We start from the raw sequence: 55,926 nt of genomic DNA on the forward strand, positions 1-55,926 counted from the left end.
CATCCGAACAGGGCGGCGTCAGCCGCACTGGCCCGAAGGGCGAGCGGCGAAGCCGCGAGTAATCCAGCCGGGCGCGCCATTGCCAGAGTGCGCCGCAGGCGTGCTCTGGCAATGGCCTATCCAACTAGCATTCGAACCAGCGACAAATAGACAAGCATGGTTCGACGGATGCGCGCAGCGCATCCGAACAGGGCGGCGTCAGCCGCACTGGCCCGAAGGGTGAGCCGGCGTAGCCGGCGAATCATCCAGCCGGGCGCGCCATTCGAACCAGCGAGATTAAAAACGGGCGTGGCTCGCCGGGGCGCGACCTACACCGCTCCGACGAAGGCTCTTGCGACACGCCTCGACGGCCTCGCCAGCCAACCAAAACCGTACCCGACCGACGATAAATGCCGTGATTGCCCATCCAGGGGTAGCATCGCGCCACGAACATGACTAGAATACGCCGCCTGCGCCGTCGGCGATCCTCGATCGCAACGGATACGCAGGATGCTTTCGATGGTGGGCGTAGCTCAGTTGGTAGAGCCCCGGATTGTGATTCCGGTCGTCGTGGGTTCGAGTCCCATCGTCCACCCCATTCCTGTCATGGCAGGTTGGCGAAGGCAGTATCGACGCTTATCATGGCGTCGCGCGGTCGCCTGATCGCGAAAGGATTCCGGCAGCGCCGGATCACGGATGGGCCGTTAGCTCAACGGTAGAGCAGTTGACTCTTAATCAATTGGTTGAAAGTTCGAATCTTTCACGGCCCACCAATTTCTCCTTACGGCTTCGCCGTGCTTATCCGCACTGTTTTGCGCCGCATGGCTCGAGCCGCTTCCCCGATATCGTCATCGCCTACATATCGAGCGCCGATGGCTGTTGAATGCCGGCCCAGCGCACCCATTTCCATAGCTGTACATCCGAAAGGACAAGAGCTGCGTCCATGGAAACACTCGATCTGAACGGCAACGGCGTTGTCGCATCGCGCATTGGTCTGGGCACCTGGGCTATTGGTGGCTGGATGTGGGGCGGCACCGACGAAGCCGAATCCATCCGCACCATCCAGAGCGCGCCCGACCACGGCATTACGCTTATCGACACCGCGCCGGTCTACGGTTTCGGCCGTTCCGAGGAGATTGTCGGCAAGGCAGTCAAACAGGGCGGCCTGCGCGACAAGGTGACGCTGGCCACCAAATGCGCGCTCGAATGGGATGCGAAAGAGCGGGTGGCGCGCAACGCCACCAAGAATCGCATCCTCAAGGAGGCCGACGATTCGCTGCGTCGTCTGGATACCGACTATATCGATCTGCTCCAGATTCACTGGCCGGATCCGAACGTCGATATGTATGAAACGGCGAGCGCGATGGCCACCCTGCGCGAGCAGGGCAAGATTCGGGCCGTGGGTGTGTCCAACTTTACGCCCGAGCAGCTGGACGCTTTCAGCGAAGTGACCACGATCGACGTGGTACAGAATCCCTACAACCTGTTCGAACGCCAGATCGACGAGGACGTTCTGCCGTGGGCGCGTAAGCACGACACGCGTCTGCTTGCCTACGGCGCGCTCTGCCGGGGTCTGCTGTCCGGTCGCATGCATGCCGACCGCGAATTCCCCGGCGACGATCTGCGCAACAGCGATCCCAAGTTCCAGCAGCCGCGCTTCGACCAGTATCTGGCGGCGGTCAACGAGCTGGAGCAGTTCGCCCAGGATAACTACGGCAAGCACGTGCTTGATCTGGCTATTCGCTGGGTGCTTGATCAGTATCCGAACAGCGTTGCACTCTGGGGCGCTCGCAAGCCCGAGCAGCTTGAGGCGGTCGATAACGTCTGGGGCTGGCAGCTGGACGAGGCGGCCCGGCAGCAGATCAAGGAGATCGTTGATCGGAACGTGGTCGACCCCGTGGGCCCCGAATTCATGGCGCCGCCGGCACGCGAGAAATAACGGATACGCGCGGTTTCACGAGCGGGCTGGCCAGCCTTGATATACTCGTGGGTCAATATTCGCAGCAGCGCCCGCAATCCGGCGGCGCTGTACATACCAGACGATTGGATAGAGGTAGTTAATGGACGTTTCTGTTGAGAATCCCGGTGGGCTGGCCCGTCGCCTCAAGGTTCAGATCCCGGCCGAGCGGGTCAGCGAAGCGGTCGACGCCAAGGTTAAGCGCGTCGGTCAGCACGCCAAGATTCCGGGTTTTCGACCGGGCAAGGTGCCGCTGAAGGTGCTCTACCAGCGCTACGGCGCCCAGGCGCGTCAGGAAGCCGCCGGGGAGCTGATCCAGAGCGTCTATCCCGAAGCGATCGAAAAGGCCGAGCTCAAGCCGGCTGGCCAGCCGCAGATCGAGCTCGGCGAAGTCAACGAAGACGGCCCGCTCGAGTTCACGGCCAGCTTCGACGTCTATCCGGAAATCGAACTCACCGGTCTCGACGGCCTGACCGTCGAAAAGCCGGTGGTCGAAGTCACCGATGCGGATATCGACAAGACCATCGAACGCATTCGTGAGCAGAACAAGGCTTACGAGACGGTCGAGCGTGAATCCCAGGACGGCGATCAGGTCGTAGTGGATTATGTCGGCCGTATCGACGGTGAAGCCTTCGAAGGCGGCACCGGCAACGATATCGAAGTCAATATCGGCGAACAGCAGTTTCTGCCCGATCTGGAGCGCGCGCTGGTGGGCCGCAAGGCCGACGAGCAGTTCGACGTGGATGTCTCCTTCCCCGAGGACTACGGCGCCAAGGATCTGGCGGGCAAGACGGCGACTTTCGATGTCACCGTCAAGGCCGTCAAGGAAGCCAAGCTGCCCGAGATCGACGACGAATTCCTCAAGCAGATGGGTATCGAGGAAGGCGGCGTCGATGCGCTCAAGGACAAGGTGCGCGAATCGCTGGAGCAGGAAGCCAAGCACGCGGTGGAAGGCAGTGTTAAGACGCAGGTGATGGACGGCGTGCATGCGGCCAACCCCATCGAAGTGCCGGAGTCCATGGTGGCGCAGGAAATCGATCGCATGCGCAAGGAAGCGCTGCAGCGCATGCCGCGCGAAATGCAGGGCGACGAGGAGCAGGCCAAGAAGCTGCTGCCCGACGAAGTGCTGCGCGAGAACGCCGAACGGCGGGTCGCCCTGGGCCTGCTGATCGCCGAGATCATTTCCGAAAAGGAAATCGAACTCGACCAGGAACGCGTCAGCCAGAAGATGGAAGAAGTCGCCTCGGGTTATGGTGATCAGGCCGAACAGGTCAAGGCCTATTACCAGCAGAACCCGCAGCTCATGCAGGGCCTGCAGGCAATGGTCATGGAAGAGCAGGTGGTCGATACGCTGCTCGAAGGCGCGACCGTCACCGAGAAAGAAACCGAGCTCGACGAACTACTCAACGCCCAGCGTCAGAACGGCTGATCGAGGCTGCGCCTCGACGCTGCTGACGTGGCAAGGAAAGCCAAAGTCTATGTCCGAACGTAACGACAACATGCAGCCCCAGAATCTGGGGCTGATCCCGATGGTCATCGAGCAGACCGCCCGCGGCGAGCGCTCGTTCGATATCTACTCGCGTTTGCTCAAGGAGCGCGTGATCTTCTGCGTGGGCCCCGTCGATGACCATATGGCCAACCTCATCGTCGCCCAGCTGCTGTTCCTGGAGTCCGACAACCCGGACAAGGATATTCAGCTCTATATCAACTCGCCGGGCGGCGTGATCACGGCCGGCATGTCGATCTACGACACGATGCAATTCATCAAGCCCGATGTGGCCACCATGTGCCTCGGCCAGGCCGCAAGCATGGGCGCGGTGTTGCTGGCCGGCGGTGCGCAGGGCAAGCGCCATGCGTTGCCGAATTCGCGGGTGATGATTCACCAGCCGCTGGGCGGCTTTCAGGGCCAGGCCACGGATATCGAGATCCACGCCCGGGAAATCCTGCATGCGCGCGAACGGCTCAACGAAGTGCTTGCGCACCACACCGGCCAGCCGCTGGACAAGATCAAGCACGACACCGAGCGTGACTTCTTCATGAGCGCGGATTCGGCCACGGAATACGGCGTGATCGACGGTGTGCTGAGCTCGCGGGCAGCACTTTCGAGCGAAACGGCCGATAAGAACAAGTAAGCGCTTTGTTCGTCCACGGCAGCAAGGCCGTGACAAGCGTTTATCCGGTATGCCATACAGGGTGTATGGCAGGCCCAGACTGAAGAGGTCCTAGAACATGGCGGAAGACTCCAACAGCAACGGCGGTTCGAATTCCAACTCCGGCCGCACCCTCTATTGCTCGTTCTGCGGCAAGAGCGAGCACGAGGTTCGCAAGCTGATCGCTGGTCCGTCGGTATTCATCTGCGACGAGTGCGTGGATCTGTGCAACGACATCATGCGCGAGGAACTCGCGAGCAAGCCGTCCAAGAAAGGCCTGCCGAGCCCGCAGGAAATCAAGCATGTGCTCGACGATTATGTGATTGGCCAGGAGTCGGCCAAGAAGATTCTCGCCGTGGCGGTGTACAACCACTACAAGCGCCTCAACGCCGAAACCGGCGAGGGCGAAGTGGAACTGCAGAAGTCCAATATCCTGATGATTGGCCCGACCGGCTGCGGCAAGACGCTGCTGGCCGAAACGCTGGCCCGTCTGCTGGATGTGCCGTTCGCGATCGCGGATGCCACCACGCTCACCGAAGCCGGCTATGTCGGCGAGGACGTGGAAAACATCATCCAGAAGCTGCTGCAGAAGTGCGATTACGACGTCGAGAAGGCCCAGCGTGGCATCGTCTACATCGACGAAATCGACAAGATCTCGCGCAAGTCGGAAAACCCGTCGATCACCCGTGACGTGTCGGGCGAAGGCGTGCAGCAGGCGTTGCTCAAGCTCATCGAAGGCACCACCGCCTCGGTGCCGCCACAGGGTGGGCGCAAGCATCCGCAGCAGGAATTCCTGCAGGTGGATACGGGCGGCATCCTGTTCATCGTGGGCGGCGCGTTCGCCGGTCTGGACAAGACAATTCAGACGCGCAAGGGCCGTTCCGGTATCGGTTTCTCGGCCGAAGTGAAGGGTCAGGACGACCAGCGGTCGCTGGGCGACATGCTGGCCACGGTCGAACCCGAGGATCTGGTCAAGTATGGCCTGATTCCGGAATTCGTCGGCCGCCTGCCGGTCATCGCCACCCTCGAGGAGCTGGACGAAACCGCGCTCATCTCGATTCTGCGCGAGCCCAAGAACGCGTTGACCAAGCAGTACGCCAAGCTCTTCGAAATGGAAGATTGCGAGCTGGAACTGCGTGACGATGCGCTGCGGGCAATCGCCCACCGCGCGATGGAACGCAAGACCGGCGCCCGTGGCCTGCGCACGATTCTCGAATCGATCCTGCTCGACGTCATGTACGAGCTGCCGGCCATGGAGAACGTCTCCAAGGTCGTCGTCGACGAGGCGGTGGTCAAGGGCGATGCCCAGCCGTATATCGTCTATGAAAACGCCGACGCGACCCGCGCCGGCGCCTGAAGCGGCAGGGGCGGCGTGCAACGCGCCGTCCCGCGCTGTGCGGTTGGCCACCGGCTGATTGAAAACCGCCAAGCCAGCCGCATTCTTGATAGTTAAATACACAGTGGCCGGCATCATGCCGGCCGCTTTTTAAGCGAGGGTCCAATGACGGACAACACCCTGGTACCTGTTCTGCCGCTACGGGACGTCGTCGTCTTTCCTCATATGGCGATCCCGCTGTTTGTCGGCCGCGAGAAGTCGATTACCGCGCTGGAAGCGGCGATGGCCGAGGACAAGAAGATCCTGCTGGTCGCCCAGCGCTCGGCGGATATCGACGATCCGGGCGCAGACGATATCTATGAGGTGGGTACGCTCGCCTCGATCCTGCAGCTGCTCAAGCTGCCCGACGGCACGGTCAAGGTGCTTGTCGAGGGCGCCGATCGCGCACGCCTGCACAACCTGCACGAAGCCGACGGCAGCCTGGTGGCCAGCTGGGACGTGATCGACGACGAAGCCGACGACAGCGCGGAAGCGGATGCGCTCATGCGCTCGGCGATTTCGACGTTCGAGTCCTACGTGAAGCTCAACAAGAAGGTGCCGGCCGAGCTGCTGCCCTCGCTGTCGAGCATGGATTCGATCGGCCGGCTGGCCGACACCATTGCCGCGCATCTCAACCTCAAGCTCGAAGAGCGCCAGGACGTGCTCGAGATCGCGGACGCCCAGGAACGCCTCGAGCATATCGTCGCCAAGACCGACGCCGAGATCGAGGTACTGCAGATCGAGAAGAAGATCCGCGGCCGCGTGAAGCAGCAGATGGAGCGCAGCCAGCGCGAGTACTATCTCAACGAGCAGATGAAGGCCATCCAGAAGGAACTGGGTGAAATCGACGACGCGCCGAACGATCTCGACGAACTCGAAGAGAAGATCGAGAAAGTCGGCATGCCCAAGGAGGTCAAGAAAAAGGCCACCACCGAGTTCAACAAGCTCAAGAGCATGTCGCCGATGTCGGCGGAAGCCACCGTGGTGCGCAACTATCTCGACTGGCTGGTCGACGTGCCGTGGAAGAAGCGCTCGAAGACCAAGATCGATCTCAAGACCGCGCAGGACACGCTCGACGCCGATCACTACGGCCTGGAGCGGGTGAAAGAGCGCATTATCGAAAATCTCGCGGTGCAGAGCCGCGTGAAGAAGATCAAGGGCCCGATTCTGTGCCTGGTCGGTCCGCCGGGCGTGGGCAAGACCTCGCTTGGCCGTTCGATCGCCAAGGCCACCAACCGCGAGTTCGTGCGCATGAGCCTGGGTGGCGTGCGCGACGAAGCCGAAATTCGTGGCCATCGCCGGACCTATATCGGCTCGCTGCCGGGCAAGATCATCCAGAACATGGCCAAGGTGGGCGTACGCAACCCGCTGTTCCTGCTCGACGAAGTCGACAAGATGGCCCAGGACTTCCGCGGCGATCCGGCCTCGGCGCTGCTCGAGGTGCTGGATCCGGAACAGAACAACGCCTTCGGTGACCATTACCTCGAGGTCGACTATGACCTGTCGCAGGTGATGTTCGTGTGCACGGCCAACACTCTCAATATCCCGCCGGCGCTGCTCGACCGTATGGAAGTCATCCGCCTGTCGGGCTATACCGAGGACGAGAAGGTCAATATCGCCGAGCGCTACCTCGTGCCCAAGGCCATGAAGGAAAACGGCCTGAAGGACGAAGAGCTGGCGATCTCCGACAACGCGCTCACCGACGTCATTCGTCGCTATACGCGCGAAGCCGGGGTGCGAAACCTCGAGCGCGATATCAGCAAGATCTGTCGCAAGGTGGTCAAGGAATTGATCAGCGAAGAGAAGGACGGTTCCGTCCAGGTCTCCAAGCGCAACCTCGACAAGTATCTTGGCGTGCCTAAATACCGCTACGGCCGGGCCGAGGAAACCGACGGCGTGGGTCAGGTCACGGGCCTGGCCTGGACCGAAGTGGGCGGCGAACTGCTGTCGATCGAGTCGGCGGCGGTGCCCGGCAAGGGCAAGCCGTTGCATACCGGCTCGCTGGGCGACGTCATGCAGGAGTCGATCCAGGCCGCGCTCACGGTCATCCGCTCGCGCGCAGCGGCGCTGGGTATCGAGCGCGATTTCATGCAGAAGTCCGACCTGCATGTCCACGTGCCGGAGGGCGCAACACCCAAGGACGGCCCCAGTGCCGGCATAGGGATGTGCACATCGATGATCTCGGCGCTTACGCAGATCCCGGTGCGGGCCGACGTGGCGATGACCGGCGAAATCACGCTCAGAGGCGACGTGCTGCCCATTGGCGGGCTCAAGGAAAAACTTCTGGCGGCGCACCGCGGTGGGATCAAAATTGTTATCATCCCGCACGAAAACACCAAGGATCTCGCGGAGATACCGGCGAACATCAAGAATCGACTTGATGTGCGGCCGGTACGCAAGATCGACGAGGTGCTCGAAATCGCGCTCACGCGTCAGCCTCAGCCACTGTCCGATGACGCCGCTGCGGCGGACACCCCGGGCAAAAGCGATCCGGCCGGCCTGCGAGCGCATTAGTCGTCTCGTGACAACATGCCGTGATCGGGGCTAAGCCTTTGTTGACGGTACAAAGAGCCGCTTGGTATAAAAGCGGCTTATTGCTCGCGCACCGGCGTCTCAAAGCGCCATCGCGGGCACGCAAGGTTGGCGACGCGTTCGCGATCGGGCGTATGCCAAGGTGCCGGCACGGTCGGCACTTCATCGAATTTTCGTTTCATTCCTCAGGGGATACTTGCTATGAACAAAACCGAACTAGTCGACGCGGTCGCTGATGACGCTGATCTGTCCAAGGCCGATGCCTCGCGTGCCGTGGACGCCATGATCGACGCCGTGACCGACGCCCTGAAGAAAGGCGATAAGGTGTCGCTGGTCGGCTTTGGTGTGTTCTCTGTGCGCGAACGCGCCGCTCGTCAAGGCCGCAACCCCAAGACCGGTCAGTCGATCACGATCCCGGCCGGCAAAACGCCCGGTTTCAAGGCTGGTAAAGCGTTGAAAGACGCTGTAAACTAGCGCGCCTTCGCTGGGTGAACGGTTAGACCGGACACGCCGGAGAGGGTGCTTAGCTCAGTTGGTAGAGCGTCGCCTTTACACGGCGAATGTCGGCGGTTCGAATCCGTCAGCACCCACCAAGATAAAGTTTCGGAGCGGTAGTTCAGCTGGTTAGAATGCCGGCCTGTCACGCCGGAGGTCGCGGGTTCGAGTCCCGTCCGCTCCGCCAATCCGTGTCGACGTACGCGTCGACCAGGACAAATCAAAGACCCTCTCGTTTCGAGGGTCTTTTTTGTTCGCTGTTGTGCAAGTGCTGACGCAGGGGCTCACGATGCAATGCATCGGTCACCGGTCAGCCATAGGTCAGGAGCGGTAGTTCAGCTGGTTAGAATGCCGGCCTGTCACGCCGGAGGTCGCGGGTTCGAGTCCCGTCCGCTCCGCCAGTCTTTATCAACCCATGGGTTGGTCTGGACGAAAGGAAGGCCCTCTACGGAGGGCCTTTTTTATGCGCGCCATTCGCGCACAGCCATCGGCGCAGATGTTGCGGGCCGGGCCTCCCATGGGCGGCGTGTATGCGGCACAATGGCGGTTTCGCATACAGCGCGCGCAAGCCAGGTCTTGTGACTGCGTTTGAGACACACCATCCGCCGGAGCGCGATCAATGCTGCAGAGAATCCGCGACAACGCCAGCGGCCCGTTGGCCTATGTCGTCGTTGCCGTCATCACGCTGGTTTTCGGTGTGTGGGGAATCGGCTCGTACTTCACCCCCTCCGCCGATCCGGTCGTTGCCAATGTGGGCGGCACGGATATCACCCGCAACCAGCTGGAAAACGCCTATCAGCAGCGTTATCAGCGCCTGCGTCAGATGATGGGCGACAACTTCGACCCCAGCATTCTCGATCCGCAGCGCCTGCGCCAGACCGTACTCGACGGGCTTATCAACCGCGAGGTGATGGATCAGTACGCCCAGCAGGCGGGTTATCGCGTCACCGATCAGGCATTGCTCGGTGCGATCCGCGGCAACCCGCAGTTCCAGGAGAACGGCGAGTTCTCCAACCAGCGCTATCGCGGGCTGTTGGCCCAGGCGGGTATCGCGCCGGCGCAGTATGAAGCGAGCCTGCGCCAGGACCTGGTCAGCCAGCAGCTGCGCGGCGAAATCACCCAGAGCGCGTTCGCCGCGCCGGCGGAAGTGGATCAGTCCTATCGGCTGGCCAACCAGCAGCGTCGTCTGCGCTATCTGGCGTTCGACCCCGCGAGCTACCGCGACGGCATCGAAGTCGACGATGCCCAGATCCAGACCTATTACGACGAACATCCGGATGCCTTCAAGCGCCCGGAACGCGTCAAGCTTCGCTACGTGTCGCTCGATCGCAGCAGTGCGAGCGCCGACGCGGGCGAGCCCGATGAACAGACGCTGCGTACGCTGTTCGAGGACAACAAGCAGCAGTTCGGCGAACCTGAGCGCCGCAGTGGCGGTTTCGTACAGGTGCCGATCGGCGACGATGCCAACGCCGCCCGCGATACGATCCAGGCGCTTGCGAGCGGTTCCGGCGATCTGGAATCCCGTGCCGCGGCCCGCGAAGGCAGTGACTACGAAAGCATCGACAAAGCGGCCCAAGCCGAGCTTCCCGAAGCGGTCGCGCAGGCGCTGTTCGACTTGAAGCCCGGCGAAACTTCCACACCGGTCAAGGGCGCACAGGCGTGGTATCTCGTGCATCTGTCGGATATCACGGCCGCCAGCGAGCCGGAATTCGACGATCCTGACGTCCAATCCCGGCTCAAGGCCATGGCGGGGTCCCAGCAGGCGCAGCAGGCGTTCGCCGACAAGCGTAGCCGGCTGGAATCGCTGGCTTATGAAGCGCCCAACGATCTCGATACGCTGGCCAGCGAGCTCGGCCTCGAGATTCAGACCACCGACTGGATCACCCGTGACGAAGGGCCGGGCATCGGCCAGTACGACGCGGTTCGCAAGGCAGCGTTTACAGACGCGGTGCTCAAGGACAAGCTCAACAGCACGCCCATCCAGCTGGGCGCCGAGCGACGGGTGGTGGTTCGTGTGGCCGAGCATGAAGCGGCCAAACGTCGGCCGCTGGAAGAGGTCAAGGACGATATTCGCGACCGCGTGATCGCGCGCCGAGCGACCCAGGCGGCCCAGGATGCGGCGAACGCTGCTTTGGACAAGGTGAAGTCCGGCACGGCGCTGTCCGCGCTGGCGCAGGCGGATGGCGCCACCTACGAGCAGAAGGACTTCGTGCAGCGATCGAACCGCGATATGGACCCGCGCATACTCGAGGCGGCGTTCAATATCCCGCAGCCTAGCGAAGACCGCCCCGGTTATCGGGTGACTGCGACCCGTGACGGACGCGTCGCCCTGGTGGCGGTGGATGGCGTACGTGAAGCGCCCGCGAACGAGGCGGGTACCCCGCGCGAGCGCTTTGCCAGCCAGCAGCGCGAGTACATCGCCGGTCTGGAATATGCCGTTCTGGGAGAGTACTTGCGCACGCAGACCGATATCGAGGTCAACGAGGACCGTATCAACTGATGTAGGTCGCGCAATAGACGCGTTCGCAGGCGGCGGACGCGACGGGGCCGTAGCGTGGGAAGTGCTGCGGCCTTTTTTATGGGCGCCTAGTATTCCCGCAGCAGAGCGGTTCGCAAGACGTACGCCTCGATGCGTGGTGTTCAGACGCCGATCAACTCGGACAACGCTGGATACGACCGTCTGCCGGGGTTGCCTTCGTCGACGCTTCGCGCGGTTGGCCCGATGCAACGGCTCTGACCAACGGCCCGGGCAGCGTGCGACCCCGGGTTGGCGGCGCAGGGCTGTCCGATGTGCCCGCCGAAGAATGGTGTCTGCTCCAAAACGGCAAAAAAAAGCGGCCCGCAGGCCGCTTTTCGATCGGAGGACGGTTCGTCGCTCAGGCGCCGGCGGTTGCGCCCATGATGTGATAACCGGCGTCGACATACAGCACTTCGCCGGTGATGCCGGAGGCCAGGTCGGAGCCGAGAAAGGCGGCTGCGTTGCCGACTTCTTCCTGCGTCACGTTACGACGCAGAGGCGCGCCCTCGCGGGCATGCGAGAGCATGTCGCGAAAGCCGCGAATACCGGCCGCGGCCAGCGTCTTGATCGGCCCCGCCGAAATGGCGTTAACGCGTATGCCCTGGGCGCCCAGTTCGGCGGCCATGAAACGCATGCTGGATTCGAGGCTGGCCTTGGCGGGACCCATGATGTTGTAGCCGGGCATGACGTGGGTCGAGCCCAGATAGGTCAGGGTGATCAGCGACGCCCGCTCGGAGAGCATCGAACGGCCGGCCTTGGCCAGGGCGGCGAAGCTGTAGGCGCTGATGTCGTGACTGATGCTGGCCGCCTCACGGGTGAGCGTATCCAGATAGCTGCCGTTGAGCGCTTCGCGCGGCGCGAAGCCGATGGCGTGCACCAGAATGTCGACCTGTGACCACTGTTCGCCCAGCGAGGTGAACAGGCCCTCGATTTGTTCGTCTTCGGTTACGTCCAGCGGCAGTACGATCGATGCGCCCAGTTCCTCGGCCATCTTGTCGACGCGCGGTTTGAGCTTTTCGCCCTGATAGGTCAGGGCGAGTTCGGCGCCCTGGGCCCGCATGGCCTGGGCAATGCCGTAGGCGATCGAGCGCTCGCTGGCCAGACCCGTAATCAGTGCTTTCTTGCCTTCTAGAAATCCCATGTCTTCTCCTCTAAGCGTCAAGCCGAACGGGTTGCCATCAACTCGAAGACATGGGCTGCAGGCGCAGCCGCTGTCCTGGACGAATGGTGCTCCCGGACGACATATCGTTCAAGCTGCGCAGGGTGGTTACCTGCATCGAAAAACGCGCGGCAATGGACCACAGCGAATCGCCGGTCTCGACTTCGTAGAAGTCCGGCAACGGAGCCGGGCCATCGACGGCGATGGACTGCCCCGGTTGCAGCCGCGTATTCGGTTCCAGCCGGTTCCAACGGCGCAGGTCGGCTACGGTCACGTCGTTGGCGTCGGCGATCTCCCAGAGCGAGTCGCCGTTTCTAACGATATGCGTGCTGGGCGCGGGCGGCGATGCGGAGCCGGGAATGGTGAGCTTCTGGCCCGGCCGTAGCGAGGCGCTCACGCCCGGATTGCTGCTACGCATGGCGGTCACGTCGACGTTGTAGCGCTGGGCGATCTCCCAGAGCGAATCGCCGTTTTGCACGATATAGGTTTCCGCGGGCTCGGCCACCGGTGCCGGCTTGCCGGGCTCGCCGGCGCGCGGAACCGTAAGCTTCTGGCCGACCCGGATACGGTCGCCCCTCAGATGGTTTGCCTGGCGCAGTGCGGCCACGCTCATGTTGTATCTCGCTGCGATCGAGCCCAGCACATCGCCGCGTCGCACCGTGTAGGTATGGGTGCTGCGCTGTACGAGCGCGTTCGGCGAGGCGTTGGCGAGGGCCTTTTTGAACGCATCCGCCTTGCCCGCCGGCACCAGCAGCGTCGCGCCGCTGCCGGGCGCGCTGGCCCAGCGCTGCAATGCCGGGTTGAGCCGGCGCAGATCCTGCTCGGACATGTTCAGCATTCGCGCGGCCACGGCCACTTCGGTCTGGCTGGGCAGCTCGACGGCGCGGGTGCGCGGCGTATTGTCCAGCGTCGGCCATTCGAAACCGAAGCGTTCGGGTGCGAACATGATGCGCCGAAGGGCAAGCAGCTTGGGTACGTATTCGGTGGTTTCCAGCGGCAGCTCGAGATCCCAATAGCTTGCATCCGGATCCTCGCGCTGCGCGCGGGCAAGAGCGGCGTCGACCCGGCCGGGCCCGGCGTTATAGGCGGCCAGTGCCAGCAGCCAGTCGCCACCGTAGCGGCGATGCAGATCATCCAGATAGGACAGGGCCGCATCGGTGGAGGCAATCACGTCGTTGCGCCCGTCATACCACCAGTCGCGCGACAGGCCCATATGGTCGGCGGTACCCGGCATGAACTGCCATAGGCCGCTCGCCCCCATATAGGAACGCGCGGAGGGGTCGTAGCCGCTTTCCACGATGGGTAGCAGGGCCAGCTCGGTCGGCAGGCCCCGCTCGTCGATACGCTGAACGATATGCCACAAAAACGGTTGGGCTCGATCCAGCGAGGCCTGGAGATCGTGTTGATGGGTCGCGAACTGCTGGGTCCAGCGGCGTACACGATAGCGCTTGCCGTAGCCGTCGAGTTCGAAGCCGTCGCGGATCTGCGACCAAAGGTCGGTTTGCGGGTCCGGCCAGTTGGTTGTACTGGCACCGGCCAGCTCCAGGTCGTCATCGCCATCCTCGTCGAGGTCGTCTTCGATCTCGACGTCATCGGTTTCGACCGCCGGCGCGGTATCGGCGGGCGTGGCCGTCGTATTGCTCGGGCGCACCGTCTCCTGGACGGGGGCACGGCTGGGCGCCTGCGTGGCGCAGCCGGTAAAAAGGAGCGTGGTCGAGGCGATCAGCGCGGCTAGCGCGCCACTCGCCTTAAGAGGCATCCTTCCATTCACGCAATACGGCAAAAATTTCGCCCGCGTCGGTCAGAGACCGGCCGGCGCGTTGCTCGGCAGCCGCGATGACGTCGGGCTGATCCCAGCGCAGGAACGGGTTGATATCGCGTTCTTCGGCCAGGGTGCCGGGCAGGGTGGGCTCACCATTGGCCCGCAGCGCATCGACTTCGCGAATGACGGTGGCGATCGCGCTGCTCTCGGGTTCCACGGTCTGGGCGAAGGCCAGATTCTTCTGGGTGTACTCGTGGCCGCCGTAGACCTCGGTGGCTTCGGGCAACGCCCGCAGGCGTGCGAGCGATGCCTGCATCTGGGCATGGCTGCCCTCGAATACGCGTCCGCAGCCGCCGCGAAAGAGCGCGTCGCCGGCCAGCAGCACGCCCGGCGTGACATAGGCGATATGGCCGAGCGTGTGCCCCGGTACATCGATGACTTCAAAATCGACGCCGAGAAAATCCAGCGAGAACTGGTCACCGCCGGCCACCGCATCGGTGATCTGCGCAATCCGATCCGCTTCGCCACGCGGGCCGTATACCGGCGCGGCATGCTCGGCCAGCAGGTCGTCGAGGCCGCCGACATGATCGCCGTGATGGTGGGTTATCAGATAGGCGCCGACGGCAAGCCCATGTTCCGACAGGTATTGCAGTACGGGGCGCGCCTCACCGGGGTCGACGATCGCGACGGTGTCGCTACCCTGCGCTTTGACGACCCAGATATAGTTGTCCGACAGTGCCGGAAGTGCTTTGATCTCGAGCATCTGCGAATGTTGCCAACCGCCTGAGGCAAAATCAATTGTTTCGATTCCTGCCTGGCAAATACACGGATTCTGCCGAGTGGCTGGCCACTCCGCGTGCCCGTCTGTTCCTGCAGTACGAACGTCGCGTGCTCACTCAGCTGCTTCCGGGTCTGACCGGTTACCGCTGTGTACAGATCGGTCGCTGGGGGTATGAGCACTCCACGCTTGCCCATGCCGGCACGCTCTGCCAGTGGCAGCTGGGCTTCGGCGCGGCCACGCGGGCCGATATCGCCTTCGACGGCCGCCACCTTCCGCTGGCCAGTGCCAGCGTCGATGCGCTCGTGCTTGCCCATGCGCTGGAGCAGGTCGCCGAGCCTCATGCGCTGCTACGCGAGTGTGCACGTGTTCTCAACGCCCGTGGCCAACTGGTCATCCTCGCGTTCAACCCCTTCTCGCTCTGGGCGCTACGCCAGGGCCTTCCCACGCGGCGCACGCCGCGCTTCAGGCCGTGCTCGGCACCGCCAAGCGCGTCGCGGCTCTATGATTGGCTGCGGCTGCTCGAATTCGAGCCGGAGCGCCTGGTGCGATATGGCCTGGGCTTTCCGTTTTTTGGCGGTTATCACCGCGTGGGCGAGGATCGCCGCAGCGCGCGCTCGATCGCCTGGTGCGCGCAGGCCTACGGTCTATGCGCACGCCGCCAGGTCGCACCGCACACGCCCATTCGCAAGACGCTGCCGGGTCCGCGCAAACGCGCGGCCGTGGGTTTGGCGCGCCAGGCCTCGCATCGCGTAAACTGCCGCCGATGAGCGAACCTGTAGTCATCTATACCGACGGAGCCTGTCGCGGAAACCCCGGGCCCGGCGGCTGGGGCGCATTGCTGCGCCACGGCGAAAATACGCGCGAACTGTGCGGCGGCGAAGCCAATACCACCAACAACCGCATGGAATTGATGGCCGCGATCGAAGCGCTGAATGCGCTCAAGCGCGCCTGTCGTGTCGAACTGCATACCGACTCCAACTACGTGCGCCAGGGCATCACCAGCTGGATGCACAACTGGAAGCGCAACGGCTGGAAAACCGCGGCCAAGAAGCCGGTCAAGAACGACGACCTCTGGCGTGCCCTGGATGAAGCCACCCAGCGCCACGAGATCGAATGGCACTGGGTGAAAGGCCATAGCGGCGATCCCGGCAACGAAGCCGCGGATGCCCTGGCCAACCGCGGCATCGACGAGATGAAACGCTAACCCGACCGATCCGACCCAACTCCAAGCGAAAGCCTATGCGACAGATCGTTCTCGATACCGAAACCACCGGCCTGGAGCCCGCCCAGGGGCATCGCATCATCGAGGTGGGCTGTGTCGAGCTGGCCAACCGGCGGCTGACCGGCAACGATCTGCATCTGTATATCCACCCTGATCGCGAGATCGACCAGGGCGCCATCGACGTGCACGGGATCACCCTGGAGTTTCTCGCCGACAAGCCGCGTTTTGGCGAGATTGCACAGACACTGGCGGAATATCTCGAAGGCGCGGAGCTGATCATCCACAACGCGCCGTTCGATCTGGGCTTTCTCAATCACGAGTTCAAGACCGTCAACCCGGCGCATGAGCCGCTCGAGTCACGCCAGCCCGTGATCGATACGCTGGTCGAGGCGCGCCAACTCTATCCCGGCCAGCGCAACAGTCTCGACGCCCTGTGCAAGCGCTTCGAGATCGACAACTCCAACCGCGAGCTGCACGGCGCCTTGCTCGACGCGCAGCTGCTCGGCGATGTCTATCTGGCCATGACCGGCGGCCAGATCGATATCGGGCTCGCCGCCGAGGACAACGCCGAAACCGGCGCGCTGGCCACGGCCGGGCTGGCCGATCATCTGGCCCGGGCGGCGGCACGGCCACGGGTCACCCGCGCGAGCGAAGAGGAACAGGCCGCCCACGCGCGCTATCTGGACATGCTCGCCAAGGCCAGCGGCGATCGCTGTCTCTGGCGCAGCCTCGACGAAGCCTAGGGCAGGTTATACAGAGCGTCCCTGGTCGCAACCTGGCCGCGAACCGCCCGGTCGCCAGGGCGGCCCGGACGGTGCTCGCGATCAGTAATAGAGCACCAGATAGACCACCAGCAAGATGGCAACCCAGAGCGTCATCCAACCGGTGCTCCAGGTACGCGACATCACCCCGCGTGCGTCATAGCGCAGGCGCAGACGCCCCATGCCGCGTTCGGTCACGCTGTTCATGCCGCTGCCGAACTTGGCCAGCACGGCGTGATAAACGCGTTCCGCCACATAGCCGAAGCGCGGCAGCAGCATGCGATAGACCCAGTCGGTATCCAGGTGCACGGCGCGCTTGGGCAGCGGGTATAGCCCCGCCCGCCAGGCCAGCCAGAACACCAGCGCGGAGAACGCAAGCAGCTGCAGCTGGCTGACGATATGGCTTGCCGTATACGGGTTGTAGTCGACCGGATAGGGCAGGATCGAATACAGCAGCGAAGGCAACAGACCGAGCGCGATACAGGCGATCGCGGTCAGCCCCATCGCCAGACGCATGTTGATCGGCGCTTCCTTGCATTCGATCTGGTCATTGGGCGCGAAAAACGCGAAGTAGGGAATCTTGATGCCGACATACAGCAGTGCGCCGGCCGAGGCCGCCGTGAGCGTGATCCAGATCCCGGGCCAGTGTTCGTAGGCCACGGCCTTGAGAATCAGGGACTTGCTTACAAAGCCCGCCATGAAGGGAAAGGCGCTGATAGAGGCGGCACCGATCACGCAGAACGCCGCCGTCCAGGGCATGTGGCGGGCCAGCCCACCGAGTTCGGTCGCCCGTACGTGCCCGGTCTGGTGCAGCACGGCGCCAACGGACATGAACAACAGCGCCTTGTACAGAATATGGGTCACGGCATGGGCCGCAGCGCCGTTGAGTGCCAGTTCGGTGCCAATACCCACGGCCACCACCATGAAGCCGAGCTGCACGTTCAGGCTGTAGGACAGTACCCGCCGCAAGTCATTGGCAAGCATGGCGTAGACGATCGGGAATATCGTCATCACCGCGCCGATGGGGATCAGCAGATCCGTGCCCGCATAGCCGCGGGCCAGCGCATAGATGGCCATCTTGGTGGTGAAGGCCGACAGGACCACCGTCCCCGTGGCACTGGCCGAGGGGTAGGCGTCCTGCAGCCAGTTATGCAGCAAGGGGAAGGCCGCCTTGATGCCGAAGGCCAGCAGGATCAGCCAGCCGCCGGGCGCATCCAGGCCGATATGGCCGAAGGCGATATCGCCGGTGGCATGAATATAGATCGCGGCCCCGCCCATCAGGAACAGGCCCGAGCCGATCTGTACCAGCAGATAGCGACGCGCCACGATCATGGCGTCGCGCAGCCCCCGAATCACCAGCAGCAGCGCCGAGGCAATCGCGGTGACTTCCCAGAACATGAACAGCGTGATCAGATCGCCCGCGAGCACCGCGCCCAGCGCCGAGCCGGCATAGATCAGCGCGGCCGCCGGTTCCAGGCGGCTGTGGGTATGCCACATGTACACGCCGGACAGGAAGGCGGCCACGTTGAAGATCACGCCGAAGGTGAAGGCGAGGCCGTCGACGCGCAGAGGGGTCAGCGTGTAGTCGAGCAACGCCATCGTCGTGGTCGTGCCAAGCGGAATCTGCCAGAGCCAGAGCAGGCTCGCAGCAGGCGCGCCCAGCAGCACGACCATACGCAGCCGGTAGGGCAGGAGGGGAATCACGCTGCCGGCGATGATCAGCAGCATCCCCGGATTGTTCAACCAGGCAGGGAGCATGTCAGGTGCGGTGCTCGTAGTAGTCTTCGCCGCGCATGATCAGGCGGCGCAGCAGGATGGCAGCCAGTACCAGCACAACGCCGGTCACGAACGCCAGCAGGGCGTGGAATGCGGGCATTTCCGCAAAGCCGAACTCTGCGTGCGGATGAATGAAAAGGCTGGGTACGAGGGTGAGCGCGCATACGACATAGAGCGCACGCGCCCAGCGGGTACGCGCAAGGGTACTTGGCCGGCGGTACTGCTGCGGGTTGCGTTCGATCAACATGGCGAATTCACCTCGTATTGCTACGGCGCCCACGGCGCGAGCAGCGTGAGAAACGGCAACGGATAGAAGAACCAGACGATACAACCGGCCGCCGTAATCGACAGCGGAATCACGCAGGCCCAGGGCGCTTCATGCCAGCTGCGGGGCGTATCTGGGCGTGGATTATGAAAGAAGGCCCGCGTTGGAATTTCCAGCAGATAGACGATATTGAGCAGTGAACTCAGCGCCAGCACCATGATGATGGCGGTATGGCCCGAATCGGCCGCGCCTTCCATCAGATACCACTTGCTCCAGATACCGCCCATGGGCGGGATACCGATCAGCGATACCGATGCGATGAAAAACGCCGTGAACGTGATCGGCATTGCATAGCCGAGCCCGTCCAGCTCGCTGACGTATTTGCGGTGGGTCGCGGTATAGATCGCGCCCGCGCAGAAGAACAGCGTGATCTTGGCAAAGGCGTGCATGGCGATATGCATGCCGCCGCCCAGAATGCCGAAGCTCGAGGCCATGGTCGCACCGAGCACGATATAAGACAGCTGGCTGACCGTGGAATAGGCCAGACGCGCCTTGAGGTTGTCGCGTGTCATGGCGATCAGCGACGCGCCGAGAACCGTGAAGGCGGCCACCCACATCATCAATTCGGAAGCGCCGGTATCGGCCAGAAACTGAACGCCGAACACGTACACCGTCAGCTTGAGCACAATGAACACGCCGGCCTTGACCACGGCCACCGCGTGTAGCAATGCCGATACCGGCGTGGGCGCGACCATCGCGGCCGGCAGCCAGCGATGAAACGGCATAAGCGCGGCCTTGCCGGTGCCGTACAGAAACAGCGCATAGAGTGCGCCGGCGCCCAGCACGCCAAGCCCGGCCTCGCCGAACAGCCCGGCCTCGTCGAAGGTAATGCTGCCGGTGATTAGGTAGGTGATGATGATAGCGGGCAGAAAGAAGCCGATCGAGGTGGTCAGCAGGATGCCCAGATAGACGCGGCCGCCGTTACGCGATTCGACATCGCCGTGGTGGGTGACCAATGGATAGGTCGACAGCGTGAGCATCTCGTAAAAGATGAACAACGTCAGAAGGTTGCCGGAGAACGCAATCCCGATGGCCGCCGATATGGCCAGTGCGAAGCACACGAAGAAGCGGGTCTGGGCGTGTTCTTCGTTGCCGCGCATGTAGCCGGCGGCATAGATCGTGGTCAGCGGCCACAGCCCGGAGGCAACCAGGGCAAACAACAGCCCGAGCGGTTCCAGCGTGAATGTCAGACCGATGCCGGGCAGCACTTCGAACAGCGTCAGCGAGGGTCGTTCGCCCGAGGTGACCGGATCAATGAACAGGGCGATGCCGGCAAACAGCAGGGCCGCCGTGGCAACGCTCACCGATTCGCGAACATTGGGCCAGCGCCCGCAGGCGGCCACCAGCAAACTCATCAGCGCCGGAAAAGCGACCAGCCAGCCGAGCCATTGCATGCTCATGAGCCCGCTCCCAGCACGGCGCGGGCCGCGCGTTCGGCGGCCCCGATGAGCGGCGTCGCATACAGCCCGAGCACGATATTGGCCAGCACCAGGGTCCAGGTGGCCGTGAGCATGAGCACCGGTGCCTCGCCAACCGGCGGCTGGCCCTCCGGGCGTTCACGAAAATACAGTGCTTCCACGACACGCCCGATATAGATCAGCGCCATGAGCGAACTCACCAGAATGGCTGCGGCAAGCCAGTAGTGCCCGGGTTCCATGACCGCTTCCAGCAACACCCATTTGCTGATGAAACCACCGGTGGCCGGTACGCCGATCAAGGACAAACCCGCAACGACGAACGCCGCCGAGGTGATCGGCATCTGTCGGCCGAGGCCCGCGATATCGTTGAGCGAAATCGTGCGCAGGCGCCAGAACATCGCCCCCACGGCCATGAACAGGGCGCCCTTGATCAGGCCGTGGTTGACCATGTGTACCACCGACGCGGACACACCGGCGCTGCTGGCCAGCGCGAAGCCCATCACGATATAACCGATCTGGGCGATGCTCGACCACGCCAGCAAACGCTTGACGTCGGTCTGAAAGATCGCAGCCATGGAACCCGAGAGCATCGCCGCGACCGACAACACCAGCAGTACCTCGCCCAGCGGCAGCTGGTCGAAGGCATAGGCGGCCCCGAATACGGTGAACAGAAAGCGCATCAGCGCATAAACCGCGACCTTGGTGGCCGTGGCCGCGATGAAGGCGCTCACGCTCGATGGCGCATAGGTATAGGCGTTGGGCAGCCAGACATGAACCGGGAATAGCGCGAACTTGAGACTGGTGCCGACCACGATGAAGGCCAGCCCTGCTTCCACGGTTCGCGTATCGGCAACCGCCGGCAGGCGGGAGGCGATATCGGCCATGTTGAGGCTGCCGGTCATCATGTAGAGAAAGCCGATGCCAATCAGCAGGAAGGTACCGCCGATGGTGCCCATGATCAGGTATTGAAAGGCCGAAAGCAGCGCCCGGCGCTTCGAGCCCATCGCGATCAGCGCGTACGAAGACAGCGACGAAATCTCCAGGAACACGAACAGGTTGAACGCGTCGCCGGTGACGGTGATACCGGCCAGACCGCAGAAGCACAACAGCAGCGCGGCATAGAACAGATAGGCGCGCTCGCTGGCAATCTCCGCGGCGACGCTGGCCTTGGCATAGACGCTGCTGATCGCCGCGATGCCGGTGACCAGCAGCAGCACGACGGTATTGAGCGCGTCGAGTCGCAGCTCGATGCCGAACGGCGGCGCCCAACCGCCCATGGCGTAGCTGATAGGCCCGCCGATCTTGACCTGAACGAACAGCAGGAAGGCCAGGGCGAAACAGGCCCAGGTCGTGAGCAGATAAACGAACCACGAGGGGCCGCCACGGTGCAGCAGCACGCATATCGGCGCGGCCAGCAGCGGCAGAACGATGACCAGGGCCGGCATCTGGGCGAAAAAGGCTTCGATCACGAGCGCGTCTCCCGATCGTCGTCTTCTTCTTCGCGGCCGTCGTCGTGGTCCTGCTGGGCGCTTTCGCGCTCCTGGCGTGCCTCGGCACGGGCCATACGCTCGGCTTCTTCCTCGGTTTCTTCTTCCTGGGTTTCGAAGTCGGCCTCGAGGACGTCGTCTTCCTCGATACTGCCGTAGGCCTCGTTAATACGCACCACCAGTGCCAGGCCCAGGGCAGTGGTGGATACCCCGACCACGATCGCGGTCAGGATCAGCACATGGGGTAGCGGATGGGCATAGAGCACGTCTTCGCTGCCCTTGCCGGACATAAGAATGGGCGCGGTCGAACCGCTGATCTTGCCCATGCTGATATAGAACACGAACACCGCCGTCTGGAACAGGTTCAGACCGATGAGTTTCTTGACCAGGTTGTCGTGCGAGATGACGGTATAGAAACCGATCATCATCAACAGGATGACCACCCAGTAGTTGAACAGGCCGAAGAAATTATCGGCGATCGACGCCAGACTCATCGTGCGTCCCCGGGCGGTTGTTCGTCGTCGTTGCGGCGGCCGCGGCCGGCAAAGACGTAGAAGATCGATGTAATGACCGACACCACGGTCAGCCCGACGCCGAACTCGACCAGCAACAGCCCATAGTGCTGGCCATGCACCGCATCATGGGCGAGATAGTCGTAGTCGAGAAAGTTGCCGCCGCGCAGCATGGCATAGACGCCCGTGCCGGCGAATATCAGTGCCCCAAGCGCACCGGTGATACGCAGCAGGTTGGGCGATACCGCGCGCCGGGCCTCGGCCAGGCCGAAGATCAACGCATACAGAATGATCGCCGCCGCGAACACCACCCCGGCCTGGAAACCGCCGCCCGGACTGTAGTCGCCATGAAACTGCACATACAGGGCGAAGAGGATGATGGGGGCGATCAGCACCTTGGTGACCACCCGCAGGACGGTATGTTCACGCATCACTGTTCTCGCTTGCCCGGCTTGCGCGGGCGATGCCAGGCCACACCCAGCAACATGAGCACGCCGATCCCCGCCGTGAACACCACCACGACCTCACCCAGCGTGTCGTAGCCACGATAGCTGCCGAGCACGGCGGTTACCGCGTTGGGCACGTCGATTTCTTCGCTCATCTGGTTGAGATAGCGATCGCGCAGCGGATGCTCCTGGACCGGGGTATCGGCGGCGCCGAAGTGGGGCATGTCGAGACTCGCATAGACCAGCACCGCGCCGGTGAGCGCCGTGACCGCCAGACCAATAAGGGTGCGCGAACGGGGCACCGGCTTTTCGCGTGCCCGCGTCAGGCCGAAGGTGGCCAGGAACAGTACGGTGGTCACGCCGGCGCCGACGGCGGCCTCGGTGAGAGCGACATCGACGGCGTCGAGCAGCGTGAACAGACTCGCCGAGAGCAGGCTGTACAGGCCGGTGAGCATGGCCACCGGGAACAGGTTGCGCAGCCGAGCGATCGCCAGGCCGACGATGGCCATGAAGCTCAGCAGAACGATGTTGAGCGCGATATCCGTGGTCACTTGGCAATCCTGTTGTCGGTGAACCGCGGCGACGAACGCTTCGCCAAGGTGTGCTGGCGTGGCGATGGCCTCATGCTACACCACGTCCCTTGCGGCGCACGGACCGTAATCCGCAGGCCGGGGTCGCGGGCGTCGATGAACGCCCGGCGATTGTCGGTCGGCGCATGCATCAACGTTTGTCGTGATCGACTTGCGGCTCGATCCCGTCTTCGAGCGCGGCACGGGCCAGGGCATGGGTCGCGGTGGGGCTCGTGATCAGCAGAAAAAGCATCACGAACACCAGCTTCGCGGTGACCAGCGTCAGCCCCGCCTGGAGCATGAGGCCGGCAAGCATCAGGATCATGCCGGCGGTATCGGTGACCGAGGCCGCGTGCATGCGCGTGTAGAAATCCGGCATGCGCAGCATGCCGATACCGCCAATCACGCTGAACAGCGCGCCGCCGGCCAGCAGAATCCAGCTCGCGGTATCGATAAGAGCATTCATCGCACACTCCGCAGCGCGGTGCAGTATGAACGACGGGCCGCTTCATACATCAGGCTTTTCCTTGCTCGCGGCTTCCCAGCCGAGATCGCCGTACTGCATGAACTTGAGCACCGTCACCGTGCCGATGAAATTGATCAGCGCATAGATCAGGCCGAGATCGAGAAATTCCGGCCGGCCGTTGAGAAAGCCCAGCACCGCCACGAACAGCACGGTCTTGGTGCCGAACAGATTGATGGCCAGGATACGGTCGTAGACCGTGGGCCCCAGCAGGGCACGCACCAGAATCATCAGCATGGTGACCACAATGGCGATGATGGCGACGAGAAACATCATTCGCTGGCCTCGCGACGCGCGGGCGCACCAAAGGGACGTTCGAGGCGGCGCACGCGCTGGTCCATGTCGCCGCCTTCCATATCCGTGGCGTTGTCTTCGGTTATTGCATGCACGATGGCGTCACCGCTTCGCAGCGCCACGGTCACCGTGCCGGGCGTCAGCGTGATCGAGTTGGCGAATATCGCCTGGCCGAGCTCGCTCGACTGATGGGCGCGCAGGCGCACGATCGTCGGCGAGATGCGACGCCCGGGCAACACGATGCGTTTGGCGACATCCCAGTTGGATTTCGCGATTTCGCCGCCCAGCCACAGGGCATACAGCGGCACCCGGGCAAGCAGATGTAACGGCACGCTCTCGCGGTCGACAATGCCCATGCGATGGCATACATAGGCACAGAACAGCACCGAAAAGCCGCCCAGGCCAAGCACGATGGGCTTGTAAACGCCCGACAGTAGTAGCCACAGGGTGGCAGCGCCGATGATCAGCCCGAGCAGATAGCGCACGCGGTCCCCGAAAGAAGTTGCTTGTCTGAAGGCTACAAAGCGCCCGGGTTCCCGTCAATCAGAATCGGCGTCGGCCCGGCGTTCGGCGCGCGCCGCGAGCGTCTTGCGGCGTCGATGCGCGAAAAAGGCGATCACGGCACTCGCCACCAGCAGCCCGCCCGAAATCATCAGCTGTTTCGCGTCAATGAGTTGCTCGGGCGAGAACGTCTGCTGCGCGAGCAGGTCGGGCAGGTTCACGGTCGCACCGAAGCTCACGAACGTGATCATGGGCGGCAGCATGCCGATGACGCTGGCCAGAAAATAGGGCACCCACGGCACCCGCAGCAGCCCGCAGGCGTAGTTGACGAGATCGAACGGCAGAAACGAGGCGCGCAGAACCACCGTGGTCGGGAAGGCCTGCTCGACAAGCAGCCGCCGGAACGCTGCAATACGGGGGTTCTTGTGGTCCTCGGCGTGTTCTTCACTGCGAAAGAAGCGGGCCATGAAATAGGCGATATTGGCGGATAGATTCTCGCCGATCAGCGCATAGACCAGGCCGGGGCCGAAGCCGAACAGGCTGCCGGCCGCAATGGTCAGCCACATCGCGGGGAAGAAGGTCAGTGAACGCAGCCCGTAAATCACGATATAGGCCAGCGGTGCGAACGGGTTGTCGACCACGTACTCGTAGACCAGGCGCATGATCTCGCGAATCGACAGATCCTGAACATAGATCCAGACCAGGGCGGCCACGAGCAGCGTGCCCCAGATCGCGCCGGCGATCAGGCGCGACAGGCGGCGCGATGATTGTTCAGTCATGGCTTGCTCGCACTGGCGGTGATCACTCGGAAATAGGGTGGCTGCGGCTCGCGCGCGCGCTCCGCACAATCGTGTACGTGCAGGCCCGCGGTTTCGAGCCAGTCGCTCAGCTGGGCGACCTCGAAGCCGAGGTTGACGTGGTCATAGGCCGCGACCGTCGAAGCATGTTCGTGTCGGCCTATGGTGGCCAGCGTCAGACGCCCGCCGGAGCGCAGTATCCGGGCGGCTTCGGTGAGCGCGGTTTCAGGAGTTTCGCTGTAGCTTAGCGCATGCAGCAAAAACGCCTGGTCGAAGCTGGCGTCGTCGAACGGCAGCGCATGCATGTCGCCGATTCGAAAATTTACGTTGGTCTGCTGGCTCAGTCGAGCGCGCGCGGCATCGATGACGGCCGCGCTGCGATCCACGCAGGTCACGTGGCGGGCACGCCGGCACAGCAGTTCTGCAAGCACGCCGTCGCCGGAGGCGATATCGATGACATCGCCCAGATCGAGCAACTCGATCAGCGCGCGGCTCATGGCTTCCCATGTGCGGCCGGGCGAATACTGGCGTTCCATGCTGCCGGCGACCGACTCCACCCAGCTACTGCGCGCCGTGCGTTGGCGCACGATGGCGGCGGCATGCTCGCGATCACGATGCACGATGGCATCGTCGAGCGTATCCAGCAGGGCGCCCCAGAGTGGACGCATATCGTGATGCCAGCGTTTGACGTCCACGCTGTAGAAACGAGCGTTCGCCACCGCGCGATCCTGAACCAGTTCGGCTTCGCGCAGCCGTGCCAGGTGGCTGGATACCCGGCTTTGTGTGAGCTGGGTGACGGTGGTGAGTTCTGCGACCGTCATCGGCTGGTCGATAAGCAGCAGCAACAGCCGCAGCCGGGTGGGCTCGGCCAGCAGGCGCAGAAGCTGGGTGCTGTCGGCAAGATCGAGCATTCGCAACGAACCGGGAACAAAGAAGGATATCGGTGCCCGCCGTCGGATGGCCCGGGTGATCGGGGCCATGGCGTCGCGCCAATAAAAAAGGCCGCCCCCGGAGAGAGCGGCCCGTTGGGCAAAGGATACCCGATTTAGCTTGAACTGGAGCTAGAGCCCGAATTGGAGCTGGCGTTGTCGTTGCCGGACGCATTGCTCGAGCCGGTATTCGAACTCGAGCCGCTGGTCGAGCTGCTGCCACTGGTCGAGCTGCTGCCGCTGGTCGAAGACGTGCCGGACTTGGTCGAGCCGCTGCCCTGCTTGCGGGTCGTGCCGCTGCTGGCGCTGCTCTTGCGGGTGGTCGTCGATTTACGGGTGCCGCTCTTGGCGGTGGTGCTTGACTTGCGCGTGGCCGTGCTCTTCTTGGCGCTGCCCGAACCCGTCGAGGCGCTGCGCTTGCTCGTGCTGGCGCGACTCTTCGTGCCGCTGGTCGCAGACTTCGTCGAGCTGCTGCGCTTCTTGGCGGTGCTCTTGGCCTTGGTCGGCGCAGCGCTTTCGGCTTTTGCCGTGGCCTCGTCCGCCGCCGACTCGGCCTTGGATGCAGCACTGCTGGCCTTTGCCTTGGCGGTGCTGGCGGCCTGACCGGTCTTGCGTTTGGCCTGCGTCTTGCGCTTTTTGGCCTGGGTTGCCTCGGTCTTCGCCTCAGCCTTGGCCTTGGTGGCCGCATCCTGTGCAATCTGCTGGCTGCCTTCGAGATTGCGGCGGATCTCTTCGTTGATCTTGGCGCGCGTGCCATCGAGGATCGCCATGCTCTCGCGAGCGTTGTTCATGATCCGGTCAATGGTGTCCTGAATCAGCTGCAGCTGGGCCACGGCCAGCTCGCGCGGTGCGCCACCCTTGCGCAGTGTCTTGAGGCTCTTGATCGCTTCTTCGTAGTGGGTCTTGAGCGCCGCGAGTTCGTGCTCGGCGAGTTGCTCGATGCCATCGTAGACCGCGCGATTGGCGGAGGTGAATGCGCCCGTATAGTTCTTGCGCAGCTTATCGACATCCTTGCGCAGTTTGCTGATGCGGTTGTCGGATTTCGCCATGACCTGAGTTCGCCTTGCATTAAAAGGAAAACGTAGATAACCACGCGCCGCGCAGACTGTCAAAAACACTGCGCAATGTTACGAAATAGGGTGCCTCGACCTTGCCCGTCCGTCGGCGGCATGGCAGCCGTTACGATTGTGGCGCCACCGACAGTACGCTACCGTATCGCCACCAGTTCCAAGGCCCGGTCGCAGACGGCGGCCGGGACAATGTTCATCTTAAATGGAGTCAGCATCCATGCTTTATGAGGGATCAAAACTGTCGGTGGAAGTCACCGACGGGATCGCCGTGCTGTGTTTCGATGCGCGCGAAGAATCGGTCAATAAATTCGACCAGGCCACCATCAACGATCTCAACGAGGCCGCCAAGGCGCTGGCTCATGCCGACGACGTCAAGGGGCTGCTGGTCAAGTCCGCCAAGCCGGCCTTCATCGTCGGGGCCGACATCATGGAATTCGGCGAGCGCTTCAAGGCCTCCGACGACGAGATGCGCGAGTGGATGGCCGATGCCAACCGCATGTTCTCGACCATCGAGGATCTGGATTTCCCGAGCGTGACCGCGATCAACGGCATGGCGCTCGGCGGCGGTCTGGAGATGTGTCTGTCGACCGACTACCGCGTGATGGGCGAAAAGGCCCAGATCGGCTTTCCCGAAACCAAGCTGGGGATCTACCCGGGCTTTGGCGGGACCGTGCGTACGCCGCGTCTGATCGGCGCCGATAATGCGATCGAATGGATCGCCGACGGCAACCCGCGTCGTGCGGACAAGGCTTTCAAGGCGGGCATGGTCGATGCCGTGGTCGCCGAAGACGAGCTCGAAGCCGCGGCCCGCGATCTGCTGGATCGTGCCATCGCAGGCGAGTTCGACTGGAAGGCCCGCAAGGCCGAAAAGAAAGCCCCTCTCAAGCTCAACAAGACCGAAGCGGCGATGACGTTCCAGACGTCCAAGGGCTATGTGCTTGGCCAGACCAAGGGCCAGTACCCGGCCCCGATCGAAGCGATCGATCGCATGGCCAAGGCCGCCGGCATGGAGCGCGAGGGCGCCATCAAGGAAGAAACCGAAGGCTTCATCAAGCTGGCCAAGACGAGTGAGGCGGCCGCGCTTATTCAGCTGTTCCTCAACGACCAGCTGATCAAGAAGAAAGGCAAGAAGTACGGCAAGATCGCCCACACGATCGAGCAGGCCGCGGTACTCGGCGCCGGCATCATGGGTGGCGGTATCGCCTACCAGAGCGCTTACAAGGGCGTGCCGATCCTGATGAAGGACATCAAGGAAGAAGCCATCGACCAGGGTCTGGAAGAAGCGGCCAAACACTTCTCCAAGGGCGTCGAGCGCGGCAAGATGGATACCGCCAAGATGGCCGAGGGGATGTCGCGTATTCGCCCGACCCTGACCTATGGCGACTTCGGCAACGTCGACGCGGTAATCGAAGCCGTGGTCGAAAACCCCAAGATCAAGAAGAGCGTTCTGGCCGAAACCGAAGAAAAAGTTTCGGAAAAAACGATACTTGCGTCGAATACTTCGAGTATTTCCATCGATACGCTCGCCGCCGATCTCAAGCGCCCGGAGAACTTCCTGGGCATGCATTTCTTCAACCCGGTGCACAAGATGCCGCTGGTTGAAGTCATCAAGGGCGAGAAGAGCTCGGAAGAGGCGGTCGCCACGATCGTCGATTACGCGCATCGGCTCGGCAAGACCCCGATCGTGGTCAACGACTGCCCGGGCTTTCTGGTCAACCGTATCCTGTTCCCGTACTTCTTCGGCTTCCAGCAGCTGATCACCGACGGCGCCGACTTCGCCAAGATCGACAAGGTGATGGAAAAGTTCGGCTGGCCCATGGGCCCCGCCTATCTGTCCGACGTGGTCGGCATGGATACCTCGCAGCACGTCGAGGAAGTGCTCGCCGAAGGCTATCCGGATCGCATGACCAGCGAAGGCACCTCGTCGCTGGACGTCATGGTCGAAAACGGTCGTCTGGGCCAGAAGAGCGGCGCCGGCTACTACAAGTACGAGAAGGACAAGAAGGGCCGTCCCAAGAAGACGCAGGACGACAAGGCCTACGAGCTGGTCGGTTCGGTGCAGAAGGACGGCCAGAAGGACTTCGAGGCGGATGAGATCATCGATCGCATGATGATTCCCATGATCATCGAAGCCGCCCGCGCGCTCGAGGAAGGCATTGCCGAAACCCCCAACGAGGTCGACATGGGCCTGATCATGGGTCTGGGCTTCCCGCCGTTCCGCGGTGGCGCGCTCAAGTATGCCGATGCGCAGGGGCTGGCCACGGTCTGTGAAAAGGCCGACAAGTACAGCCACCTCGGCAAGCTCTACGAGCCCACCGAGCGCATGCGTGAAATGGCCGCCAACGGCGAAACGTACTTCGGACAGTAAGGCGTTCGGCTCAACCAGTTTCGAGAGAAAATCATGCAAGACATTGCCAAGCAAGACATTGTTATCGTTGACGCGGTACGCACCGCGATGGGCCGCTCCAAGGGCGGCATGTTTCGTAACACCCGTGCCGAAGAGCTCTCCGCCGCGCTCATGAAAGCGCTGCTCGAGCGCAATTCGGCGATCGACCCGGAAACCGTCGAGGACGTGATCTGGGGCTGCGTGCAGCAGACCAAGGAGCAGGGGCTCAACATCGGCCGCAACGCGGCGCTGCTGGCCGGGCTGCCCCATGCGGTCGCCGGCCAGACGGTGAACCGCCTCTGCGGCTCGTCCATGCAGTCGATTCATACCGCGGTGGGCCAGATCGCCGCCGGTATCGACGGCATCTTCATCTGCGGTGGCGTCGAGCACATGGGTCATGTGCCGATGGACTACAACGTGGATATCGCCCCGCAGCTGTCCAAGCACGTCGCCAAGCCGGCGGCCATGATGGGCCTGACCGCGGAAATGCTGGCCAACATCCACAGCATTGATCGCGAAGCCCAGGACACGTTCGCGCTGAATTCGCATCAGCGTGCACACAAGGCCAACGTCGACGGCGAGTTCGACGACGAGATCGTGCCGGTTAAAGGCTACGACGCCGACGGTCATATGTTCATGGCCAAACGCGACGAAGTGGTACGGGCCGATGCCAGCATGGAAGGCCTGGGCTCGCTGCGTCCGGCGTTCAACCCGCGCGGCGGCACCGTCACGGCCGGCAACTCGTCGGCCATTTCCGACGGTGCGGCTGCCGTACTGGTCATGTCGGCAGGCAAGGCCCAGGAACTCGGCCTCAAGCCCATGGCCCGTATTCGCGGCATGGCCGTGGCCGGCTGCGATCCGTCGGTCATGGGTCGCGGCCCGGTGCCGGCGAGCAAGAAAGCGCTCGAACGAGCGGGCGTAAGCCTCTCTGATATCGACTATTTCGAGCTCAACGAAGCCTTCGCGGCACAAAGTCTGGCCGTGCTCAAGGAACTCGGCATCGAAGACCGTCAGGACGTGATCAACGTTCGCGGCGGTGCGATCGCGCTGGGCCATCCGCTGGGCACCTCGGGCGCGCGTATCACCGGTGCGCTGGCGCATATCCTGGAAGACAAGGATGCCACCATGGGTCTGGCGACGATGTGCATCGGCATGGGCCAGGGCATCGCGACCGTGATCGAACGCGTCCGTTAGGATTCGCTCGAAAACGGCCCGATAGAGAGCCGGTGGTGACACCGGCTCTTTTTTTTGCGCGACCTCCGGCGGCACGCAACGCTGCCGGCCAAGCCGTGCCTGACAGGATCGCGCGGCGCGGTTAATATCGCCGCATGACCAAATATTCGCTCCGCCTGCTCGTTTTCGTTGTTTTTTGGATGGGCGTCGCGCTGGCCGCCAGCGCGCAGCAGACCCCGCCCAGCCCCGGCGTGGCCGCGCCGCCCACGGCACGAATCGTTGCCAGCGAACAGCAGGACTTTGCCACCTACCCGCTGATCGTCGATCGCATTGCCCAGCGTGGCGGCATCAACGGCAACATCTCCGCGACCCGTACGGTGGAAGGCGCATTGACGCGTATTACCTACGAACTGGCCGATAACGCCGATCTGGAAGAGGCGATGGCCGGCTATGCCCAGCGTCTGGGGCGCGCGGGTTTCGATATCGTCTACGACTGCGAGGGCCAGGACTGTGGCCCCACCTTCCTGCGTGCATCGCCGGGCTATCGCGTGGACGCCGAGCGTTTTGGCGGACGCGCTGCAAAGCAGCAGTACATGGCAGCCCACAAGGCCGATAGCGGCGGCGATATCTATGTCGGTATCCAGCTCGCCGCCGGCGGGCCCGGGGTCGCCGTGCAGGTCGATACGCTACGGGTCAAGCCGCGTGAGATCGGCGCCATCGCGGTCAACGCTGCGCAGATGGCTAACGACCTGGATACACAAGGCCGCGTCGCGCTCTACGGCATCTTCTTCAATACCGACAGCACGCAGGTCAAGCCGGAATCGCGGCCCACGCTGTCGGAAATCGCCAAGCTCATGGCCGAACGTTCGGATCTGAGGCTGTTGGTGGTCGGCCATACCGATAGCCGTGGCAGCTTCGATTACAACATCGATCTGTCGCAGCGCCGTGCGCAGGCCGTGGTGAATGCCCTGGTCACCCGTTACGGCGTCGATAGCGGTCGGCTCAAGCCCTGGGGCGTCGGCTATGCCGTGCCCCGGGCAAGCAACAACAGCGACGTGGGCAAGGCCGAGAATAGGCGTGTGGAGCTGGTGGTCTGGTAAGCCGGCGGCACGGCTAGCGCATCGAAAATACCACCGGTACCACCAGTTCGAGGCGGTTGCGGCGCATGGATGCGGGCATGCGCGGCAGCGGCTCGGCGCGGCTGAGCATCTGCTCGGCGGCGTGGTCGAGCAGCGCCGAGCCGGAGCTCTGCGTGATGCGCCGACTCACGATCCGGCCGTCCTGATCGACGGCGATATACAGGCGGACCGTGCCTTCTATTTCGCCCTGACGGGCGGCGGCCGGGTACTGCTTGTGGCGGGAAAGCCAGGCACGCAGCCGCACGATATAGTCGTCCGTGGCTTCATCGCTCGTGCCATAGGCGCCGTTGGCGTCGCTTTCGACCTCGCGTGTCTCGGTGCGGGCAATCTCGGGTGCCTGGGCGGTGACCTGCTCACTGGGCTCCACCGCGTCGATGGCATTGATGGGGGCTACCGCGACGGCGTTGGCCGGCTCGGCCGCGGGCGCGACCGTCGGCGCCGCCTCGATTGTTTGGGCCGCCGGGCTCGGGGTGCCATCATTCGAGGCCACCGGGCTTTCGGCCGGCTCGGGGCCGATATTGGCGACCGTTTCGGCCACCTCCGGCGGCGCGACGGCGGTCGACTCGGGCGCGTCCGTCTGGCTCGCGGGTGGCGCGCCGGCTGGGGCAACCTCGGGTGTGGGCGCATCCACCGGTGCCTCGGCCGCCATGGCCTCGGGCGGGGGGCCGGGGTCGAGGCGATCGAGCGATACCATCACGCCCTGTGGCGACTCGGGCGCGTGGTTGCGGGTGAGGCCACCCAGCAAGAACGCAACCAACAGCAGAATATGCAGGCCGGCCGCAATCGCCAGGGCGAACGTCCATTGGCGCTTGGAAATACCCACCGCTGCGTTAATCCGGCGCCAGGGTGATGAGCCGCAGCTTGTGGCCACCGGCATCTCGCAGCGCCTGCATCACCGCGACCACCCGCGTGGCATCGCCGTCGCCGTCGGCCTTGAGTCGCAGGGCGAGATCGGGATCGGCCTGCAGTGCGGTGCGCGCGCGGTCTTCGAGCGCGTCGAGTTCGATCGGCTGGCCGTCGACCGCGATCTCGCCGTCGGCGGCGATTTGTATTTCCAGGCCGTCCCGGCGCGCCTGGGCCTCGCTCTGCGAAACCGGCGGCTGAATATCGAAGGCCTGGGGCGAGGCCAGGCTGCCCGCCAACATGAAAAAGATCAGCAGCAGGAACACCACGTTGGTCAACGGCAGGATCGAGTCGTCCCCGTTGATACGCGAGCGGCGAGTACGCGAGAAGTGCATGGCCATCGTCTAGCGCCGGCTGCCGCTGGGCGCGGTTTCCATCAACGACAGTTGCTTCACTCCGGCGGCGGAGAGCGCGTCGAGTATGCGTACCGCATCCTGAAGCTTCACGCGCTCGGCCGGGCGGACGAGCACCCGACGGTCGGGCGCATCGGCCAGCGCAATCCGCACCCGCTGTATCAGCTCCTCCATGCCCACGTACTGGCCGGCGAAACGCACCCCGTCGAGGCGTACGTCGACGAGCAGGGCGCCTTCCACGGCCGGCGCGGCGCTGCCTTCGGCCGGCGTATCGAGCACGATCGAGTGCAGGTCGAGAAAGCTCGATGCCAGCATGAAGAACAGCAGCAGGATGAAGACGACGTCGATCAACGGCGTCAGGCTGATCAGCGATCGCCGCCGCCGGCCAGCCTGCAGGCGCGCGCTAAACGAACGGGGTGCGCTTGCTGTGTTCGTCGTCATCGTCGCGGGCGGTGGCTGCGGACGTACGGTTCAGATCGGCGGTGAATACGCGGGTCACGACGCTGTCCATCTCATGGGCACAGCGATCGACGGTGCGCTCGAGCCAGTTCAGGGCCACGATCACAGGCATGGCGACGGCCAGGCCGACCGCGGTGGTCAGCAGGGCCTGCCAGATACCGCCGGAAAGCACGGCAGGGTCGACCTGGCTGCCGGCCTGTTCGAGATCCCGAAACGCTTCGATCATGCCCAGTACGGTGCCGAGCAGGCCCAGCAGCGGCGCGAGTGCGGCAATGACCTCGAGCGGGCGCAGATGACTGCGCAGCGACTCGAGCATATCGCCGCCGTATTGAAGAATATCTTCGCGCAATATCCCTTCGGACACGCCGCTGCGCTGGCGCAGCTCGATCGCGCGGGCGAGGGTGCGAGCCGTGGGGTTGGGCGAGCGTTTTGCGCTGGTGACCGCGGCGCTCGCATTGCCGCCGCGATAGAGTTCCAGCGCATTGCGGGCGGTACGCCGGTCGTTGATGCGCACCCGCCGGAACTGAAAGATCTTGGCCAGTACGATCGTGATCGCGACCAGCGACATCAACAGCAGCAGGACAACAACGGGCCCGCCCAGTGCAATGATGCCGGCGGTGCCGGTAATAGCGTCTAGAAACGAGTTCACGCGTTCGCTCCCGATGGTGAATGCGTGGTCAGCGAACGCGAACAGGGCATCGCGTCGCCGTGATCATTTGATGAACGGCACGTTGCCGCGTTGCGAGACCGACAGCAACGACAGGCAGTCGTCGCGTGCGCCCTGGTCGGCGCGGCACTGGAGCACGTCGTTGAGCAGCATCTGGCCGATGTCCTCACAGGCCAGGTTCTTGATATCGAAAACCTTGATGCTGGTCTTGTTCTGAGCCATGGGGCCGATCTGAACGGCCAGCCGGCGCGCGACGATGCCGTCGTTGTCGAACATCACCACGTCGAGCTGGACGTCCTCGAACGTGGAGTCCGTGAGGTTCTGAGTCACGAGATAGGCACGGCAGGCGCCGTCGACCGGTTCGAGCTTGTTGAGTTCGACATCGATACCGCCGGCCTGGGCCGAGGCCGTGGCGCTTGCAACCACGAGAAAGGCAGCGATCAGTGCACGTATGACCATAATGTATGTCCCAAGGCCGAGCATCGGCGCGATGCGCGACGCGCCCGGAATCGCGATAGCGCGTGATACGCCGCACAGAACGCAACCCCGCACGCGTTGTCATGTTAAACCCTTGCCAGTATTGCTGTTGCCCTGAGCGGGCGCAACCATCGCCGGCTGGCATCGACAGCGGCCGGGCAGAGCGGCAGACTTCTGGCTGATGCATTCATTGAGCAGGAGTGAGTCTTGAGCGTTTTCACGCAGATGGCCGCGGCGGGTCATGAGCAGGTCTGTCATATCAGCGACGCCGAAACCGGCCTGCGCGCGATCGTGGCCATCCATTCGAGCACCCTCGGTCCGGGGCTGGGCGGCGTGCGAATTCGTGAGTATGAAGACGAACAGGCTGCGCTGACCGACGTGCTGCGCCTGTCCGAGGCGATGAGCTACAAGGCTGCCTGTGCGGGCCTGCGCTGTGGCGGCGCCAAGGCCGTCGTGCTGGCGCCGTTCCCGCGCGACCGCGAAGCCGGCATGCATGCACTGGGCCGCGCGGTCGACGGCCTGGCCGGACGCTATGTCGCCACCGAGGACATGGGCATGAGCGAGTCGGATATCGCCTTGCTCAACGAGGTCACGCCGCATGCGGTCGGCCGCAGTCTGGAAGCCGGCGGCTCGGGCGATCCCTCGCCGCATACCGCCGACGGCGTGATCGCCGGCATGCGCGCGGCCCTGCGCGCGGCCGATCGGCCGGTGGAGTTCAAGGGCCTGCGGGTTGCGGTTCAGGGCTGTGGCCACGTGGGTCTTGCGATCGTTGAGCGGCTGATTGGCGCCGGAGCGCAGGTATGGGCCTCGGACATCAACGACGAAGCCTGCGAACAGGCGGCCGCGGCCGGCGCGACAATCGTCGATAACGACCGCATTCATGCCCAGGACGTGGATATTTTCGCGCCCAGCGGGGTCGGCGCCATTCTCGACGAGCGGCGTATTTCCGAGCTCGAATGTGTAATCGTGGCCGGGGCAGCCAACAACCAGCTGGCCACGCCCGAGGACGGGATGCGCCTGGCCGAGCGGGGCATCGTCTATGCGCCGGACTTCGTGATCAACGCCGGCGGGCTGATCAACGTCAGCGACGAACTCGACAGCGAAGGCTATAACGCCGAGCGCGTGCGTTTTCGCGTGGCGTCGATCGAAACCACACTGGATGAAATCTTCGAACAGGCTCGGGCCGAGCGTCGGCCGCCGGAAGCCGTGGCCATCGATATGGCGCATACGCGTATCGCGGCCGGCGCACGCTAGCACGCGCGGGGCGGTATGCCTGGTCTACGGCGTCTATCGATGCGCCAAACAAAAAAGGCCGCGCCCGAACCGGGCGCGGCCTTTTCATTTCAGCGGCTGCACATTTCGGGTTAGGCGGCGTTATCCCACTCGGGTGCGAAGGAGGGGTTGATGATGCGACCGTCTTCGGAATGCAGCGCTTCGATCTCGCGCATCTCTTCCTCGGTCAGCTCGAAATCGAAGATCTCGAAATTGTTGGTCACGTGCTCCTTCTTCGACGAGCGCGGGATGACCACGACATCGCCGTGCTGGACCAGCCAGCGCAGGGCGACCTGGCCGCCGTTCTTGCCATGCGCCTTGCCGATGCGTTCCAGGGTGGGCTCGCTGAATACGCGGCCCTGCGCCAGCGGACAGTAGGCAGTCAGTGCCATGCCGTGTTCGGCGACCTTATCCAGCACCGGCTTCTGGCTGATGTAGGGATGGAACTCCACCTGGTTGGTGGCCAGGGGCGCGGTCGACTGGCCCACCGCTTCCTCGATGAGCGTGGTGGTGAAGTTGCTGATACCGATATTGCGTGCCAGCCCCTGTTCCCGGACCTCGTTGAGCGCGCCCAGAGTTTCCTTGAGCGAGATATCGGGGTTCGGCCAGTGCAGCAGCAGCAGGTCGACATAATCGGTATCGAGCTTCTGCAGGCTTTCGCGTACCGATGCCTGCAGATCGCCGTCGGCGAACTGATCGGTCCAGACCTTGGTGGTCAGGAAGATATCTTCGCGGTCCAGGCCGGATTTCTTGAGCCCGCGGCCCACGGCCTCTTCGTTCTTGTACATCTGGGCGGTATCGATATGCCGATACCCCACGTCCAGTGCATGGGCGACCATGGATTCCGCGTCCGCCGGCTCCAGTTCGAACGTACCGAACCCGATCGCGGGGATTTCTGCGCCGTTTGCGTTGACGTACTGCATACGAGACTCCTGTTTCGTGTCGTCAGCTCAGGGAAGCTCTGCACAACCTCTCGCGGTTCGCGTTCGCCCTGAAAGGACTTTCAAGGTCACAGACGTTGCGACAAGGCGTCCGAGCGCAGCGCCTGCCTCATTGGCAGGTCAAGCTCGGCAACGCAGTCGCGGCGTCTGTGAGGCCGAACCCCGCAGGGGCCGCCGGCTTTGCGCGCGCTTGATCGGCGTCAGTGTTCGCTACCATGCAGCAAGCACGCTACGCTCTCACTTCCTTGTCAATCGCGCGCAAAGCACGCCGGTGCGACCGTGACAGGTTGTGCAGAGCTTCCCTAGGTAAGGTCTGTTACTCATGCTTTCAATCACGGCAGGCGGTATGCACAACACCTTCTCGCAGCAGGCAAAGGTATGACCGGGTGGCTCGCACGGGCGCTCAAGCTCGAGCGCGGCGAATTCGTGCCGGTGGCCTGGTCGTTCGCCTATTTCTTCTGCCTGCTGTGCGGCTATTACATTCTGCGTCCGCTGCGCGACGAAATGGGCATCCAGGGCGGGGTGGACGCGCTGGCCTGGGTGTTCTCGGCCACGTTCCTGCTCATGCTCGCGGTGGTGCCTGCCTTCGGCTGGGCGGTTGCACGGTTTTCAAGGCGCGGGGTGGTCGTTGCCAGCTACGGCTTTTTCGTCTTCAACCTGCTGGTGTTTTTCCTGCTCCTGCGCGCGGAGGTCGCACCCACCTGGGTCGCACGCGCATTCTTCGTCTGGGTAAGCGTATTCAATCTGTTCGTCATCTCGCTGTTCTGGAGCGTGATGAACGACATGTTCGATCAGGCCCAGGCGCTGCGCCTGTTCGGCCTGATCGCGGCGGGCGGCAGCCTCGGCGCCATTGCCGGCCCCGGCCTGACCACGCTGCTGGTCGAATACCTGGGTCCGGTCAATCTGTTGCCCTTGTCGGCGGCGCTGCTGATCGCCGCCGTGGTCTGTGCATTGCAGGTCATGCAGCGCACCGGCGGGCGAACCGGCGCGCCGCCGGCCGCCCGCGTGCGCAGCGAAAGCGTATGGGCCGGCGCGACCCATGTGGCCCGGTCGCCGTACCTGCTCGGTATCTGCGTATTCATCGTGTTCTATTCGGCGCTGTCCACCTTCCTGTACTTCGAGCAGGCCCGTATCGTCGAAAACGCCTTCGCCGATAGCGCCCAGCGCACCCAGGTGTTCGCAGCCATGGATCTGGCCACCAATAGCCTGACGTTGGCCTTGCAGTTCTTTGCCACGGCGCGTCTGGTGGCCTGGCTGGGCCTGCCGGTCGCGCTGGCCATGATTCCGCTCGCGGTGGCGGCCGGCTTTGGCGCCCTGGGCGCGGCGCCCACGCTGGCAGTGCTGGTGGTCTTCCAGGTGGTACGCCGGGCGGGCAACTACGCCATAACCAAACCGGCCCGCGAAATGCTGTTTTCCGTGGTCAGCACCGAAGACAAGTACAAGGCCAAGAACTTCATCGATACCGTCGTGTATCGCGGCGGCGATGCGGCGAGCGGCTGGCTGTTCACCGGTTTGTCGGCGGTCGGGCTCGGGCTGTCGGCGCTGGCTTTTGCCGCGGTTCCGCTGGCCACGCTCTGGGCAATCTGCGGCCTCATGCTCGGGCGCGCACGCCGGGCTCGCGAACAGGCAAACCACGAAAACACCCCAAACCAACCCCACCGAGGTGGACTATGAGCCGAGACGATTCGATATTCGACAAGCCGTTCAACCGTCGTCGCGTGCTGGGCTATGGCGCCGCGGCAGCCGGCCTCGCGGCCATGCCCTGGCAGCTTTCGCTGGCCGCACAGATCGAGGCCGAAGCCGCCGATCAGGCCATGCGCCAACGCGCGATTCCGGCCACCGGCGAAAAGATACCGGTGATCGGCATGGGATCGTCGGGTTCTTTCGAAACCCGCGACGAGGCCACCCGGACGGATCTGGCAAAGGTGATGAAACAGTTCGTTGCCATGGGCGGCACGCTGGTCGATACCTCGCCGTCCTATGGCAACGCCGAAACGAATATCGGCAATATCGCCAGACAAACCGGCGTGCGCGATCAGCTGTTCATGGCCACGAAGGTGCGAAAACGCAGTCGCGAGCAGACGCTGGACCAGTTTCGTGCCTCTATCGATGCGCTGGGCGAGCCGATCGATATGCTACAGATCCACAACTTCATCGGGCTCGATAACCAGTGGGCGACGCTGCAACAGCTCAAGGAAGAAGGGCGGGTGCGTTATATCGGCATCACCCATTATCTGACCAGCGCCTTCGGCGAACTGGAACACCAGATGGCGACCAAGGACATGGACTTCGTCCAGTTCAACTATTCGATCATCACGCCCGATGCCGAACAACGGCTGCTGCCACTGGCCGCCGATCACGGTATTGCAGTACTGGTGAACCGCGCCTTCAACGACGGCCGCATATTCGGCCAGACGAAGGGCAAGGCGCTGCCCGAGTATGCGAAGGAGTTCGATTGCTTTTCCTGGGCCCAGTTCGCGCTCAAATACGTGCTCGCCAACGAAAGCGTCACCGCCGTGATTCCGGCCACCAGCGATCCGGAACACCTGCGTGACAACATGCATGCCGGCTACGGCAAACTCCCCGATGCGGATATGCGCAAGCGCATGCGGGAAACGATTGCCGAGCTGTGACCCGGGCCGCGCGCGGGTGCTGTCAGAGAAACACTGGCGTACTCGGCCTGGCGCTACGCGAAACGGCCTGCATGAAACAGGCTCACCCGCGCCGCAAAAGTCGGCGCGGGTGAGCTCGGCCTGGCCCGCCGGCGTCAGGCGGCCTTGTCGAAATGCAGCGCAGTGTCCTCGCCGAGATCGACCTTGACCGTATCGCCGGCCACGAACTCGCCGGCCAGTATCCGCTTGGCGAGCGGGTTTTCCACCAGCGTCTGGATCGAGCGCTTGAGCGGGCGTGCGCCGTAGACCGGGTCGAAACCGGCTTCGGCCAGCTTGTCGAGTGCGGCATCGCTGACCTTGAGGACGAGCTCGCGTTCGGCCAGACGCTGATGCAGTTCGCGCATCTGGATTCTGGCGATCGAGCGGATCTCGCTCTGGCCCAGCGGATGAAAGACCACCGACTCGTCGATACGGTTGATGAACTCGGGCCGGAAGTGCTGGGCCACGACTTCCATCACCGACTCGCGCATGGTCTCGTAGCTGGTATCCGCAAGCTCCTGAATGAGCTGGCTGCCCAGGTTCGAGGTCATCACGATCACGGTATTGCGAAAGTCCACCGTGCGGCCCTGACCGTCGGTGAGCCGGCCGTCGTCGAGCACCTGCAGCAGCACGTTGAACACATCGCCGTGGGCTTTCTCCACTTCGTCGAGCAGGATGACCGAATACGGCTTGCGGCGTACGGCCTCGGTGAGATAACCGCCCTGTTCATAGCCGACATAGCCTGGGGGCGCGCCGATCAGGCGTGCGACCGAGTGTTTTTCCATGAACTCGGACATGTCGATACGCACCATGGCCGATTCGCTGTCGAACAGGAAGGTCGCGATCGACTTGCACAGCTCGGTCTTGCCGACGCCGGTGGGGCCCAGGAACAAAAACGAGCCGATTGGCCGGTTCGGGTCCGACAGGCCCGAGCGCGAACGCCGGATGGCATCGGCCACCGCCGACACGGCCTCGTTCTGGCCGATCACCCGTTCGTGCAGCGAATCCTCCATGCGCAGCAGCTTGTCGCGTTCCGCCTCGAGCATGCGATTCACCGGAATGCCGGTCCAGCGCGACACGATTTCGGCGACTTCCTCGTCGGTGACGTTGTTGCGCAACAGCTTGGTGGCCGCCGGTTTTTCCTCGGCCGCCTGGGCTTCGGTCAGTTCACGCTCGAGCTGGGGAATACGCCCGTACTGCAGCTCGGACATGCGATCGAAATCGCGGGCGCGCTGGGCCGCCTCGAGTTCCTTCTTGGCCTGTTCGAGTTCTTCGCGCTTGTTTGCCGCGCCTGCGACCGAGGCTTTTTCCGATTTCCAGATTTCTTCCAGATCCGAGTACTCGCGTTCGAGGTCCTCGATTTCCTCGTCGAGCCGGTCAAGGCGGGTCTTCGAGCCTTCGTCGGATTCCTTGGACAGGGCCTGCTTCTCGATCTTGAGCTGAATCAGGCGCCGGTCGAGCCGGTCCAGTTCTTCCGGCTTGGAATCGATTTCGATACGGATCTTCGAGGCGGCCTCGTCGATCAGATCGATGGCCTTGTCGGGCAGCTTGCGGTCCGTGATGTAGCGCTGCGAGAGCTTGGCCGCAGCAATGATGGCACCGTCGGTGATATCCACACCGTGGTGGACTTCATAGCGCTCCTTGAGCCCGCGCAGGATGGCGATGGTGTCTTCCAGGTCCGGCTCGTCGACCAGCACCTTCTGGAAGCGCCGCTCCAGCGCCGCGTCCTTCTCGATGTTCTCGCGGTATTCGTTGAGCGTGGTCGCGCCGATGCAGTGCAGCTCGCCGCGGGCCAGGGCGGGCTTGAGCATATTGCCGGCATCCATCGAGCCCTCGGCCTTGCCCGCACCGACCAGCGTATGGATTTCGTCGATGAACAGAATGATCCGGCCTTCCTGCTTGGACAGGTCGGAGAGCACGCCCTTGAGACGGTCCTCGAACTCGCCGCGGTATTTCGCGCCGGCGATCATGCCGCCGAGGTCGAGCACCAGCACTCGCTTGTCGCGCAGCGACTCCGGGACTTCGCCATTGATGATGCGCTGGGCCAGACCTTCCACGATGGCGGTCTTGCCCACGCCGGGTTCGCCGACCAGGGTGGGGTTGTTCTTGGTCCGGCGCGAAAGCACCTGGATCACCCGGCGGATTTCTTCATCGCGGCCGATCACCGGATCGAGCTTGCCCTGTTCGGCCCGCTCGGTGAGGTCGATGGTGTATTTGTCGAGCGCGCCGCGCTGTTCCTCGGCGTTGGCGTCGTCCACGTTCTCGCCGCCGCGGATCTTGTCGATCTGGGCAGTGAGTTTGTCGCGGGTCGCGCCGGCGTTCTTGAGAATGGTGCCGGCTTCAGACTTGTCCTCGAGCGCGGCGAGTACGAACAGCTCGCTGGAGATGAACGAATCCCCGCGTTTCTGGGCCAGCTTGTCCGACAGGTTGAGTACGCGCACGAGCGCCTGGCTCGCACCCACGTCGCCCGTGGCCTGGCCAACGGTCGGCAGGTCGTCGAGCGCCTTGAGCAGGCGGTTGCGCAGATCGCGTACATCCAGCCCCGCGCCGTCGAGCAGCGGGCGTACGGTCCCGCCTTCGGTATCGAGCAGGGCCAGCAGCACGTGTACCGGCTGGATTTCGTTGTGGTCGCGGCCGACAGCCAGGCTCTGGGCCTCGCCGAGAGCGCTTTGAAGCTTGCTGGTTAGTTTGTCCATGCGCATGTTGTGCTATCCCTCTTAGACTGGTTCGGCACAGCGAATGCGACGGCTGCGCCCTGTAATACGTCCTGTTATAGGTCCGGTTGCAAACAATTCAACCATCGTTTGAAACATCGTGTATTGATCCATGTCAGCATAGATCGCCGGCAGCCGTTTTTACGCTGATATACTCGCGCGAGCGCCGAATCCGGCACACGACGATTTGATCTCACCGGGGTTTGAATGACCAAGGCCTATGAAGACGCTGAGTTCATGCTCAGCGATGAGGCGCGTTCGCTGCGCCTGCTCTCCGAATACCTCGAACCCAGAGCGCGGCTCAAAGAACTCAATGTGCATCGGGCGTTGATCTTCTGGGGTTCGGCGCGGCTGCGCCCGATCGGCCCCGATCCGGTCGACGACACCGCGGATTTTTATGCCGAAGCCCGCGAGCTGGCAGCGCGCATGACGCGCTGGACCATGCAGACACACGATGCCGATTCCCATTACTATGTGTGCACTGGCGGCGGGCCCGGCATTATGGAAGCGGCCAATCGAGGGGCAGCGGACGTCAACCGCGATCTGTCGATGGGCTACAATATCGAGCTGCCGCATGAGCAGGGGGCGAACGCGTATATCAGCGATGCGCTGAACTTCGAGTTCAAGTATTTCTTCATGCGTAAGTTCTGGTTCATGAACGTCGCCAAGGCGCTCATCATATTTCCGGGCGGCTTCGGCACCATGGACGAGCTGTTCGAGATGCTCACCCTGATACAGACCGGCAAACAGCCGCGTATCCCGGTGGTGCTGTATGGCAAGGAGTTCTGGGACCGACTCATCAATTTTGATGTGTTCGTGGAGATGGGGCTGATAGCAGAGCGCGACATCGACCTGTTCTATCGGGCAGACTCGGTTGATGACGCATTTGATTTCCTCACCGATGCGCTTGCGCAGGATACGGTGACCGCACAAAGCCGGCACGGCTGACTGTCATGGCTAACGGATCTTTCAAGAAAAAGGGCAGCGCCCAGGGTGGCGCGAATCCGAACCCCAAGGTGCTCGTCGCCGGGTGGATCGGCAGCATGGTGCTGGTGGCACTGGTCACCGTGCTGGTCACCTACAACTTCTCCGACGACGGCTCCGAGGCGGACGCCGGCGCGCCGGAACAGGTGACGCAGAGCCAGCCGGATCGGGACGTCGTGGAATCCTCGGCCGATACCCAGATCGAGTCTTCCGAAGCTACGGACGATGCGCAGGTGGCGGCCAACGAGCCGGCGCCGGAACCGGAACAACCGCAGTTCATGCCCGATCTGCAGCTCATCGGTCGTCAGGGCATCGTGCCGCTGGCCGGTGCAAACATGCCGCCCAGCGACGTCGTGGCGGGGTGGTGTCGCGATCTGGCCGCGCGCGTGGATGGCGTCGATACGTCGGACTGCATGTCCGGGGCCTTTGCCGACTCGGGTCACAAGTCGGTCAACGGTCGCGCGCTGGTCATGCGCAAGATCGAGCCGTCCAAACAGCAGGCGGGTTCGGGCCGTGTCCTGCTGATTGCCGCCACCCACGGCGACGAACTCAGCTCGGTCGGTACGGTGTTCAGCTGGATGAACATCATGGCCGACAAGGGCACCCCCTATGCATGGCAGGTCGCGCCGGTGCTCAACCCGGACGGCCTCTTTCATGAACCGCCGACGCGTGTGAACGCCAATGGCGTGGACCTGAATCGCAACCTGCCCACGGCGGGCTGGGACAAGGAGTCGCGCGACTACTGGCGCCGCGTCGGCTTTGAGAAACGTCGTTTCCCGGGCGAAAGCGCGGGCAGCGAGCCGGAAAACAAGTGGCTGGCCGAGCAGATCCGCGAATTCAAGCCGGACGTAATCATCTCGCTGCATGCGCCCTACGGCCTGCTCGACTACGACGGCGACTTTCCGGCGCCGCGCAAGATGGGCAGCCTGAACCTGCATCGCCTGGGTGTTTACCCCGGCTCGCTGGGTAACTACGCATCACGCATGCAGGGCATCCCAGTCATTACGGTCGAGCTCGATAACGCCGACGAGGCCCCGGGCGAGCAGGAAATCGCCCAGATGTTCACCGACCTGAACGCATGGCTGGATCGCTATTTCCGGAGCGTGCGCCAGGCCAGCGCCGGCAACGGCGCCGCCGAAGCCGGCTGAGGACTCGTTGCGCCGTCCCTGCGGCGCGACGGTTATTCCCCCGGATCGTAAGAAGATCCGGTCGGCCCGAGCCCCGGCATGCTGGCCGCCCGTGCCAGCGGGGCGCGCAGACGCCGAGGCAAACGCTGCCAGTCCCGGCCCTCGTCGATATCCCGACGCGCGGGCAGGCTATCGAGATCGAGGCCTAGAGCCAGAGCGCGCGTTCGGGTGGCCCGCGCCACCCGCGCCGTGCTCCATTCCGGGCCACGGAAAACGCCGGCGTAGGCCCGGCATAGCCCGATCGCCCAGTAACCGCCGTCGCGTGTGGGCGCAAGCCATGCGCTGTGGTCGTGCGTCAGCTGCGCCAGTGCCTGATCCAGCCAGGGACCCGACAGTTCGGGTTGATCAGTGCCCATGAGGATCACCCGGTCGCTCCTTCGCAGGGCCTGACGCACGCCCTGGGCCATGCGATAGCCCAACGGCCCGTTGGCCTGGCGCCGTCGTACGACGCCATGACGCGCGGCCAGGCGTACGAACATGGGGTGGCGGGTGCTTGGCGAACAGGCCAGCGTCACCCGGCCGGGGGCCAGGGCACAGGCCCGGGCCACCGCGTCTTCCAGCATGGCGCGATACAGCCGCGTTGCGCGTACGTGGCCGAGCCGGCGCGCGAGGCGCGTCTTGCACTGGCCGACGATTGGCGCCTTGGCGAACACCCAGATCGAGAAATCCGCTCGTGACGGGCTTTGCGGGCTTGCGGAAAAAAGGGGGTTGGCAACAGACATAAGCCTGCTATCATACGCCGCTCGCTCGCAGGGATGCGGGCAAAGAATCTGGGGCCGTAGCTCAGTTGGGAGAGCGTCGCGTTCGCAATGCGAAGGTCGGCGGTTCGATTCCGCCCGGCTCCACCAGTCTGAAAAAGGCCGCTCATCGAGCGGCCTTTTTCTTGCGTGTAATAAACGTCTGCCGCGAAGCAGGCCGGCGCGCCGGCCCCTCCACGACACCCGTCGTGGTCTGGCGCCAGCAGAACCGCCCGCGCCGCCGATTGCGCAGCACGCCGCCGCCTGTCGAAGAAGAGTCGCTACGCTGCGGGGCTGCCACTGACCCTAAGCCGTAACAGCACGCGACGACTCGTTTTGGCGAGGCCGGCAACGTCGTGCCGATATGGCCACCCCGGGGTCGTGGCGCCGACATAGCCGCCCGAGGCGGCGTGCATCGCCGATCGTTATCGCTGTGTTCGACGCCGCGGTCGTGACGGCCCAATCCCGTCGCCTGGTCAAGCGCGCCTCCCGTTCGTCTCGGGGCGCAGCGAAGCGGCGTTGTCACGCGTCGGCATGGCGAATGACCGCCGCGCTCCGTATTCAATACGCGTATCCCGTATGACCATCGTCGTAGGCGTCATCGCCCAAGCTGCTGATTGGGCGAGGCATTTATATTCAGGCTAAGACGCTTAACGCCGTCTTCGTTGATTGGCCGTGCGCGGCTGTCGTTCACTCGTGGCACAACGAAAACGATACAACGAGAGGAGGAGCCATGATCATTTATGGTGTGGCGTTGCTGGCCGCCTGCATGCTCGCGGGCAATATCATCGGCGAGCTCATCGGCATGGCCATCGGCGTGAGTTCGAACGTCGGCGGCGTGGGCCTGGCGATGTTATTGCTGGTGTTCGTGGTCTACCGGCTACAGAAAGCCGGTTGCCTGGATACCTCGTCGCGCCGCGGCGTCGAGTTCTGGAGTTCGCTCTATATCCCCATCGTGGTCGCCATGGCGGCCAGCCAGAACGTGGTGGGTGCGGTCACGGGTGGCCCCGTCGCCTTGGTGGGCGGCCTGGCAGTGGTCGCCGTGAGCTTTGCGCTGGTGCCGGTCATCGCGCGGCTGGGCCAGGGCAAGTATGCGGTGGCCCTGGACGATATCGAAACCGAGCGGGGTGATCGCGATGCATGAACGCCTCGTTGACGTATTCACCAGCAATGGCCTGATTACCGCCTTCGCCGCGGTGGGCCTGCTGATGCTGGTCTGCAATCTCGTATCCAAGCACCTCACCGGCGGGCGTATTCACGGCTCCGCGATCGCCATTGCTGCCGGGCTGGTGTTGTCCTATATCGGCGGTGTAGCGACCGGCGGCGAAGACGGACTGGCCGATGTGGCGCTATTTTCCGGCCTCGGGCTGATGGGCGGCTCGATGCTGCGCGACTTCGCCATCGTGGCCACGGCCTTCGGCGTCGACGTGGAGGAGCTGCGCAAGGCCGGGCTCAACGGCGTGGTCGCCTTGTTCGTGGGCATCATCATGCCGTTCGCGCTCGGCGGGGCTATCGCCTATGCGTTCGGCTATACCGACCCGGTATCGGTGACTACGATCGGCGCCGGGGCGGCGACCTATATCGTTGGCCCGGTGACTGGTAGCGCCATCGGTGCCAGCTCGGACCTGATCGCGCTCTCCATCGCCATCGGGCTGGTGAAGTCGATTTCGGTGATGATCATCACGCCCGCCGTGGCGCGTTCGATATCACTCAACAATCCGTCGGCCGCGCTCGTGTTCGGCGGCATGATGGGTACGACCAGCGGCGTGGCCGGTGGCCTGGCTGCGACTGATGCGCGCCTTGTGCCCTACGGTGCGATGACCGCGACCTTCTATACCGGTCTGGGCTGCCTGCTGGGGCCGTCGGTGCTGTATCTGGTGGTACGTGCGCTGCTCGGCGGCTAAGGCGGGCGTGCTAGCCGGTGACCGCGATCGCGGCCTTTTCGAGGGCCGCGATGCGTTCATCCGCGCGGCGCGACTTCAGGTAGCACAGGCCGATGGTCTGGGTGACGCGCTGATTTTCGACCACCCGCGAGAAGGCCAGGGCGCCGGGGTAGATATCGTCGATCCGTTTGGGCAGCAGCGCGTGGCCCACGCCGCCCTTGACCAGGCTGGTGAGCGTGAAGATATCGTTGGCGCGCAGGGCCACGCGGGGCGTGATGCCGGCCTCGAGGAACATGCGATAACTGTCGCGCCCGGTCGAAAACTCCTGCGACAGCAGCACGAACGGCTCGCCGTCGTAGCGGCGCAGGTCGACCGGTGCATGGGCCGTGGGTGCGGTATCCGCGGCCTGGGCCAGATGGATTTCGTCGTCGAACAGGGTCTTGACGATCCGATGCCGGCGTCGGGCCAGTTCATGCACACAGATCAGTGCCGCGTCGATGTCGCCCGCCTGCAGCTTGTCTTCCAGATCGGCATTGGAGCCAAGCACGAGCTCGATATCGCAGTCCGGCACCTCGGCCTTGAGCGCATTGATGATGCGCGGCACCAAGGCCACGGTCAGCGAGTAGAGCGAGCCGATACGAAAGATGCTCGGCGAGATGCCGGCCGCCGAGCGAGTGTCGTCCACGCTGCGCTGGATGCGTTCGATGATGTCGCTGGCATGGCGTTCGAGCACGAACGCCGACTCCAGCGGCTCGAGCGAGCGGCTTCGGTGGGCGAACAGCGGACAGCCCACCGCGGCTTCCAGCGAATGAATGGCCTTGTGTACCGACACGCTGGACAGCGACAGGGCTTCCGCGGCCCGCGCCAGATGGCGTTCGCGCATGAACACGAGAAAGATCTCGAGTTTGCGCAGGGTGATTTCATCGCTGCTCACAGGTATTCCCCGAGACGTTGCCGTTCCACGTTAACGAAGCAAACGACAGGTTTATTGAACCGGTGCGTAGCGCATTCTAACGTGAGCGTGCTTCGCGCAAGCCAGGACCCCCTATGACACAACGCCAATGGACAACGCGCCGCGACGACAAGCAGGCCCGCATGGGCCAGGTTGCGCCGTGGCTGACCGGCAAACAGCTGCCGGCCGAGCGCATCACCGATGCCCTGTATGCGCTGATCGCGCCGGGCGATCGGGTGATCGCCGAGGGCAATAACCAGAAGCAGGCCGATTTCCTGTCGCGTGCGCTGGCCGAGCTGGACCCGGAGCGCGTGCACGATCTGCACATGATCCAGCCCAGCGTCGGCCGGCCCGAACATCTGGCGGTGTTCGAGAAGGGCATCGCCCGCAAACTGGATTTCGCCTTCTCCGGCACCCAGAGCCATCGCATCGGCGCGTTGATGATGGACGGCACGATCGAGGTCGGCGCCATTCATACCTATATCGAACTGTATGCACGACTGTTCGTGGATCTTATTCCCAAGGTGGTCCTCACCGCCGCCTTCAAGGCCGACCGCGACGGCAATCTCTATACCGGGCCGTCGACCGAAGACACGCCGGCGCTGGTGGAAGCCGCGGCCTTCTCGGGCGGTATCGTCATCGCCCAGGCCAATGAAATCGTCGACGACGTATCCCAGCTGGATCGGGTGGATATACCGGGATCCTGGGTGGACGTGGTCGTGCAGGCTGACAAGCCGTTCTATATCGAGCCGCTGTTCACCCGCGACCCGCGTCATATCACCGACGTGCAGATCTTCATGGCGATGATGGCGCTCAAGGGCATCTATGCCGAGCACGGCGTGCAGTCGCTCAACCACGGTATCGGCTTCAATACCGCCGCCATCGAACTGCTGTTGCCCACCTACGGCGAGAAGCTCGGCCTGCGTGGCCAGATCGTGAAGAACTGGGTGCTCAATCCTCACCCCACGCTCATTCCCGCCATCGAATCCGGCTGGGTGGAAACGGTGCACTGCTTCGGCACCGAGCTGGGCATGGAAAACTATGTCGCGGCGCGGCCGGACGTGTTCTTCACCGGCGCGGACGGTTCGCTGCGCTCCAATAGGGCGTTCTGCCAGCTGGCCGGCCACTATGCTGCAGACATGTTCATCGGCTCCACGCTGCAAATGGACGGCGACGGCAACTCGTCGACGGTGACCACCTCGCGGGTATCCGGCTTCGGCGGCGCCCCCAACCTGGGCTGCGATGCGCGCGGGCGCCGGCATGCCACGCCGGCCTGGGCCGACCTCGCGCCCAGCGCCGATCCGATGGCGCGCGGGCGCAAGCTCGTGGTGCAGATGGTCGAGACCTTCCAGGCCGGGTTGAAACCGACCTTCGTCGATCGCCTCGACGCGGTCACCGTGGCCGAGAAGGCCGGGCTGGATCTGGCGCCGGTGATGGTCTATGGCGACGACACCACCCATCTGCTCACCGAAGAAGGTCTGGCCTATCTCTACAAGGCCGAGTCGCTGGAAGAGCGACGCGCGATGATCGCGGCGGTGGCCGGCGTCACGCCGCTGGGTCTGAGTGCCGATGCGGCCACCACCAAACGCCTGCGCGAACAGGACAAGGTCCGCACGCCCGAGGACCTGGGCGTGAGTCGTACCGAAGCCACGCGCGCCCAGCTGGCGGCGAGCAGCATCGCGGATCTGGTCGACTGGTCCGGCGGGCTGTACGAGCCGCCGGCGCGTTTTCGGAGCTGGTAATGACGATCGCAACGACAGGCACCGCCGTACGTGTCGATACGCTGGCCAGCGTGCTCGCAGGCGCGGCCAGCGACGCCCTGCGCGCGGAAGTGGATCTCACCCCCAAGCCGGGGCTGGTTGATCGCCGTGGTCGCGGCGCACATCGTGATATGGATCGTAGCCTGATGCATGCATCGGTCGACGCGCTCGAAGTCGGTTTCCATGATATGGCGGCGGCCTCGCTCGAGCAGAACGAGCCGGCCATGCTGCGCGCCGAGCTTGGCCTGCTCGGCCGCGAAAGCGAGGCACGCATGATGCTCGCCACCGGCGGCGTGAATACCCACCGGGGTGCGATCTGGTGTCTGGGGCTGATCGTGTCCGCCGCCGCGCGTCGACCGAGGCGCTGGCATGCGGATACGTTGCTGGCTGATGTGGCGGCGATGGCCGCCATCGACGATCCGGCCGTGTCACCGGCGCGGCGCTCGAACGGTCAGCGCGCGGTCAAGCGCTATCACGTCGCCGGCGCGCGCGGCGAGGCCTGCCGCGGGTTTCCACCGATACGCGAGGCCGGGCTTGCCATGCTGCGCCGGGCGCGAAAGGCCGGCTGTAGCGAACGCGTCGCCCGGCTCAACGCGCTGCTCGCGATCATGAGCGTGCTCGACGATACCTGCGTGCTCAGCCGGGCCGGGCGCGTAGGGCTGCTGCGCGTGCAGCGCGGCGCGGCAACGATCATCGATCGCGGCGGCGTGGGCACGGTGGCCGGCGCCCGCGAACTCGCACGATTCGATCGCGAGCTGTTGGCCATGAATGCCTCGCCGGGCGGCAGCGCCGATCTGCTCTCGGCCACGCTGCTCATCGATGCACTGGAAAACGCGGCCCGAGGCGAGGCGCCGCTGCGCCGCGACGGCGAACCATCCGCCCAGGAGAATGCATATGCAACGCTTATCGCTTGATTATCCGGCCGGCGCGCCGGCCGCCGCCCGGGCGCTGGCCGGTGTGGTGGGCTCCGGTGATCTGGAAGTGCTGCTGGAGCCGGCCGAAAACGGGCGCTCCACGGTCGCCATCACCACGTCGGTCGACGGCGTCAACGATATCTGGACGGCGGTGATCGATCGCATCTTCGCCGATGCCGATCAGCCCGCGGTCGCACTCGAAATCAACGACTTCGGCGCCACGCCCGCGGTGGTACGCCTGCGCATTGCCCAGGCCATGGAACAGGCCGCCAGCGGCGCCGGGAGGACATGATGGACAGCGCAGAATTATTGCAACGCGAAAGCTTTGTCGAAAAGAACGCCCGCCAGCGGGTGCAGTATCTGCTCGATGCGGCCAGCCTGCGAGAACTGCTCGACCCCTTCGAGCGGCTGAGTTCGCCCTGGCTGCCCCTGCAGGATATCGTCACCCAGGCCGACGACGGTGTGGTGATCGCCCGTGGCACGATCGATGGCGTGGCGGTCGTCGTTGCCGCGATCGAACCGGCCTTTCAAGGCGGCTCGATGGGCGAGGTCGGCGGGGCCAAGATCGCGGGCGCGCTGGAGCTGGCACTCGAAGACGCACGTGCGTCAAAACCTGTCGTGCCGGTGCTGCTGCTCGAAACCGGCAGCGTGCGCCTGCAGGAAGCCAATTGCGGCCTGGCGGCGATTGCCGAAATTCATGCCGCGATCGTTGCCCTGCGTCAGCATGTGCCGGTGGTGGGCGTGATCAGCGGGCCGGTGGGCTGTTTCGGCGGCATGTCGATCGCGGCCGGGCTGTGCTCGACGTTGATCGCCACCCGCGAAGCCCGGCTTGGGCTCAACGGTCCGCAGGTGATCGAACAGGAGGCCGGCGTCGACGAATTCGACTCGCGCGATCGGCCGATGATCTGGAGCCTGACCGGCGGCGCACAGCGCCATGCCACCCATCTGGTCGATACGCTCTGCGACGACGACAGTGCCGATATTCGCACGGCGATCGCGGGTGCGGTAGCACGGCCGGTGGGCAACCTGGCGCGCACCCAGGCGGTGGACGCGCATCTGGAAAGGCTGCGCGCTCTGGATACCGGCCGCCGTGCCGACGCCGAATGGGCACGCGAGGTCATGGCAGAGGAAATTCACGGCTCGGGAGAGGGGTCATGAGTACACAGGAACAGGGATCGCGGGGTGCCGCCTGGCTCGCGGCGCTGACCGACAATGCATCCCGCGCCGCGGGTTTTCCGGACAGCGTGCAGGTCGTCGATGGTTCGATGGGCGAGCACAGCGCGCGCTATATCGCGGTCGTGCCCGATGCCGACAACGCCTATCCGCGGGCGCGCGGCGGTGAAGTCGGGCTGGTCGAAGGCTGGGCGCTGGCCCAGGCGGTCCGGCAGGTCGTCAGCGCCGACGCCGACGCCGACGCCGGCGCAGCGCAAAAGCGCGCCATCGTCGCAGTCATCGATGTGCCCAGCCAGGCCTACGGGCGCAGCGAGGAAGCCTTCGGCATCCATCAGGCGCTGGCCGCTGCGGCCGAGGCCTATGCCACGGCCCGCGAGGCCGGGCATCCGGTGCTCGGGCTGATCGTGGGCAAGGCCATGTCCGGTGCGTTTCTGGCCCATGGTTATCAGGCCAACCGATTGATCGCGCTCGATGACGCCGGCGTGCAGGTGCATGCCATGGGCAAACAGGCCGCTGCCCGAATCACCCAGCGCACCGTCGAGGGCGTGGAACAGCTCGCCGAAACGATCACGCCCATGGCCTACGATATCGCCAGCTTCGACACGCTGGGCCTGTTGTTCGCCCGGGTATCGGTCGCCGATGCCGATCGGCCGAGCGATGAGGACCTGGATCGGATACGCCAGACCCTGGAACGGGCGCTGGCCGACATCGGCCAGGACGTCAGTCTGGCATCGCGGCTGGACGCCGACGGTCGGGCGGCGTCGGTGAAAGTGCGCGAGCGCCTGCGTGCGCAATGGAACGGCGATTGAAGTTGTCGGCCTCGGGCAACTATAGCGAAGGGGGAGCCGGCCGCTACGTGGTGCGGCCGCACGACCTGTTGTGGTGTGCAGAGCAAAGCGTTGGCGCTGATGCACCGGCCTGGGCGAATCCGCTGATCGCCCGTGGCGGGCCGTTCGTGGTGCGGCGCGCGCCGCGTGCGTCCGACTGCCTGCCGGTCGGCGTGCGCGGGCTGGCACGCCATCAACGTTTTGCCATGACCATCGCCGCAGATCAGGTGATGAAAACCGTAACGCCGGAGCAGTGCGCGGCCCGTATCGAACGACCCACAGCGAAACGCCGACAGGCCATCCCGGCCCTCGACGCGCTGCCGGCGCTGGCCGCCACGCTGGATTCGCGGCGCCTGTGCTGGGGCGTGACCGGTGCGGTCGGCTACGAGCTGGCCACCGACGAAGCCAGCTGCCACGCGGCCTCGGATATCGACGTGCTGATCCGGCTGCCGCAGCGGCTCACCCGCCGCGATGCAGCCGGGGTCGTTGCGTCGCTGGCCATGCTCCCCGTTCGCTGCGATATTCAGATGGAAACGCCGCTGGGCGGCGTGGCGCTGGCCGACTGGGCAGCCGGCAATGACAATGTGCTGGTGAAAAGCGATCAGGGGCCCTTTCTTTGTGCCGACCCCTGGGTACGATCTGTGGCCCACGAGCGTGCGTCGCGCTCGGCGGCTGGCTGATTGTAGTGGGCGTGGTGTTCACGTTCGCCGGCCAGGGCGCACAGCGCGCCGGCATGCTCGCGGAGTTGCCGGATAGCAGGGCGGTAGGCGATACCCTGGCCGAAACTGCGGATACTTTGGGATGCCCGGTGGCGACGCTGGATACGCACGAGGCGCTGGCGTCCACCGAATCGGTACAACTGGCCCTGACCGTTGCCGGTGTGGCCGCGGCCCGACATCTTGTCGCCGAGGCCGGGCCGCCCGACGCGGTCATGGGCCTGTCGATCGGCGCCTGGCCGGCAGCCGTGATCGCTGGCGCGATCGACTATGCCGAGGCCTTGCGCCTGGTGCGCCTGCGCGGTCAGCTCATGGCCGAGGCCTTCCCGCAGGGCTACGGCATGAGCGCGGTCATCGGCCTCGACGAAACAACGGTTCGGGCACTCATTGCCGACCTGTATCGAGACGAGGCGCCGCTGTATGTCGGCAACGTCAACAGCGATACCCAGATTGTGGTGGCAGGTCACGAGGCGGGCCTGGAACGGCTGGCCGAGCAAGCCACCGAACGGGGTGCGTCACGGGTACAACGCCTGGATATGGCGGTGCCGTCGCACTGCGAGCTGCTCGCCGCACCCGCCGAGCGCTTGGCCGAAGCGGCGGCCGATACCGTATTCAACGCGCCCCAGAGCGCCTATTTCAGCGCGAACCGGCGGCGCCGGCTCTGGCGCGGCGCCGATGTCCGCGACGATCTGATCTACAACATGGCGCGTACCGTGCACTGGGCGGCGACTGCCCGCATCGTGCACGAGTCGGGCTATGAACTCGCGGTGGAAATGCCGCCCGCGCGGGTCTTGACGCGTCTGCATCCGTGCATGGATGGGCCGGGGGAGGCCGTGGCCGTCGTCGATGCCGGCTGGCATAATGCCGCGGCCCTGATCCGGCGTGCCCGCGCCGGCTGATCGAGCCGCCGCGTCGCACGCGCTGCCGGCGCCCCGTATTCCAAGGAGCCGCCTGCATGGCCACGTCCCTCGAAAGCCGCGCGGCGTATTTCGTATTCATTGCCGTACTCGGCATGCTGACGGCCGTTACGCCGTTGTCGATCGACATGTACCTGCCGGCGATGCCGGGCCTGGCGCGCGAGTTCGCGGTCGACCCGGCATACGTGCAGTACAGCCTGAGTCTTTTCTTCCTGGGGTTGGCCGCCGGTCAGCTCACCTACGGCCCAATCTCCGATCGCTATGGGCGGCGGCCCGTCCTGTATTTCGGCCTCGGCCTGTATCTGTTCGCTTGCGTCGCCTGTGCCCTGTCGGAGTCGGTGGGCATGCTCATCGCCGCACGGGCCGTTCAGGGCTTCGGCGCGGCGGCAGGGCCGGTCATGTCGCGTGCGATCGTGCGGGATCGTTTCCACGGCTCGAAGGCTGCGAGCGTGATGTCGTTCGTTGTCATGGTGATGGCGACCGCGCCCTTGTTGGCGCCGCTCGTGGGCGGCCTGGTGCTCAAGTTCGCCGCCTGGCAGGGTATCTTCTGGCTGCTGTGCGTCTACGCGTTGATGTGTCTGGTAGCACTGGCAGTCCTGCTGGGTGAATCCCATCCGCCGCAGCGGCGGGTGCGCGATCGCAGCCTGTTGGCGCAGTACGTAGGTTACCTCGCGCTGCTTCGGCGTGGCCCGATCGCGCTGTTCTTGCTGTGCGGCGGGCTGATGTTCGGCGCGTTGTTTTCGTATGTCGCTGCCAGTTCGTTCGTCTATATCGACCAGTTCGGTATCGACGAATCCCTGTTCGGCTTCTATTTCGGCGCGAATGTCTTTGCCATGCTCATCGGCACGGCCACCAACGGCCGGCTGGTGATGTTTCTGGGCTACCGGCTGCTTCTCGGCGTGGCCGTGCTCAACACGCTGGCTTGTTCGCTGGTGCTTCTGGCGACCACGCTGACCGGGTTCGGCGGTTTCTGGGGCGTGGCGATACCGCTTTTCTTCCTGTTGTCCACGGTGGGCGTGGCCGGTGCGAATACGGTCGCGGGCCTTCTCGACCTGGCGCCGGACGCCGCCGGCGCGGCCTCGGCGTTGTTCGGGGTGGTGCAGTTCTCCTGCGGCGCCGTGGCGACCTGGGCGGTTGGCGCTTTGGGCGGCGATGCCACGGCGATGGCCGTGGTGATGTGCTTGGCCTCGGGCGGATCGACGCTGGCCTATCTCGCGCTGCGAGTGTTTACCGCCGCCGCGCCTGCCGAGCGCTGATTGTCCGCGCGGCGGGTCGCTCATGGGCGCCGGCGAGCGTTTTTACGCGAGGCGTCCGGGGCGAGCGCGCGATGCGATCACCCCAGGATTAGAAGGCGACGATCAAGCCCATGCCGAAGGCGATATCGTCGCGCAGGTCGTCGTCTT

The 55,926-nt window shown here is 64.1% G+C and carries 54 protein-coding genes and 6 tRNA genes (1 of these 60 only partly in view); 34 read left to right on the forward strand and 26 right to left on the reverse strand.

The genetic code is table 11. From position 1 onward, the window contains the following. Window positions 1–501 precede the first annotated feature (501 nt). The 12 genes from CMN27_RS03375 to CMN27_RS03430 all read left to right on the forward strand — a co-directional run bounded on the left by CMN27_RS03375 (window position 502) and on the right by CMN27_RS03430 (window position 10,988). Window positions 502–577, forward strand: a tRNA-His gene (locus tag CMN27_RS03375). A gap of 100 nt (window positions 578–677) precedes the next feature. Then, a tRNA-Lys gene (locus CMN27_RS03380) sits at window positions 678–752 on the forward strand. Between the two features lie 170 nt (window positions 753–922). Continuing rightward, complete coding sequence (locus CMN27_RS03385; RefSeq protein ID WP_293624000.1) at window positions 923–1,918, forward strand: aldo/keto reductase; 996 nt, start codon at window positions 923–925, stop codon at window positions 1,916–1,918. A gap of 121 nt (window positions 1,919–2,039) precedes the next feature. Continuing rightward, entirely contained in the window at window positions 2,040–3,365 is a 1,326-nt protein-coding gene (gene tig / locus CMN27_RS03390) for a trigger factor (protein WP_293624001.1), read from the forward strand. A gap of 70 nt (window positions 3,366–3,435) precedes the next feature. After that, window positions 3,436–4,068 carry an ATP-dependent Clp endopeptidase proteolytic subunit ClpP gene (gene clpP, locus CMN27_RS03395; RefSeq protein WP_293624124.1) on the forward strand — a complete coding sequence of 211 codons (633 nt, stop codon included), beginning with the start codon at window positions 3,436–3,438 and terminating at the stop codon, window positions 4,066–4,068. A 97-nt stretch (window positions 4,069–4,165) separates the two neighbouring features. Then, window positions 4,166–5,443 (forward strand): ATP-dependent Clp protease ATP-binding subunit ClpX, encoded by a 1,278-nt coding sequence (gene clpX / locus CMN27_RS03400; RefSeq protein WP_293624002.1) that lies wholly within the window; start codon window positions 4,166–4,168, stop codon window positions 5,441–5,443. 144 nt (window positions 5,444–5,587) lie between these two features. Then, the gene (lon, locus tag CMN27_RS03405; protein ID WP_293624003.1) at window positions 5,588–7,975 is read left to right on the forward strand and encodes an endopeptidase La; all 2,388 of its coding nucleotides are present in this window, start codon (window positions 5,588–5,590) and stop codon (window positions 7,973–7,975) included. Between the two features lie 219 nt (window positions 7,976–8,194). Further along, window positions 8,195–8,467 carry an HU family DNA-binding protein gene (locus CMN27_RS03410; RefSeq protein WP_006915476.1) on the forward strand — a complete coding sequence of 91 codons (273 nt, stop codon included), beginning with the start codon at window positions 8,195–8,197 and terminating at the stop codon, window positions 8,465–8,467. Between the two features lie 43 nt (window positions 8,468–8,510). Further along, window positions 8,511–8,586 (forward strand) — tRNA-Val (locus tag CMN27_RS03415). 12 nt (window positions 8,587–8,598) lie between these two features. Further along, window positions 8,599–8,675, forward strand: a tRNA-Asp gene (locus tag CMN27_RS03420). 137 nt (window positions 8,676–8,812) lie between these two features. After that, window positions 8,813–8,889: transfer RNA gene (locus tag CMN27_RS03425), tRNA-Asp, on the forward strand. Between the two features lie 218 nt (window positions 8,890–9,107). Beyond that, window positions 9,108–10,988, forward strand: coding sequence for a SurA N-terminal domain-containing protein (locus CMN27_RS03430; protein ID WP_293624004.1), 1,881 nt, complete (start codon window positions 9,108–9,110; stop codon window positions 10,986–10,988). A 376-nt stretch (window positions 10,989–11,364) separates the two neighbouring features. Here CMN27_RS03430 and CMN27_RS03435 read toward each other — a convergent pair whose 3' ends face one another. From CMN27_RS03435 to gloB, 3 genes are read right to left on the reverse strand one after another with little or no spacing between them, the layout of a single operon-like run. Further along, window positions 11,365–12,147: an enoyl-ACP reductase gene (locus CMN27_RS03435; protein ID WP_293624005.1), complete on the reverse strand. Its 783-nt coding sequence runs from the start codon at window positions 12,145–12,147 to the stop codon at window positions 11,365–11,367. Window positions 12,148–12,184: 37 nt separating this feature from the next. Further along, the gene (locus CMN27_RS03440; RefSeq protein WP_293624006.1) at window positions 12,185–13,924 is read right to left on the reverse strand and encodes a LysM peptidoglycan-binding domain-containing protein; all 1,740 of its coding nucleotides are present in this window, start codon (window positions 13,922–13,924) and stop codon (window positions 12,185–12,187) included. Then, a complete protein-coding gene (gloB, locus tag CMN27_RS03445) occupies window positions 13,914–14,690 on the reverse strand; it encodes a hydroxyacylglutathione hydrolase (protein ID WP_293624007.1) in 777 nt (258 codons plus the stop codon). The genes CMN27_RS03440 and gloB overlap by 11 nt, the downstream gene beginning before the upstream one ends. 35 nt (window positions 14,691–14,725) lie before the next feature. Here gloB and CMN27_RS03450 point away from each other — a divergent pair, with 35 nt between their 5' ends. From CMN27_RS03450 to dnaQ, 3 genes are read left to right on the forward strand one after another with little or no spacing between them, the layout of a single operon-like run. After that, the gene (locus CMN27_RS03450; RefSeq protein ID WP_293624008.1) at window positions 14,726–15,475 is read left to right on the forward strand and encodes a methyltransferase domain-containing protein; all 750 of its coding nucleotides are present in this window, start codon (window positions 14,726–14,728) and stop codon (window positions 15,473–15,475) included. Continuing rightward, the gene (rnhA, locus tag CMN27_RS03455; RefSeq protein ID WP_293624009.1) at window positions 15,472–15,912 is read left to right on the forward strand and encodes a ribonuclease HI; all 441 of its coding nucleotides are present in this window, start codon (window positions 15,472–15,474) and stop codon (window positions 15,910–15,912) included. Before CMN27_RS03450 ends, rnhA begins: the two co-directional genes overlap by 4 nt. A 35-nt stretch (window positions 15,913–15,947) precedes the next feature. Continuing rightward, on the forward strand, window positions 15,948–16,673 hold the full coding sequence (dnaQ, locus tag CMN27_RS03460; protein ID WP_293624010.1) for a DNA polymerase III subunit epsilon: 726 nt from the start codon (window positions 15,948–15,950) through the stop codon (window positions 16,671–16,673). Window positions 16,674–16,754: 81 nt separating this feature from the next. Here the strand turns inward: dnaQ and CMN27_RS03465 are convergent, their stop codons facing one another. The 13 genes from CMN27_RS03465 to CMN27_RS03525 all read right to left on the reverse strand — a co-directional run bounded on the left by CMN27_RS03465 (window position 16,755) and on the right by CMN27_RS03525 (window position 27,317). Then, entirely contained in the window at window positions 16,755–18,449 is a 1,695-nt protein-coding gene (locus CMN27_RS03465; protein ID WP_293624011.1) for a Na(+)/H(+) antiporter subunit D, read from the reverse strand. Between the two features lies 1 nt (window position 18,450). Beyond that, window positions 18,451–18,714: a hypothetical protein gene (locus CMN27_RS03470; protein ID WP_293624012.1), complete on the reverse strand. Its 264-nt coding sequence runs from the start codon at window positions 18,712–18,714 to the stop codon at window positions 18,451–18,453. A gap of 20 nt (window positions 18,715–18,734) precedes the next feature. Next, the gene (locus CMN27_RS03475; RefSeq protein ID WP_293624013.1) at window positions 18,735–20,192 is read right to left on the reverse strand and encodes a monovalent cation/H+ antiporter subunit D family protein; all 1,458 of its coding nucleotides are present in this window, start codon (window positions 20,190–20,192) and stop codon (window positions 18,735–18,737) included. Next, window positions 20,189–21,679, reverse strand: coding sequence for a monovalent cation/H+ antiporter subunit D family protein (locus tag CMN27_RS03480; protein ID WP_293624014.1), 1,491 nt, complete (start codon window positions 21,677–21,679; stop codon window positions 20,189–20,191). Before CMN27_RS03480 ends, CMN27_RS03475 begins: the two co-directional genes overlap by 4 nt. After that, window positions 21,676–22,191 carry a cation:proton antiporter subunit C gene (locus CMN27_RS03485; RefSeq protein ID WP_293624015.1) on the reverse strand — a complete coding sequence of 172 codons (516 nt, stop codon included), beginning with the start codon at window positions 22,189–22,191 and terminating at the stop codon, window positions 21,676–21,678. Before CMN27_RS03485 ends, CMN27_RS03480 begins: the two co-directional genes overlap by 4 nt. After that, entirely contained in the window at window positions 22,188–22,640 is a 453-nt protein-coding gene (locus CMN27_RS03490; protein WP_293624016.1) for a Na(+)/H(+) antiporter subunit B, read from the reverse strand. Before CMN27_RS03490 ends, CMN27_RS03485 begins: the two co-directional genes overlap by 4 nt. Further along, window positions 22,640–23,206 (reverse strand): DUF4040 domain-containing protein, encoded by a 567-nt coding sequence (locus CMN27_RS03495; protein ID WP_293624017.1) that lies wholly within the window; start codon window positions 23,204–23,206, stop codon window positions 22,640–22,642. Before CMN27_RS03495 ends, CMN27_RS03490 begins: the two co-directional genes overlap by 1 nt. A 169-nt stretch (window positions 23,207–23,375) precedes the next feature. Further along, window positions 23,376–23,690: a monovalent cation/H(+) antiporter subunit G gene (gene mnhG / locus CMN27_RS03500; protein ID WP_293624018.1), complete on the reverse strand. Its 315-nt coding sequence runs from the start codon at window positions 23,688–23,690 to the stop codon at window positions 23,376–23,378. Window positions 23,691–23,732: 42 nt separating this feature from the next. Then, window positions 23,733–24,023, reverse strand: coding sequence for a monovalent cation/H+ antiporter complex subunit F (locus CMN27_RS03505; RefSeq protein ID WP_293624019.1), 291 nt, complete (start codon window positions 24,021–24,023; stop codon window positions 23,733–23,735). After that, the gene (locus CMN27_RS03510) at window positions 24,020–24,526 is read right to left on the reverse strand and encodes a Na+/H+ antiporter subunit E (protein WP_293624020.1); all 507 of its coding nucleotides are present in this window, start codon (window positions 24,524–24,526) and stop codon (window positions 24,020–24,022) included. Before CMN27_RS03510 ends, CMN27_RS03505 begins: the two co-directional genes overlap by 4 nt. A 54-nt stretch (window positions 24,527–24,580) precedes the next feature. Beyond that, complete coding sequence (locus tag CMN27_RS03515; RefSeq protein WP_293624021.1) at window positions 24,581–25,321, reverse strand: VTT domain-containing protein; 741 nt, start codon at window positions 25,319–25,321, stop codon at window positions 24,581–24,583. Then, entirely contained in the window at window positions 25,318–26,250 is a 933-nt protein-coding gene (locus CMN27_RS03520; protein ID WP_293624022.1) for a metalloregulator ArsR/SmtB family transcription factor, read from the reverse strand. The genes CMN27_RS03515 and CMN27_RS03520 overlap by 4 nt, the downstream gene beginning before the upstream one ends. A 134-nt stretch (window positions 26,251–26,384) precedes the next feature. Next, window positions 26,385–27,317, reverse strand: a complete 933-nt coding sequence (locus CMN27_RS03525) for a phasin family protein (RefSeq protein WP_293624023.1) — start codon at window positions 27,315–27,317, stop codon at window positions 26,385–26,387. Window positions 27,318–27,555: 238 nt separating this feature from the next. Here CMN27_RS03525 and fadB point away from each other — a divergent pair, with 238 nt between their 5' ends. From fadB to CMN27_RS03540, 3 genes are all read left to right on the forward strand, one after another. Continuing rightward, window positions 27,556–29,706 carry a fatty acid oxidation complex subunit alpha FadB gene (fadB, locus tag CMN27_RS03530; RefSeq protein WP_293624024.1) on the forward strand — a complete coding sequence of 717 codons (2,151 nt, stop codon included), beginning with the start codon at window positions 27,556–27,558 and terminating at the stop codon, window positions 29,704–29,706. A 33-nt stretch (window positions 29,707–29,739) separates the two neighbouring features. Further along, complete coding sequence (gene fadA, locus CMN27_RS03535; RefSeq protein ID WP_293624025.1) at window positions 29,740–30,918, forward strand: acetyl-CoA C-acyltransferase FadA; 1,179 nt, start codon at window positions 29,740–29,742, stop codon at window positions 30,916–30,918. 134 nt (window positions 30,919–31,052) lie between these two features. Beyond that, window positions 31,053–31,997: an OmpA family protein gene (locus CMN27_RS03540; protein WP_293624026.1), complete on the forward strand. Its 945-nt coding sequence runs from the start codon at window positions 31,053–31,055 to the stop codon at window positions 31,995–31,997. A gap of 13 nt (window positions 31,998–32,010) precedes the next feature. On the opposite strand, the gene CMN27_RS03545 is transcribed toward CMN27_RS03540, so the two are convergent. The 5 genes from CMN27_RS03545 to CMN27_RS03565 form a co-directional block, all read right to left on the reverse strand. After that, the gene (locus CMN27_RS03545) at window positions 32,011–32,859 is read right to left on the reverse strand and encodes an energy transducer TonB (RefSeq protein WP_293624027.1); all 849 of its coding nucleotides are present in this window, start codon (window positions 32,857–32,859) and stop codon (window positions 32,011–32,013) included. 7 nt (window positions 32,860–32,866) lie between these two features. Then, a complete protein-coding gene (locus tag CMN27_RS03550) occupies window positions 32,867–33,280 on the reverse strand; it encodes a biopolymer transporter ExbD (RefSeq protein ID WP_293624028.1) in 414 nt (137 codons plus the stop codon). 3 nt (window positions 33,281–33,283) lie between these two features. After that, complete coding sequence (locus CMN27_RS03555; protein ID WP_293624029.1) at window positions 33,284–33,733, reverse strand: biopolymer transporter ExbD; 450 nt, start codon at window positions 33,731–33,733, stop codon at window positions 33,284–33,286. Continuing rightward, complete coding sequence (locus tag CMN27_RS03560; RefSeq protein WP_293624030.1) at window positions 33,696–34,400, reverse strand: MotA/TolQ/ExbB proton channel family protein; 705 nt, start codon at window positions 34,398–34,400, stop codon at window positions 33,696–33,698. Before CMN27_RS03560 ends, CMN27_RS03555 begins: the two co-directional genes overlap by 38 nt. Before the next feature lie 63 nt (window positions 34,401–34,463). Next, window positions 34,464–34,877: a hypothetical protein gene (locus CMN27_RS03565; protein ID WP_293624031.1), complete on the reverse strand. Its 414-nt coding sequence runs from the start codon at window positions 34,875–34,877 to the stop codon at window positions 34,464–34,466. A gap of 225 nt (window positions 34,878–35,102) precedes the next feature. Between CMN27_RS03565 and CMN27_RS03570 the strand changes: the two genes are divergently transcribed. Continuing rightward, on the forward strand, window positions 35,103–36,149 hold the full coding sequence (locus CMN27_RS03570) for a Glu/Leu/Phe/Val dehydrogenase dimerization domain-containing protein (protein WP_293624032.1): 1,047 nt from the start codon (window positions 35,103–35,105) through the stop codon (window positions 36,147–36,149). 110 nt (window positions 36,150–36,259) lie between these two features. Here CMN27_RS03570 and CMN27_RS03575 read toward each other — a convergent pair whose 3' ends face one another. After that, window positions 36,260–37,090: an aldo/keto reductase gene (locus tag CMN27_RS03575; RefSeq protein WP_293624033.1), complete on the reverse strand. Its 831-nt coding sequence runs from the start codon at window positions 37,088–37,090 to the stop codon at window positions 36,260–36,262. 396 nt (window positions 37,091–37,486) lie between these two features. Here CMN27_RS03575 and CMN27_RS03580 point away from each other — a divergent pair, with 396 nt between their 5' ends. Further along, a complete protein-coding gene (locus CMN27_RS03580) occupies window positions 37,487–38,782 on the forward strand; it encodes an MFS transporter (protein WP_293624034.1) in 1,296 nt (431 codons plus the stop codon). Beyond that, window positions 38,779–39,741 (forward strand): aldo/keto reductase, encoded by a 963-nt coding sequence (locus CMN27_RS03585; RefSeq protein ID WP_293624035.1) that lies wholly within the window; start codon window positions 38,779–38,781, stop codon window positions 39,739–39,741. Before CMN27_RS03580 ends, CMN27_RS03585 begins: the two co-directional genes overlap by 4 nt. A gap of 134 nt (window positions 39,742–39,875) precedes the next feature. Here the strand turns inward: CMN27_RS03585 and clpB are convergent, their stop codons facing one another. Continuing rightward, a complete protein-coding gene (clpB, locus tag CMN27_RS03590; protein ID WP_293624036.1) occupies window positions 39,876–42,455 on the reverse strand; it encodes an ATP-dependent chaperone ClpB in 2,580 nt (859 codons plus the stop codon). Between the two features lie 225 nt (window positions 42,456–42,680). Between clpB and CMN27_RS03595 the strand changes: the two genes are divergently transcribed. Together CMN27_RS03595 and CMN27_RS03600 are read left to right on the forward strand one after the other, a co-directional pair. Then, on the forward strand, window positions 42,681–43,421 hold the full coding sequence (locus CMN27_RS03595; RefSeq protein ID WP_293624037.1) for an LOG family protein: 741 nt from the start codon (window positions 42,681–42,683) through the stop codon (window positions 43,419–43,421). Between the two features lie 5 nt (window positions 43,422–43,426). Then, window positions 43,427–44,605 carry a M14 family zinc carboxypeptidase gene (locus CMN27_RS03600; RefSeq protein ID WP_293624038.1) on the forward strand — a complete coding sequence of 393 codons (1,179 nt, stop codon included), beginning with the start codon at window positions 43,427–43,429 and terminating at the stop codon, window positions 44,603–44,605. A 32-nt stretch (window positions 44,606–44,637) separates the two neighbouring features. On the opposite strand, the gene CMN27_RS03605 is transcribed toward CMN27_RS03600, so the two are convergent. Beyond that, entirely contained in the window at window positions 44,638–45,366 is a 729-nt protein-coding gene (locus tag CMN27_RS03605; RefSeq protein WP_293624039.1) for a TIGR04282 family arsenosugar biosynthesis glycosyltransferase, read from the reverse strand. Window positions 45,367–45,416: 50 nt separating this feature from the next. On the opposite strand from CMN27_RS03605, the gene CMN27_RS03610 reads away from it, so the two are divergent. The 3 genes from CMN27_RS03610 (at window position 45,417) to madM (ending at window position 47,285) form a co-directional block, all read left to right on the forward strand. Beyond that, window positions 45,417–45,492: transfer RNA gene (locus tag CMN27_RS03610), tRNA-Ala, on the forward strand. Window positions 45,493–46,114: 622 nt separating this feature from the next. Then, window positions 46,115–46,525 (forward strand): malonate transporter subunit MadL, encoded by a 411-nt coding sequence (gene madL / locus CMN27_RS03615; RefSeq protein WP_293624040.1) that lies wholly within the window; start codon window positions 46,115–46,117, stop codon window positions 46,523–46,525. Then, window positions 46,518–47,285, forward strand: a complete 768-nt coding sequence (madM, locus tag CMN27_RS03620; RefSeq protein WP_293624041.1) for a malonate transporter subunit MadM — start codon at window positions 46,518–46,520, stop codon at window positions 47,283–47,285. Before madL ends, madM begins: the two co-directional genes overlap by 8 nt. Before the next feature lie 10 nt (window positions 47,286–47,295). Here the strand turns inward: madM and CMN27_RS03625 are convergent, their stop codons facing one another. After that, window positions 47,296–48,198 carry a LysR family transcriptional regulator gene (locus CMN27_RS03625; RefSeq protein ID WP_293624042.1) on the reverse strand — a complete coding sequence of 301 codons (903 nt, stop codon included), beginning with the start codon at window positions 48,196–48,198 and terminating at the stop codon, window positions 47,296–47,298. Window positions 48,199–48,311: 113 nt separating this feature from the next. On the opposite strand from CMN27_RS03625, the gene mdcA reads away from it, so the two are divergent. Genes mdcA through CMN27_RS03665 form a run of 8 tightly spaced genes read left to right on the forward strand, consistent with a single transcriptional unit; the run spans window position 48,312 to window position 55,779 of the window. Continuing rightward, complete coding sequence (mdcA, locus tag CMN27_RS03630; protein WP_293624043.1) at window positions 48,312–49,958, forward strand: malonate decarboxylase subunit alpha; 1,647 nt, start codon at window positions 48,312–48,314, stop codon at window positions 49,956–49,958. After that, window positions 49,958–50,890: a triphosphoribosyl-dephospho-CoA synthase gene (locus CMN27_RS03635; RefSeq protein WP_293624044.1), complete on the forward strand. Its 933-nt coding sequence runs from the start codon at window positions 49,958–49,960 to the stop codon at window positions 50,888–50,890. The genes mdcA and CMN27_RS03635 overlap by 1 nt, the downstream gene beginning before the upstream one ends. Beyond that, the gene (locus CMN27_RS03640; protein ID WP_293624045.1) at window positions 50,871–51,182 is read left to right on the forward strand and encodes a malonate decarboxylase subunit delta; all 312 of its coding nucleotides are present in this window, start codon (window positions 50,871–50,873) and stop codon (window positions 51,180–51,182) included. Before CMN27_RS03635 ends, CMN27_RS03640 begins: the two co-directional genes overlap by 20 nt. After that, window positions 51,179–52,048 carry a biotin-independent malonate decarboxylase subunit beta gene (locus CMN27_RS03645; RefSeq protein WP_366515395.1) on the forward strand — a complete coding sequence of 290 codons (870 nt, stop codon included), beginning with the start codon at window positions 51,179–51,181 and terminating at the stop codon, window positions 52,046–52,048. Before CMN27_RS03640 ends, CMN27_RS03645 begins: the two co-directional genes overlap by 4 nt. Beyond that, window positions 52,045–52,872, forward strand: a complete 828-nt coding sequence (gene mdcE, locus CMN27_RS03650; protein WP_293624047.1) for a biotin-independent malonate decarboxylase subunit gamma — start codon at window positions 52,045–52,047, stop codon at window positions 52,870–52,872. The genes CMN27_RS03645 and mdcE overlap by 4 nt, the downstream gene beginning before the upstream one ends. Then, window positions 52,869–53,570 carry a malonate decarboxylase holo-ACP synthase gene (locus tag CMN27_RS03655; protein ID WP_293624048.1) on the forward strand — a complete coding sequence of 234 codons (702 nt, stop codon included), beginning with the start codon at window positions 52,869–52,871 and terminating at the stop codon, window positions 53,568–53,570. Before mdcE ends, CMN27_RS03655 begins: the two co-directional genes overlap by 4 nt. Window positions 53,571–53,584: 14 nt before the next feature. Then, window positions 53,585–54,505 carry a malonate decarboxylase subunit epsilon gene (locus CMN27_RS03660; RefSeq protein ID WP_293624049.1) on the forward strand — a complete coding sequence of 307 codons (921 nt, stop codon included), beginning with the start codon at window positions 53,585–53,587 and terminating at the stop codon, window positions 54,503–54,505. Window positions 54,506–54,561: 56 nt separating this feature from the next. After that, the gene (locus CMN27_RS03665; protein ID WP_293624050.1) at window positions 54,562–55,779 is read left to right on the forward strand and encodes a Bcr/CflA family multidrug efflux MFS transporter; all 1,218 of its coding nucleotides are present in this window, start codon (window positions 54,562–54,564) and stop codon (window positions 55,777–55,779) included. A gap of 88 nt (window positions 55,780–55,867) precedes the next feature. Here the strand turns inward: CMN27_RS03665 and CMN27_RS03670 are convergent, their stop codons facing one another. Then, window positions 55,868–55,926, reverse strand: partial view of a hypothetical protein gene (locus CMN27_RS03670; protein ID WP_293624051.1) — the final stretch only. 607 nt of this gene lie beyond the right edge of the window; only the last 59 of its 666 coding nucleotides appear in the window; its start codon lies off the right edge, out of view; the stop codon is at window positions 55,868–55,870.

Source organism: Salinisphaera sp. (assembly GCF_002729955.1).
In the GTDB taxonomy this organism is placed as follows: domain Bacteria; phylum Pseudomonadota; class Gammaproteobacteria; order Nevskiales; family Salinisphaeraceae; genus Salinisphaera.

Excerpts from the sequence above, each read along its gene's own strand:
- clpX (WP_293624002.1), top strand. The coding sequence starts at position 4,166 with ATGGCGGAAGACTCCAACAGCAACGGCGGTTCGAATTCCAACTCCGGC.
- CMN27_RS03575 (WP_293624033.1), bottom strand. The coding sequence starts at position 37,090 with ATGCAGTACGTCAACGCAAACGGCGCAGAAATCCCCGCGATCGGGTTC.
- clpP (WP_293624124.1), top strand. The coding sequence starts at position 3,436 with ATGCAGCCCCAGAATCTGGGGCTGATCCCGATGGTCATCGAGCAGACC.
- mnhG (WP_293624018.1), bottom strand. The coding sequence starts at position 23,690 with ATGAATGCTCTTATCGATACCGCGAGCTGGATTCTGCTGGCCGGCGGC.
- madL (WP_293624040.1), top strand. The coding sequence starts at position 46,115 with ATGATCATTTATGGTGTGGCGTTGCTGGCCGCCTGCATGCTCGCGGGC.
- CMN27_RS03470 (WP_293624012.1), bottom strand. The coding sequence starts at position 18,714 with ATGTTGATCGAACGCAACCCGCAGCAGTACCGCCGGCCAAGTACCCTT.
- madM (WP_293624041.1), top strand. The coding sequence starts at position 46,518 with ATGCATGAACGCCTCGTTGACGTATTCACCAGCAATGGCCTGATTACC.
- rnhA (WP_293624009.1), top strand. The coding sequence starts at position 15,472 with ATGAGCGAACCTGTAGTCATCTATACCGACGGAGCCTGTCGCGGAAAC.
- lon (WP_293624003.1), top strand. The coding sequence starts at position 5,588 with ATGACGGACAACACCCTGGTACCTGTTCTGCCGCTACGGGACGTCGTC.
- CMN27_RS03385 (WP_293624000.1), top strand. The coding sequence starts at position 923 with ATGGAAACACTCGATCTGAACGGCAACGGCGTTGTCGCATCGCGCATT.
- mdcA (WP_293624043.1), top strand. The coding sequence starts at position 48,312 with ATGACACAACGCCAATGGACAACGCGCCGCGACGACAAGCAGGCCCGC.
- CMN27_RS03485 (WP_293624015.1), bottom strand. The coding sequence starts at position 22,191 with ATGAGTCTGGCGTCGATCGCCGATAATTTCTTCGGCCTGTTCAACTAC.
- CMN27_RS03435 (WP_293624005.1), bottom strand. The coding sequence starts at position 12,147 with ATGGGATTTCTAGAAGGCAAGAAAGCACTGATTACGGGTCTGGCCAGC.
- CMN27_RS03505 (WP_293624019.1), bottom strand. The coding sequence starts at position 24,023 with ATGATGTTTCTCGTCGCCATCATCGCCATTGTGGTCACCATGCTGATG.
- CMN27_RS03595 (WP_293624037.1), top strand. The coding sequence starts at position 42,681 with ATGACCAAGGCCTATGAAGACGCTGAGTTCATGCTCAGCGATGAGGCG.
- CMN27_RS03430 (WP_293624004.1), top strand. The coding sequence starts at position 9,108 with ATGCTGCAGAGAATCCGCGACAACGCCAGCGGCCCGTTGGCCTATGTC.
- mdcE (WP_293624047.1), top strand. The coding sequence starts at position 52,045 with ATGAGTACACAGGAACAGGGATCGCGGGGTGCCGCCTGGCTCGCGGCG.
- CMN27_RS03555 (WP_293624029.1), bottom strand. The coding sequence starts at position 33,733 with ATGACGACGAACACAGCAAGCGCACCCCGTTCGTTTAGCGCGCGCCTG.
- CMN27_RS03665 (WP_293624050.1), top strand. The coding sequence starts at position 54,562 with ATGGCCACGTCCCTCGAAAGCCGCGCGGCGTATTTCGTATTCATTGCC.
- CMN27_RS03465 (WP_293624011.1), bottom strand. The coding sequence starts at position 18,449 with ATGCTCCCTGCCTGGTTGAACAATCCGGGGATGCTGCTGATCATCGCC.
- dnaQ (WP_293624010.1), top strand. The coding sequence starts at position 15,948 with ATGCGACAGATCGTTCTCGATACCGAAACCACCGGCCTGGAGCCCGCC.
- CMN27_RS03515 (WP_293624021.1), bottom strand. The coding sequence starts at position 25,321 with ATGACTGAACAATCATCGCGCCGCCTGTCGCGCCTGATCGCCGGCGCG.
- CMN27_RS03475 (WP_293624013.1), bottom strand. The coding sequence starts at position 20,192 with ATGAGCATGCAATGGCTCGGCTGGCTGGTCGCTTTTCCGGCGCTGATG.
- fadA (WP_293624025.1), top strand. The coding sequence starts at position 29,740 with ATGCAAGACATTGCCAAGCAAGACATTGTTATCGTTGACGCGGTACGC.
- CMN27_RS03440 (WP_293624006.1), bottom strand. The coding sequence starts at position 13,924 with ATGCCTCTTAAGGCGAGTGGCGCGCTAGCCGCGCTGATCGCCTCGACC.
- CMN27_RS03600 (WP_293624038.1), top strand. The coding sequence starts at position 43,427 with ATGGCTAACGGATCTTTCAAGAAAAAGGGCAGCGCCCAGGGTGGCGCG.
- CMN27_RS03645 (WP_366515395.1), top strand. The coding sequence starts at position 51,179 with ATGATGGACAGCGCAGAATTATTGCAACGCGAAAGCTTTGTCGAAAAG.
- CMN27_RS03565 (WP_293624031.1), bottom strand. The coding sequence starts at position 34,877 with ATGGTCATACGTGCACTGATCGCTGCCTTTCTCGTGGTTGCAAGCGCC.
- CMN27_RS03540 (WP_293624026.1), top strand. The coding sequence starts at position 31,053 with ATGACCAAATATTCGCTCCGCCTGCTCGTTTTCGTTGTTTTTTGGATG.
- CMN27_RS03585 (WP_293624035.1), top strand. The coding sequence starts at position 38,779 with ATGAGCCGAGACGATTCGATATTCGACAAGCCGTTCAACCGTCGTCGC.
- CMN27_RS03525 (WP_293624023.1), bottom strand. The coding sequence starts at position 27,317 with ATGGCGAAATCCGACAACCGCATCAGCAAACTGCGCAAGGATGTCGAT.
- clpB (WP_293624036.1), bottom strand. The coding sequence starts at position 42,455 with ATGGACAAACTAACCAGCAAGCTTCAAAGCGCTCTCGGCGAGGCCCAG.
- CMN27_RS03490 (WP_293624016.1), bottom strand. The coding sequence starts at position 22,640 with ATGCGTGAACATACCGTCCTGCGGGTGGTCACCAAGGTGCTGATCGCC.
- CMN27_RS03550 (WP_293624028.1), bottom strand. The coding sequence starts at position 33,280 with ATGGCCATGCACTTCTCGCGTACTCGCCGCTCGCGTATCAACGGGGAC.
- CMN27_RS03635 (WP_293624044.1), top strand. The coding sequence starts at position 49,958 with ATGACGATCGCAACGACAGGCACCGCCGTACGTGTCGATACGCTGGCC.
- fadB (WP_293624024.1), top strand. The coding sequence starts at position 27,556 with ATGCTTTATGAGGGATCAAAACTGTCGGTGGAAGTCACCGACGGGATC.
- tig (WP_293624001.1), top strand. The coding sequence starts at position 2,040 with ATGGACGTTTCTGTTGAGAATCCCGGTGGGCTGGCCCGTCGCCTCAAG.
- gloB (WP_293624007.1), bottom strand. The coding sequence starts at position 14,690 with ATGCTCGAGATCAAAGCACTTCCGGCACTGTCGGACAACTATATCTGG.
- CMN27_RS03605 (WP_293624039.1), bottom strand. The coding sequence starts at position 45,366 with ATGTCTGTTGCCAACCCCCTTTTTTCCGCAAGCCCGCAAAGCCCGTCA.
- CMN27_RS03410 (WP_006915476.1), top strand. The coding sequence starts at position 8,195 with ATGAACAAAACCGAACTAGTCGACGCGGTCGCTGATGACGCTGATCTG.
- CMN27_RS03580 (WP_293624034.1), top strand. The coding sequence starts at position 37,487 with ATGACCGGGTGGCTCGCACGGGCGCTCAAGCTCGAGCGCGGCGAATTC.
- CMN27_RS03520 (WP_293624022.1), bottom strand. The coding sequence starts at position 26,250 with ATGCTCGATCTTGCCGACAGCACCCAGCTTCTGCGCCTGCTGGCCGAG.
- CMN27_RS03640 (WP_293624045.1), top strand. The coding sequence starts at position 50,871 with ATGCAACGCTTATCGCTTGATTATCCGGCCGGCGCGCCGGCCGCCGCC.